Source organism: Ruegeria sp. CDSA021 (assembly GCF_059612325.1).
Genome location: NZ_JBXWQJ010000006.1, coordinates 167,371 through 223,305, shown reverse-complemented (window position 1 = coordinate 223,305; position 55,935 = coordinate 167,371). Strand labels below are relative to the sequence as shown.

55 protein-coding genes (2 of these 55 cut by a window edge) are annotated in these 55,935 nt (G+C 57.6%); 37 read left to right on the top strand and 18 right to left on the bottom strand.

All coding sequences use genetic code 11. From position 1 onward, the window contains the following. The 6 genes from AC2FLD_RS10570 to AC2FLD_RS10545 form a co-directional block, all read left to right on the top strand. Positions 1 to 75, top strand: the final stretch of a protein-coding gene (locus tag AC2FLD_RS10570; protein ID WP_496669222.1) for a TetR/AcrR family transcriptional regulator. Its footprint begins 549 nt before the window's first position; the window shows 75 of its 624 coding nt (coding positions 550–624); its start codon lies off the left edge, out of view; the stop codon is at positions 73 to 75. Between the two features lie 117 nt (positions 76 to 192). Further along, complete coding sequence (dusA, locus tag AC2FLD_RS10565; protein WP_496669220.1) at positions 193 to 1,188, top strand: tRNA dihydrouridine(20/20a) synthase DusA; 996 nt, start codon at positions 193 to 195, stop codon at positions 1,186 to 1,188. Positions 1,189 to 1,203: 15 nt separating this feature from the next. Then, complete coding sequence (locus AC2FLD_RS10560) at positions 1,204 to 2,028, top strand: sulfite exporter TauE/SafE family protein (RefSeq protein WP_496669218.1); 825 nt, start codon at positions 1,204 to 1,206, stop codon at positions 2,026 to 2,028. Continuing rightward, positions 2,025 to 2,807 (top strand): hypothetical protein, encoded by a 783-nt coding sequence (locus AC2FLD_RS10555; RefSeq protein ID WP_496669216.1) that lies wholly within the window; start codon positions 2,025 to 2,027, stop codon positions 2,805 to 2,807. Before AC2FLD_RS10560 ends, AC2FLD_RS10555 begins: the two co-directional genes overlap by 4 nt. Before the next feature lie 36 nt (positions 2,808 to 2,843). Continuing rightward, positions 2,844 to 3,572 (top strand): SpoIIAA family protein, encoded by a 729-nt coding sequence (locus AC2FLD_RS10550; RefSeq protein WP_496669214.1) that lies wholly within the window; start codon positions 2,844 to 2,846, stop codon positions 3,570 to 3,572. A gap of 368 nt (positions 3,573 to 3,940) precedes the next feature. Next, entirely contained in the window at positions 3,941 to 4,123 is a 183-nt protein-coding gene (locus tag AC2FLD_RS10545) for a hypothetical protein (protein ID WP_496669212.1), read from the top strand. A gap of 4 nt (positions 4,124 to 4,127) precedes the next feature. Here the strand turns inward: AC2FLD_RS10545 and AC2FLD_RS10540 are convergent, their stop codons facing one another. From AC2FLD_RS10540 to ccmI, 3 genes are read right to left on the bottom strand one after another with little or no spacing between them, the layout of a single operon-like run. Then, the gene (locus AC2FLD_RS10540) at positions 4,128 to 4,361 is read right to left on the bottom strand and encodes a DUF1289 domain-containing protein (protein ID WP_050602055.1); all 234 of its coding nucleotides are present in this window, start codon (positions 4,359 to 4,361) and stop codon (positions 4,128 to 4,130) included. An 18-nt stretch (positions 4,362 to 4,379) separates the two neighbouring features. Then, on the bottom strand, positions 4,380 to 4,844 hold the full coding sequence (gene ruvX / locus AC2FLD_RS10535) for a Holliday junction resolvase RuvX (protein WP_050602056.1): 465 nt from the start codon (positions 4,842 to 4,844) through the stop codon (positions 4,380 to 4,382). Then, positions 4,841 to 6,061 (bottom strand): c-type cytochrome biogenesis protein CcmI, encoded by a 1,221-nt coding sequence (gene ccmI, locus AC2FLD_RS10530; RefSeq protein WP_496669210.1) that lies wholly within the window; start codon positions 6,059 to 6,061, stop codon positions 4,841 to 4,843. Before ccmI ends, ruvX begins: the two co-directional genes overlap by 4 nt. A gap of 176 nt (positions 6,062 to 6,237) precedes the next feature. Here ccmI and AC2FLD_RS10525 point away from each other — a divergent pair, with 176 nt between their 5' ends. The 5 genes from AC2FLD_RS10525 (at position 6,238) to AC2FLD_RS10505 (ending at position 12,365) form a co-directional block, all read left to right on the top strand. Next, positions 6,238 to 7,482, top strand: a complete 1,245-nt coding sequence (locus AC2FLD_RS10525; protein ID WP_496669208.1) for a sarcosine oxidase subunit beta family protein — start codon at positions 6,238 to 6,240, stop codon at positions 7,480 to 7,482. Between the two features lie 77 nt (positions 7,483 to 7,559). Then, on the top strand, positions 7,560 to 7,889 hold the full coding sequence (locus AC2FLD_RS10520) for a sarcosine oxidase subunit delta (protein ID WP_496669206.1): 330 nt from the start codon (positions 7,560 to 7,562) through the stop codon (positions 7,887 to 7,889). 67 nt (positions 7,890 to 7,956) lie between these two features. Continuing rightward, positions 7,957 to 10,971 (top strand): sarcosine oxidase subunit alpha family protein, encoded by a 3,015-nt coding sequence (locus AC2FLD_RS10515; protein ID WP_496669204.1) that lies wholly within the window; start codon positions 7,957 to 7,959, stop codon positions 10,969 to 10,971. Further along, positions 10,964 to 11,530, top strand: coding sequence for a sarcosine oxidase subunit gamma (locus tag AC2FLD_RS10510; protein WP_496669202.1), 567 nt, complete (start codon positions 10,964 to 10,966; stop codon positions 11,528 to 11,530). Before AC2FLD_RS10515 ends, AC2FLD_RS10510 begins: the two co-directional genes overlap by 8 nt. A 391-nt stretch (positions 11,531 to 11,921) precedes the next feature. Beyond that, positions 11,922 to 12,365 carry a hypothetical protein gene (locus tag AC2FLD_RS10505; protein ID WP_496669200.1) on the top strand — a complete coding sequence of 148 codons (444 nt, stop codon included), beginning with the start codon at positions 11,922 to 11,924 and terminating at the stop codon, positions 12,363 to 12,365. 33 nt (positions 12,366 to 12,398) lie between these two features. Here AC2FLD_RS10505 and AC2FLD_RS10500 read toward each other — a convergent pair whose 3' ends face one another. Then, complete coding sequence (locus AC2FLD_RS10500; protein WP_496669198.1) at positions 12,399 to 13,160, bottom strand: FkbM family methyltransferase; 762 nt, start codon at positions 13,158 to 13,160, stop codon at positions 12,399 to 12,401. Positions 13,161 to 13,260: 100 nt separating this feature from the next. On the opposite strand from AC2FLD_RS10500, the gene AC2FLD_RS10495 reads away from it, so the two are divergent. The 3 genes from AC2FLD_RS10495 to AC2FLD_RS10485 all read left to right on the top strand — a co-directional run bounded on the left by AC2FLD_RS10495 (position 13,261) and on the right by AC2FLD_RS10485 (position 15,422). Further along, entirely contained in the window at positions 13,261 to 13,860 is a 600-nt protein-coding gene (locus tag AC2FLD_RS10495) for a superoxide dismutase (protein ID WP_496669196.1), read from the top strand. Between the two features lie 4 nt (positions 13,861 to 13,864). Then, positions 13,865 to 14,743 (top strand): metallophosphoesterase, encoded by an 879-nt coding sequence (locus AC2FLD_RS10490; protein WP_496669194.1) that lies wholly within the window; start codon positions 13,865 to 13,867, stop codon positions 14,741 to 14,743. Positions 14,744 to 14,960: 217 nt separating this feature from the next. Further along, on the top strand, positions 14,961 to 15,422 hold the full coding sequence (locus AC2FLD_RS10485; protein WP_496669192.1) for a baeRF12 domain-containing protein: 462 nt from the start codon (positions 14,961 to 14,963) through the stop codon (positions 15,420 to 15,422). Between the two features lie 43 nt (positions 15,423 to 15,465). Here AC2FLD_RS10485 and AC2FLD_RS10480 read toward each other — a convergent pair whose 3' ends face one another. Then, entirely contained in the window at positions 15,466 to 16,017 is a 552-nt protein-coding gene (locus AC2FLD_RS10480; protein ID WP_496669190.1) for an LOG family protein, read from the bottom strand. A 127-nt stretch (positions 16,018 to 16,144) separates the two neighbouring features. Between AC2FLD_RS10480 and AC2FLD_RS10475 the strand changes: the two genes are divergently transcribed. From AC2FLD_RS10475 to AC2FLD_RS10465, 3 genes are all read left to right on the top strand, one after another. Then, a complete protein-coding gene (locus tag AC2FLD_RS10475; protein ID WP_496669188.1) occupies positions 16,145 to 17,506 on the top strand; it encodes a LysM peptidoglycan-binding domain-containing protein in 1,362 nt (453 codons plus the stop codon). A gap of 77 nt (positions 17,507 to 17,583) precedes the next feature. Continuing rightward, positions 17,584 to 19,389 carry an ABCB family ABC transporter ATP-binding protein/permease gene (locus tag AC2FLD_RS10470; RefSeq protein WP_496669186.1) on the top strand — a complete coding sequence of 602 codons (1,806 nt, stop codon included), beginning with the start codon at positions 17,584 to 17,586 and terminating at the stop codon, positions 19,387 to 19,389. A gap of 56 nt (positions 19,390 to 19,445) precedes the next feature. Continuing rightward, positions 19,446 to 19,844, top strand: a complete 399-nt coding sequence (locus AC2FLD_RS10465) for a DUF2147 domain-containing protein (protein ID WP_050602069.1) — start codon at positions 19,446 to 19,448, stop codon at positions 19,842 to 19,844. Between the two features lie 43 nt (positions 19,845 to 19,887). Here AC2FLD_RS10465 and AC2FLD_RS10460 read toward each other — a convergent pair whose 3' ends face one another. Beyond that, positions 19,888 to 23,676: an efflux RND transporter permease subunit gene (locus AC2FLD_RS10460; protein WP_496669185.1), complete on the bottom strand. Its 3,789-nt coding sequence runs from the start codon at positions 23,674 to 23,676 to the stop codon at positions 19,888 to 19,890. Beyond that, entirely contained in the window at positions 23,673 to 24,899 is a 1,227-nt protein-coding gene (locus tag AC2FLD_RS10455) for an efflux RND transporter periplasmic adaptor subunit (protein ID WP_496669183.1), read from the bottom strand. The genes AC2FLD_RS10460 and AC2FLD_RS10455 overlap by 4 nt, the downstream gene beginning before the upstream one ends. A 226-nt stretch (positions 24,900 to 25,125) precedes the next feature. Here AC2FLD_RS10455 and AC2FLD_RS10450 point away from each other — a divergent pair, with 226 nt between their 5' ends. The 5 genes from AC2FLD_RS10450 to AC2FLD_RS10430 all read left to right on the top strand — a co-directional run bounded on the left by AC2FLD_RS10450 (position 25,126) and on the right by AC2FLD_RS10430 (position 30,734). Then, entirely contained in the window at positions 25,126 to 25,797 is a 672-nt protein-coding gene (locus AC2FLD_RS10450; protein ID WP_496669181.1) for a hypothetical protein, read from the top strand. Between the two features lie 44 nt (positions 25,798 to 25,841). Then, positions 25,842 to 27,164 carry a PQQ-like beta-propeller repeat protein gene (locus AC2FLD_RS10445; RefSeq protein WP_496669180.1) on the top strand — a complete coding sequence of 441 codons (1,323 nt, stop codon included), beginning with the start codon at positions 25,842 to 25,844 and terminating at the stop codon, positions 27,162 to 27,164. A gap of 49 nt (positions 27,165 to 27,213) precedes the next feature. After that, the gene (gene der, locus AC2FLD_RS10440) at positions 27,214 to 28,677 is read left to right on the top strand and encodes a ribosome biogenesis GTPase Der (RefSeq protein ID WP_496669178.1); all 1,464 of its coding nucleotides are present in this window, start codon (positions 27,214 to 27,216) and stop codon (positions 28,675 to 28,677) included. 403 nt (positions 28,678 to 29,080) lie between these two features. Then, positions 29,081 to 30,064, top strand: a complete 984-nt coding sequence (locus AC2FLD_RS10435; protein ID WP_496669176.1) for a fatty acid desaturase — start codon at positions 29,081 to 29,083, stop codon at positions 30,062 to 30,064. 91 nt (positions 30,065 to 30,155) lie between these two features. Next, positions 30,156 to 30,734, top strand: coding sequence for a helix-hairpin-helix domain-containing protein (locus tag AC2FLD_RS10430; protein WP_496669174.1), 579 nt, complete (start codon positions 30,156 to 30,158; stop codon positions 30,732 to 30,734). A gap of 55 nt (positions 30,735 to 30,789) precedes the next feature. Here the strand turns inward: AC2FLD_RS10430 and serS are convergent, their stop codons facing one another. Then, a complete protein-coding gene (gene serS / locus AC2FLD_RS10425) occupies positions 30,790 to 32,082 on the bottom strand; it encodes a serine--tRNA ligase (protein ID WP_496669172.1) in 1,293 nt (430 codons plus the stop codon). 72 nt (positions 32,083 to 32,154) lie between these two features. Continuing rightward, positions 32,155 to 33,819, bottom strand: coding sequence for a mechanosensitive ion channel family protein (locus AC2FLD_RS10420; RefSeq protein ID WP_496669170.1), 1,665 nt, complete (start codon positions 33,817 to 33,819; stop codon positions 32,155 to 32,157). A gap of 201 nt (positions 33,820 to 34,020) precedes the next feature. Between AC2FLD_RS10420 and yajC the strand changes: the two genes are divergently transcribed. The 10 genes from yajC to AC2FLD_RS10370 all read left to right on the top strand — a co-directional run bounded on the left by yajC (position 34,021) and on the right by AC2FLD_RS10370 (position 40,973). Then, the gene (gene yajC, locus AC2FLD_RS10415) at positions 34,021 to 34,308 is read left to right on the top strand and encodes a preprotein translocase subunit YajC (protein ID WP_050602079.1); all 288 of its coding nucleotides are present in this window, start codon (positions 34,021 to 34,023) and stop codon (positions 34,306 to 34,308) included. Positions 34,309 to 34,341: 33 nt separating this feature from the next. Then, complete coding sequence (secD, locus tag AC2FLD_RS10410; RefSeq protein ID WP_496669169.1) at positions 34,342 to 36,003, top strand: protein translocase subunit SecD; 1,662 nt, start codon at positions 34,342 to 34,344, stop codon at positions 36,001 to 36,003. Position 36,004: 1 nt separating this feature from the next. Continuing rightward, entirely contained in the window at positions 36,005 to 36,973 is a 969-nt protein-coding gene (gene secF / locus AC2FLD_RS10405; RefSeq protein ID WP_050602081.1) for a protein translocase subunit SecF, read from the top strand. After that, positions 36,966 to 37,718: a sulfite exporter TauE/SafE family protein gene (locus tag AC2FLD_RS10400; RefSeq protein ID WP_496669167.1), complete on the top strand. Its 753-nt coding sequence runs from the start codon at positions 36,966 to 36,968 to the stop codon at positions 37,716 to 37,718. The genes secF and AC2FLD_RS10400 overlap by 8 nt, the downstream gene beginning before the upstream one ends. Positions 37,719 to 37,730: 12 nt before the next feature. Then, positions 37,731 to 38,084, top strand: coding sequence for an Mth938-like domain-containing protein (locus tag AC2FLD_RS10395; protein ID WP_496669165.1), 354 nt, complete (start codon positions 37,731 to 37,733; stop codon positions 38,082 to 38,084). A gap of 99 nt (positions 38,085 to 38,183) precedes the next feature. Further along, complete coding sequence (gene ccmA, locus AC2FLD_RS10390; RefSeq protein WP_496669163.1) at positions 38,184 to 38,798, top strand: heme ABC exporter ATP-binding protein CcmA; 615 nt, start codon at positions 38,184 to 38,186, stop codon at positions 38,796 to 38,798. Beyond that, complete coding sequence (ccmB, locus tag AC2FLD_RS10385; protein ID WP_496669162.1) at positions 38,795 to 39,451, top strand: heme exporter protein CcmB; 657 nt, start codon at positions 38,795 to 38,797, stop codon at positions 39,449 to 39,451. Before ccmA ends, ccmB begins: the two co-directional genes overlap by 4 nt. 61 nt (positions 39,452 to 39,512) lie before the next feature. Next, the gene (locus tag AC2FLD_RS10380; RefSeq protein WP_050602086.1) at positions 39,513 to 40,286 is read left to right on the top strand and encodes a heme ABC transporter permease; all 774 of its coding nucleotides are present in this window, start codon (positions 39,513 to 39,515) and stop codon (positions 40,284 to 40,286) included. Then, positions 40,283 to 40,441 (top strand): heme exporter protein CcmD, encoded by a 159-nt coding sequence (gene ccmD / locus AC2FLD_RS10375; RefSeq protein ID WP_496669161.1) that lies wholly within the window; start codon positions 40,283 to 40,285, stop codon positions 40,439 to 40,441. Before AC2FLD_RS10380 ends, ccmD begins: the two co-directional genes overlap by 4 nt. Continuing rightward, positions 40,434 to 40,973 (top strand): DsbE family thiol:disulfide interchange protein, encoded by a 540-nt coding sequence (locus AC2FLD_RS10370; protein WP_050602087.1) that lies wholly within the window; start codon positions 40,434 to 40,436, stop codon positions 40,971 to 40,973. Before ccmD ends, AC2FLD_RS10370 begins: the two co-directional genes overlap by 8 nt. Positions 40,974 to 40,999: 26 nt before the next feature. Here the strand turns inward: AC2FLD_RS10370 and AC2FLD_RS10365 are convergent, their stop codons facing one another. The 3 genes from AC2FLD_RS10365 to acnA form a co-directional block, all read right to left on the bottom strand. Then, a complete protein-coding gene (locus tag AC2FLD_RS10365) occupies positions 41,000 to 41,701 on the bottom strand; it encodes an SDR family NAD(P)-dependent oxidoreductase (protein ID WP_496669159.1) in 702 nt (233 codons plus the stop codon). A 139-nt stretch (positions 41,702 to 41,840) separates the two neighbouring features. After that, the gene (locus AC2FLD_RS10360; protein ID WP_496669157.1) at positions 41,841 to 43,343 is read right to left on the bottom strand and encodes a BCCT family transporter; all 1,503 of its coding nucleotides are present in this window, start codon (positions 43,341 to 43,343) and stop codon (positions 41,841 to 41,843) included. Between the two features lie 119 nt (positions 43,344 to 43,462). Then, positions 43,463 to 46,153, bottom strand: a complete 2,691-nt coding sequence (gene acnA / locus AC2FLD_RS10355; RefSeq protein ID WP_496669155.1) for an aconitate hydratase AcnA — start codon at positions 46,151 to 46,153, stop codon at positions 43,463 to 43,465. A gap of 224 nt (positions 46,154 to 46,377) precedes the next feature. Between acnA and AC2FLD_RS10350 the strand changes: the two genes are divergently transcribed. After that, a complete protein-coding gene (locus AC2FLD_RS10350) occupies positions 46,378 to 47,079 on the top strand; it encodes a DUF1223 domain-containing protein (RefSeq protein WP_496669153.1) in 702 nt (233 codons plus the stop codon). Here the strand turns inward: AC2FLD_RS10350 and AC2FLD_RS10345 are convergent, their stop codons facing one another. The 4 genes from AC2FLD_RS10345 to purB form a co-directional block, all read right to left on the bottom strand. Further along, positions 47,080 to 48,003 carry a lysophospholipid acyltransferase family protein gene (locus tag AC2FLD_RS10345; RefSeq protein ID WP_496669151.1) on the bottom strand — a complete coding sequence of 308 codons (924 nt, stop codon included), beginning with the start codon at positions 48,001 to 48,003 and terminating at the stop codon, positions 47,080 to 47,082. 136 nt (positions 48,004 to 48,139) lie between these two features. Beyond that, positions 48,140 to 49,240: a flagellar motor switch protein FliG gene (locus AC2FLD_RS10340; RefSeq protein ID WP_496669150.1), complete on the bottom strand. Its 1,101-nt coding sequence runs from the start codon at positions 49,238 to 49,240 to the stop codon at positions 48,140 to 48,142. Positions 49,241 to 49,309: 69 nt separating this feature from the next. Next, positions 49,310 to 49,852: a tetratricopeptide repeat protein gene (locus AC2FLD_RS10335; protein ID WP_496669148.1), complete on the bottom strand. Its 543-nt coding sequence runs from the start codon at positions 49,850 to 49,852 to the stop codon at positions 49,310 to 49,312. 377 nt (positions 49,853 to 50,229) lie between these two features. After that, entirely contained in the window at positions 50,230 to 51,534 is a 1,305-nt protein-coding gene (gene purB / locus AC2FLD_RS10330; RefSeq protein WP_496669147.1) for an adenylosuccinate lyase, read from the bottom strand. 88 nt (positions 51,535 to 51,622) lie between these two features. On the opposite strand from purB, the gene AC2FLD_RS10325 reads away from it, so the two are divergent. From AC2FLD_RS10325 to AC2FLD_RS10315, 3 genes are all read left to right on the top strand, one after another. Further along, positions 51,623 to 51,955, top strand: coding sequence for a hypothetical protein (locus tag AC2FLD_RS10325; protein ID WP_496669145.1), 333 nt, complete (start codon positions 51,623 to 51,625; stop codon positions 51,953 to 51,955). A 174-nt stretch (positions 51,956 to 52,129) separates the two neighbouring features. Beyond that, entirely contained in the window at positions 52,130 to 52,690 is a 561-nt protein-coding gene (locus AC2FLD_RS10320) for a hypothetical protein (protein WP_496669143.1), read from the top strand. A 117-nt stretch (positions 52,691 to 52,807) separates the two neighbouring features. Further along, a complete protein-coding gene (locus AC2FLD_RS10315) occupies positions 52,808 to 53,065 on the top strand; it encodes a hypothetical protein (protein WP_496669141.1) in 258 nt (85 codons plus the stop codon). On the opposite strand, the gene AC2FLD_RS10310 is transcribed toward AC2FLD_RS10315, so the two are convergent. After that, positions 53,057 to 54,271: a bifunctional alpha/beta hydrolase/OsmC family protein gene (locus AC2FLD_RS10310; RefSeq protein WP_496669139.1), complete on the bottom strand. Its 1,215-nt coding sequence runs from the start codon at positions 54,269 to 54,271 to the stop codon at positions 53,057 to 53,059. The two genes, AC2FLD_RS10315 and AC2FLD_RS10310, sit on opposite strands and share 9 nt — an antisense overlap. 289 nt (positions 54,272 to 54,560) lie before the next feature. On the opposite strand from AC2FLD_RS10310, the gene AC2FLD_RS10305 reads away from it, so the two are divergent. After that, positions 54,561 to 54,755, top strand: a complete 195-nt coding sequence (locus AC2FLD_RS10305; protein WP_496669137.1) for a hypothetical protein — start codon at positions 54,561 to 54,563, stop codon at positions 54,753 to 54,755. 10 nt (positions 54,756 to 54,765) lie between these two features. On the opposite strand, the gene dddP is transcribed toward AC2FLD_RS10305, so the two are convergent. Further along, positions 54,766 to 55,935 carry the 3' portion of a dimethylsulfonioproprionate lyase DddP gene (gene dddP, locus AC2FLD_RS10300; RefSeq protein ID WP_496669135.1) on the bottom strand. 174 nt of this gene lie beyond the right edge of the window, so the window shows 1,170 of its 1,344 coding nt (coding positions 175–1,344); its start codon lies beyond the right edge, outside the window — the gene reads right to left on this strand; the stop codon is at positions 54,766 to 54,768.

Here is a 55,935-nt window from a genome sequence, read left to right as displayed (position 1 = left end):
GCCGAAACGATCGAAAACAGCGTTCAGATGATAATGAGCCGATATGGCATCGACCCGGATACCGGTGCCGCCTGAGGTCATCGGGACGGTGGTCGAGGAATGTGTTAGGGCTTTCCCGTCTGATTCGGGCGGCGGCAGTGCCATCCGAGCAGGCACCAGGATTTCAGGATTTGTCAGGACGGAGACGTTGCTGTGACAGGCAAGGCGACACAGGCGGCACGATTGAGCGTCGCACCCATGATGGACTGGACAGATCGGCACTGTCGTTATTTCCACCGACTGCTCAGCTCACAGACCCTGTTGTATACCGAGATGGTGACTGCCCCTGCGCTTGTGCGCGGCGGGGCATTGCACCTGCTGGACTTTTCACCGGATGAACATCCAGTAGCTTTGCAACTTGGCGGTTCGGACCCGAAAGAGTTGGCGCAAGCCGCGCGGTTAGGGGCCGAGGCTGGATATGATGAGATCAACCTAAACTGTGGCTGCCCGTCGGATCGGGTGCAATCAGGCACCTTTGGGGCGGTTCTGATGAAGGATCCGGGTCGCGTAGCAGACTGCGTGTCCTCCATGCGTGCTGTGGTGGACATAGATGTGACGGTCAAGTGCCGCATCGGTGTGGACGATCAGAATCCCGAAGAGGTGCTGCCCACGTTTCTGGAGCAGATCCGCGCAGCAGGCTGTCAGAGGGTCACGATCCACGCGCGCAAGGCGTGGCTGCAGGGGCTGAGCCCCAAGGAAAACCGGGATATTCCGCCTCTGGACTATGATCTGGTGCACCGGATGAAAGCGGCGTTTTCGGATCTTCACATCTCGATCAATGGTGGTATCGCCTCATTGGACGAGGCAAGGGCCCACCTGGAGGCTGGTCTGGATGGCGTGATGATCGGACGCGCAGCCTATCACCAACCGGGCGATATCCTGTCAGCAGCCGATCAGCGCATCTTTGCAACCGGAACACCGCGTGATCCCTTTAAGGTCGTTCAACAAATGGTGCCTTATGTCGAGCAACACCTTGCCAATGGAGGACGGTTGCACCAGATCACGCGTCATATGCTGGGTCTCTTTGCAGGCCGCCCCGGGGCGCGTGCATGGCGACGCGCCTTGTCCGAGGGGGCGGTGCACGAGGGGGCCGGGCCCGAGGTGATGCTGAAGGCGCTGGACCGCGTTGCGCCCATGGCAGAAGTTTAAGCGGCAGGGGGAACGATGCCCGAGACGATGTTGCTGGCCCAGATGCTGGGCCTTTTGCTTGTGATTGGGGCGCTGGCCGGCGTGCTGGCCGGATTGCTGGGCGTCGGCGGCGGCATTGTTCTTGTGCCGGCTTTCTTTTACGCGTTCCAATCCCTTGGGTACGGCGGTCCGCAGCTGATGCAACTGTGCCTTGCGACATCGCTTGCCACGATCATCGTGACATCGGTGCGCTCGGTTATGGCGCATAACAAAAAAGGTGCCGTAGATTGGGATATTCTGCGTAGTTGGGGCCCGGGTATCGTCATTGGCGCGATAATCGGCGTTCTGGTCGCGTCCGCCCTGCGGACCGAAGCCTTGCAGGCGCTTTTCGGAGTTCTGGGGATGGTAATCGGTGCTTATCTTGGGCTGGGCCGCGCTGAATGGCGGCTGGGCGATGTCATGCCCGGCGGGATCAAACGGGCAATTCTGTCGCCCATGGTCGGGTTCCTCTCGGTTCTGATGGGGATTGGCGGGGGCAGCTTTGGGGTGCCACTGATGAGTCTCTACAACACGTCGATCCACCGCGCGGTCGCAACTGCGGCCGGGTTCGGAGTGATCATCGCCGTGCCGTCGGTCATCGGCTTTCTGTTTCTTGAGATCGCGCCCGAACATCGGCCTCCATTAACCATCGGGGCCGTCAATATTGTGGCCTTTGGAATTGTTGTCGCGATGACGATGATCACCGCACCCTGGGGGGTGAAACTGGCCCATGCGATGGATCCAAAACCTTTGAAGCGGGTTTTTGCGGTATTTCTGACGCTGGTGGCCCTGAACATGCTGCGCAAAGCGGTTGGGCTATGAGTGATTTCTGGGCCAAAGGCTGGGTGACGTTCCCCTATGATCCAACATTGGCTGAGTGGGTGAGCCATGCGTTACCTGCTGCGCTTGCATCAACAACAGATCCTGCTCATGCGGAATGGTTGGACTGCGAAGGCACGTGGTTCATAGGCGTGGATGCCTTGCCTAATGACGCGCGGGGCAGGGTCGGCACGTCCGGACCGCTGACCGGGCAAGCCATGGCATTCATTGACGAACATTATGGTGATTTGCCCCTGCACAAAGGGCAGGTTTCGGTGATCCATCCGGGCTACCCGCGCCCGCGCCGCGGGGAAAATGAGGCTGCCACTCGGTACCGTCGAAACCGGGATGCAGCCCATGTGGACGGTTTGCGCCCAATGGGCCCGGATCGTCGTCGGCGCGTGGATGAACCTCATGCATGGATTTTGGGCATACCGCTGACCGAGGCCAGCGCCGATGCGTCTCCCATGGTGCTGTGGGAAGGCAGCCATCACATTCTGGGGGCTGCGTTCAGGGACGCGCTGAAAGATGAGCCACCAGAGGCACTGCACGAAGTTGACATTACAGACATCTATCAGGCCGCCCGCCGAGAGGTTTTTGACACCTGCCCGAGGGTTGAGTTGCCCGCCAAGCCGGGAGAAGCCTATCTGTTGCATCGCCATTGTTTACACGGCGTTGCGCCCTGGGCCGACGCGGCCGCTGCTGGGCCAGATGGACGGATGATCGCCTATTTCCGCCCTGAATGCTCTGGGGGAGTAGCCGAATGGGTCGAATCTGCCTAACCTCCTGTCATTATTTGGCTTTGGAGGATTTGACCGATGATTGTGGTCCAGACGAGTTCTGATGGTGCGCTGATAGAAGTTGAGTTGTCAGGGCAGGTTACAAGCGCCGATTACACAAACACCCTGGTTCCCGCGATCGAGGCCGCCCTGGCCGAGCATGACGCGGTGCGGCTGCTGGCCATCGTGCAGCCTGAATTCAAAGGGTATGATCTGGGTGCTGCATGGTCGGATACGAAGCTGGGGCTTAGCCATTGGCGCGGCTTTGACCGGATTGCCGTTGTTGCCGATCAGGGCTGGGTGCAGACCAGCATCCGACTGGCAGCCCCGATCCTACCCTGTCCGGTTCAACTGTTTGATCTGGCCGATCTGGAAGCCGCCCGCCGCTGGATGCGCGAGTCGCTGGGCTCGATCCACGTGACAGATTTGGGCGGGCCTTGTGTGCAGATCAGCCTGTTAGGCAAACTGGACCCCGAGGAATACAAGCAGGCAGAGCGTGATCTGGATGCTTTGCTGGAGGACCGCAATGGGTTCCGCTTGCTGATCGACCTGCGGGAATTCGACGGGTGGCAGGGGTTGTCTGCGCTGGCCGCACATTTTCGATTGGCCAGTCGTCATATCGGCCAGTTGGACCGTGCAGCGATCGTTGGGGACAAAACCTGGCAGCATATGGCGCAAAGGGTTGCCAGCCATATTCTGGGCACCCGGACCCAATTCTTCCCGTCCGAAGAGTTCGATAACGCAAAAACCTGGCTGGCTGCCGGATAAAAATCAGATACCAGCGGTCAGGTTCTCGAGCGTTGACCGTTGCCTGCGCCCCGTAGTTCCACACGTGATCTGGCGGTTTTCCCGCTGCACACTTTCTGTCGGCATTAAGAAAACATCATTAAATGTTAACGCAAGGGAAGCTTGAAGCCGTGCTTGTTGTTGTTGACTGGCGCGTCAAAAACAATCATTAGTCCGCGCGTTTTCCCCCTTATTTTGACGGAAAACATCTTTTACCACGCCTTGTCGCTGCGGGTTGCCACTCACGTTGAACTTACCGTTCAAGAGCTTGATCCCCTCGGAGCTCTTACTCGATCCGCAGCGACACAATAATTTAAAGTAGATTTTCTGAGATGAAGCTAAAGGGTTTAATGGAAAGAGTTCTGGAGCGCGCCGCTTGGGTCAAACAGCGATCAGAGCATGAGCGCACCACCGTCCAGCATGACAAAGCCACACGATCCGAAATGACGGCCTTGTTTGGAAATGAGCTGCGCGTATCAAGCGTTGAACGTGCCAATCAGGGTAAAACCGCAGCGCGGGAAACGGCAGGCTGAAGGCTTAAGACTCTTTCAGGCGAGCTGCCCGTCCACCGCGCCGTTTCGCCAGCCGCGGCTTGCGAGATGGCAGATCATCCATGATTTCAGCTCGCTCGCTGCTGTCCATTTTGGACCAGCGCGAGATTTCGTCAATCGTGCGATAGCACCCGGTGCAGATGCGTTCGGTCGGGTGAACAACGCAGATTTGGATGCAAGGGCTTTCGACCTCATTCCGTTTCCAAACCATGTTCGTCATTGACGGTCTCCGACCTCGTTACAAAAAGCGCAGTCTGTCCAGCGCCCCTTGCAAGATATATCCTGCGGCAACGTGATCAATAACCTGTCCGCGACGTTTTCGTGTCGTATCCGCCTCGAGCAGTGCTTTTTCTGCCGCAACCGTGCTCAATCGTTCATCCCAGAACCCGATGGGCAGATCGGTCAAACGCGACAGATTTCGTGCAAAAGCCCGTGTTGACTGGCAGCGTGGTCCCTCGGACCCATCCATGTTTTTAGGCAATCCCAACAGGATGCCACCGATCTCACGATCGGTCACGATCTCGATCAGACGTGCAGAATCCAACGTGAATTTCTTGCGTCGTACAGTCTCCAGCGGACTGGCCACCCCGCGCATTCGGTCGGACACGGCAACGCCGATTGTCTTTTCACCAAGATCCAGACCCATGAGCGCCGCCATCGGTGGCAACGCTGCTGCGAAATCCTCGAATGCGTCGTGGATCATTGGGCAATCCCGGCCTGCAAAGCGGCTGCGTCCAGGATTTCAAGCGCTTCGGAATTCCCGGCAAAGACTTGCATCGCCTCCTTGTGAATTTCGATGGCCCGCTGTCCCTGACCCAGAACACCCAAAGCTGCAATCAGGCGAGCCCATTCCTCGGGCGCTCCACCTTCAGTGGCCAGACGGTCGGACAGCTGGTTTACCATCCCCTGAATCATCTCTTGCCGTTCCTCGGGTGTCAATTCTGCCGCAGCGGCCATGTCTTCCTGACTGGGTCCGGGCGCTTCGCTCAGGTCTGGTGCGTTGAAGACACCGGCGCGAAAAGCCAGCTCATCGATCTGCGCCCGAATGGCCCTGGCCCAGGGCGCGCTGTTCGGGGAATCCTGAAGGGTTTGCACCCACAGGCGATAGGCCAGATCAGGGCGTCCGACCTGAGCCAGCATCTGCCCCCAGTAGTAACGCGCCGGACCATGGCGCGGGTCTCGGTTCAGCGCTTCGGTCAAGGCCTGTTCGGCTTCGGGCGACACATATCCGCCTGCCGCAAGGATCATCATCTCGGCAAGATCGGCATAGGCGTCGGTGGTGGCTGTGTCACCGGACAGTTCGATCACCTTTTGCTGCGCGGTATATCCCGCCTTGAAGTTACCTGCGTTGGTTTCGTGCTGTGCCAACAGCATCTGCCCCTGCAAATCATCCGGACGGGCGGCAACGGTGTCCCGCAGCTGGGTCAGGAGTGCTGCATAGCTTTCGTCCAGCTGTGCGGGCTGCGGAGGGGTAGCGAGCTGCTCGGCCGCGTCCTGAGGCGGGCGATTGGCGCGGACTTCTTCAGCCAGCTCCATACGCGCCGTCAGCGGCATGTCGGGCAAACCCACCGCGCCGGTTCGATCATACATAGCCATTGCGCCGCCGATCAGAAGCAGGGCGACAATAGTTACCGACACGATGGAAACGACCCGCGATGGCCCGGCATCTGCGTTGCCGTTTTTCATGTGCTCGTCAGCGGCCAGAATACGACGAGAGATTTCGGTCCGGACCCGTTCGGCATCCGCCTCACCGATCACGCCGCGTGCAAGGTCTTTGTCGACCCCTGCCAGTTGCTCGCGATAAACCTCGAGGTCATACGCAGCCGCAGGTTTTTTCCCCCGGCGTTTGCGCAGAAGTGTAAAGCTCAGGAAAGCCGCGATCAGCAGCGCGACAAGAAAAATCAGAACCCAGAACGTCATTGTCTCTCCGAAGATGTTGTCCTGACTTAGACCTGCTGGCCGCCCGACAAAAGGGACAAATGGCCGCGAATGAGCGACATGTCGCAATAGTGCGATATTGCGGCGTTGCGCGGCAGGGGTAATATGCAGTCACACGGCATATCTGCGCCCAATCACCGAACCGGATGGATTCGCACATGAAACACTATTCAGCCTTTGCTGTTGCGCGGGAAGCTCTGCGCTATCACACCGGATGGGAGCGCGCCTGGCGCTCGCCCGAACCCAAGAAACGTTATGACGTCATCATCGTCGGTGCTGGCGGGCACGGTCTGGCGACCGCGTATTATCTGGGTAAGAATTACGGCATTCAGAATGTCGCGGTTATCGAAAAAGGCTGGCTGGGCGGTGGCAACACCGGTCGCAACACGACCATCATCCGCTCGAACTACCTGCAGGACCCGTCCGCGGCGATCTACGAAAAAGCACGCAGCCTTTATGAAGACCTGAGCCAGGACCTGAATTACAACATCATGTTCAGCCCGCGTGGCGTGATGATGCTGGCGCAGACTCAGCACGAAATTCGCGGGTATCAGCGCACGGCGCACGCCAACGCACTGCAGGGTGTAAAGACCGAATGGATCACCCCTGAGCGTGTCAAAGAACTGGTTCCGATCATTAACCTCGACGGCCCACGTTACCCGGTTCTGGGTGCGCTGTGGCAGGAACGCGGCGGCACCGCACGTCACGACGCCGTGGCGTGGGGCTATGCGCGCGCGTGTTCGGCCATGGGCATGGACATCATCCAGCAATGCGAAGCCACCGGCGTGCGCTCGGATAACGGCCGAGTGGTTGGCGTCGACACCACCAAAGGTGCTATCGATTGTGACAAGCTGGGTATCGTGGTTGCGGGTCATTCCGGTCAACTGGCCGAGATGGCGGGTTTCCGTCTGCCGCTGGAAGCGATTGCGCTGCAGGCGCTGGTATCCGAGCCGATCAAGCCCTGCATGGATGTGGTCGTGATGGCGAACACCGTGCATGGGTACATGTCGCAATCAGACAAAGGCGAGATGGTGATCGGTGGCGGTACCGACGGGTTCAACAACTATACCCAGCGCGGGTCTTTCCACCACATCGAGGAAACCGTCCGCGCGCTGGTCGAAACTTTCCCGATGATCTCGCGCCTGAAAATGCTGCGGCAGTGGGGTGGGATCGTGGATATGACCGGCGACCGCTCTCCCATCTTGTCGAAGACACCGCTGCAAGGCTGCTTCATCAATGGTGGCTGGGGTACCGGTGGCTTCAAAGCCATTCCGGGCTCGGGTTGGGGCATGGCACAGCTGATGGCCACGGGCCACTCACCGCTGACCGAAGCCTTTTCACTGGATCGCTTCAAAGAAGGCCGCTTCATCGACGAAAGCGTCGCCGCCGGGGTGGCGCACTAAGGGGTCTGCCCGAGGTTGCCAAATAATAGAATTCTGGTCGGCCACCGAGCCGACCGACCGCCAAAAAGGATGACGATATGCTGATCCTGAACTGCCCATATTGTGGCGTTGATGCCGAAGAAACCGAACTGGCCGCTGGTGGCGAAGCGCATCTGAAGCGTTTCGGTCCCGGTTCATCGGATGGCGAATTCCACGACTACCTGTTCATGCGCGAAAACCCAAGGGGCGTTCATTTCGAACGCTGGCGCCATGCTAATGGCTGCGGCAAGTGGTTCCATGCCGCGCGCTGCACACAAACGCTCGAGGTCTTTGGAACCTATCCTGCCCAGACCACTGAGCCACCGCAAGAAATCAAGGACACCATCACGGCGAAACGTCCGGGATGGAGCTGGAGAGACTTCTCCTGATGCTTCATCTTTTCCAAAATACTCCCGTCGGAGGCACTGACGCCTCCACCTGCGAAAGGTCCGCACCATGAGCACCCGTCTCGCAAAACAAGGCCGGCTGATTGACCGGTCGAAAAAGGTCACGTTTACGTTCAACGGCACCTCAATGCAGGGGTACGAAGGCGATACGCTCGCTTCTGCTCTGCTGGCCAACGATCAGATGATGATGGGCCGGTCGTTCAAGTATCACCGGCCCCGCGGCGTTGTCGCCAGCGGTGCGGAAGAGCCGAACGCACTGGTCGGTCTGGGGCAGGGCAACCGGTTCGAACCGAACCAGCGTGCCACCACGACCGAGGTCTTCAACGGTCTGACCGCGATTTCGCAGAACCACTGGCCGAACCTCGAGTTTGACATTGGTGCGGTGAACACGGCGTTCGCGCGGTTCCTGCCGGCTGGCTTCTACTACAAGACGTTCATCCATCCCAAACCGTTTTGGAAACACGTTTACGAACCGATCATCCGCCAGTCTGCCGGTCTGGGCAAAGCACCCGACAAGGACGGCAGTGATGCGGATACCTATGAACATTTTTATGCCTTCACCGATGTTCTGGTGATCGGCGGCGGTGTGGCCGGTCTGCTGGCCGCCAAGGCTGCGGCGCAATCGGGTGCCAAGGTCCTGCTGATCGAGCAGACTGCGCATTGGGGTGGTCGCGCTCCGGTTGACGGTGGCACCGTTGATGGTGAGCCTGTGGATAAGTTCGTGGAGCAATTGGTTTCCGAACTCGAAACAATGGACAACGTTACTATGCGCGCACGCTGCATGGGCGCGGGTGTTTATGACCATGGTTATGTGCTGGGTTACGAGCGTCTGACCGACCACACGCCGGGCGTGCAAGGCCCGCGCCATCGCTTGTGGCGCATTCGTGCCAAACAAGTTGTAACTGCAACAGGCGCAATCGAAAGGCCTTTGTCCTTTGCTGGAAACGATGTTCCTGGCGTGATGCTGGCTTCGGCCATGCGCGACTATGTTGTGAACTGGGGGGTGACTCCGGGGGATCGGGTCATCGTCGCCACCAACAATGATGACGCTTACCGCACCGCGATCACCTTGAAACAGGCGGGTGTGGATGTTTTGCGTATTGTTGACGCTCGGGCAACGGCTGGGCCTTTGGCAGAAGAAGCGCGTCAGTTGGGTATCCGCGTCGATCCGGGCAAAGCCATTGCCAAAGTCAAAGGCGGCAAGCGCGTCAAAAAGGTTGCAATCTGTAATCAAGAAGGCGTCGGCGGTGCGCGTGAAGAGGTTGAGGCAGATGCGGTCGCCATGTCGGGCGGCTGGTCACCGGTGGTGCACATGTGGTCCCATTGCGGCGGCAAGCTGATTTGGGACGACGCGAATGCTCATTTCCGTCCCGACCCGTCTCGTCCGCCTTTGGGTGCGAACGGAGAGGGGTTTGTCGTTGCCGCAGGCGCGTCTAACGGCCCTCTGGCGTTGGAAGACGTCCTGACTGACGCCCACGCCGCAGGTAAGGCTGCCGCCAAGGCGGCTGGCTTCAAGCCCAAGAACACCAAGGCACCAGCTGGTGAAACAACCGTCGAAGCACCGATGGAAGCAGTTTGGCTGATGCCCGCCAATGCCGAGGTGCAACTGCGTATGAAGTCCTGGCTGGACTTCCAGAACGACGTCAAAGTTTCGGACGTCCAACTGGCTGCACGTGAGGGTTACGAGAGCGTAGAGCACACCAAACGCTATACCACGCTTGGTATGGCGACGGATCAAGGTAAGTTGAGCAACATCAACGGCTTGGCGATCCTTGCTGACGCACTTGAATCTGAAATCCCGAAGGTCGGTACAACCACGTTCCGCCCGCCGTACACTCCCATCTCTATGGGTGCGATCGGTGGCGAAGCGCGCGGCGATGTATTCCAGCCAATCCGTCAGACTCCGATGCACAACTGGCACTACAAGAATGGCGCTGATTGGGAACCGGTCGGTCACTGGCGCCGGACTTATGCCTATGTCCGTCCCGGTGAATCCGTGCATGACGCGGTCAATCGCGAGGTGAAGAACACGCGTGAGAACCTGGGCCTGCTTGATGCCTCGACGCTGGGAAAGCTGATCGTCAAAGGGCCTGATGCTGGCAAGTTTCTGGACATGATGTACACCAACATGATGTCCACGCTGAAGGTCGGCAAATGCCGCTATGGCCTGATGTGTTCCGAGAATGGATTCCTGATCGACGACGGCGTTGTCGCCCGGATCGACGAAGACACGTGGCTGTGCCACACCACCACCGGCGGGGCCGAGCGCATCCATGGTCACATGGAAGAATGGTTGCAGACCGAATGGTGGGACTGGAAAGTCTACGTCGCCAACGTGACCGAGCAATATGCGCAAGTCGCTGTGGTCGGCCCCAACGCCCGCAAGGTGCTGGAGAAACTGGGCGGCATGGATGTCAGCCGTGAGGCGCTGCCCTTCATGGAATGGCGCGATGGCAAGATCGGCGCGTTCGATTGCCGTGCTTATCGCATCTCGTTCTCGGGCGAGTTGTCCTATGAGATCGCCGTCCCTGCGTCTCAGGGTCAGGCGTTCTGGGATGCTTTGATCGAGGCAGGCAAAGAGTTCGGCGTGATGCCATATGGCACCGAATGTCTGCACATCCTGCGGGCCGAGAAGGGCTTTATCATGATCGGCGATGAGACCGACGGCACGGTCATTCCGCAGGATCTGGGGCTGCACTGGGCGCTGTCGAAAAAGAAAGAGGACTACCTCGGCAAACGCGCCCATTCGCGCAGCCACATGGCCGATCCCGAGCGCTGGAAACTGGTCGGGCTCGAGACTGTGGATGGATCTGTTATTCCCGATGGTGCTTATGCGGTGGGTGAAGGCGTCAACGCCAACGGTCAGCGCAACATGATCGGGCGTGTGACCTCGACTTATTACTCGGCCAATCTGGGCAAAGGCATCGCTATGGGCCTGATCAAGCATGGACCAGATCGCATGGGCGAGATTGTCGAGTTCCCGGGCACCGATGGTAAAACCTACAAAGCCAAGATCGTGGACCCGATCTTCTTCGACAAGGACGGGGAGAAGCAGAATGTCTGAACCCATCAGCGCACTGAACCACGCCAGCTATGACGGCATCGCCAAGGTCACGGAATGCGGCCTGCAAGGCATGATCACTCTGCGCGGTGATCTGTCCGACAAGGTTCTGGCCAAGGCCATCAAGGACGCCACCGGGCAGAAAGTGCCCGGTCAGCGAGAGGCACTGGTCAAGGGCGACACCGGAGTCTGCTGGATGTCTACCGACGAATTGCTGGTGCTGGTGCCATACGCCGAGGTTGAGGCCAAATTGGCCGCAATGACCAACGCGCTCAGCGGTACTCATGCTCTGGCGGTCAACGTCTCGGATGCGCGCGCGGTTTTCAGTATCTCGGGTGCCAGCGCGCGTGAGGTCCTGGGCAAAGTCGCTCCGGTTGAACTATCGGCAGAGGCATTCCAACCCGGCCAAATCCGCCGCTCGCGTCTGGCGCAGGTGGCGGGGGCGTTTTGGATGGACGACGCCGAAACCTTCCGTGTTGTCTGCTTCCGGTCGGCGGCCGATTACGTTTTTAAACTGCTCAAGGTTGCAGCGCAGCCAGGCAGTGAGGTTGGCGTTTACTAACCATTGAATCAGCACAGTAGATTAGAGCCGCCCGCGTCTCGTGGGCGGTTTTTTTGTGGAAAGGCAATCAAGTCGGTTTTCTTGCGGTTAGTTGCACCTGTGGTCCTGGGCATAATCGATTTGCATTCATTTGGGGAAAGTGGTTCTGTAAATTCGCTTTAGGAGCAAAAAAAGTCTTAGGTTCAAAAGGTTGAGTACGAATAAAGAATTAAAGTTCTTAGGTATTTGGATCGATTTTCCCTGGCAAAGCTCTGTTATTCGCAGCTGCGGTTTTACGAAAAACACCATCACCCCTTCAAACAATTCAACTCGTACACGTTCTTCTTACGCGAGAGAGCAGGGCGAGGGTTTCAAGGTGACGATGGAAAGACATTGGAACGAGGTAGTTTAAATGAAATTAGCGTCTCTTTTCTTGGCTTTTGGCCTGTCCGCAACTGCGTTGCAGGCGGAAGTAAAAAGCTATGATTGCGACCTACACAGCACACAGGACCGGGGTTGGGTGCCGTCCACGGTGATCTTGAGTGTTGACGCGGATAATGGTCTCGCAAGGGCCTATGACGGGGCAATTCGGTATTCGAACGAACTGAATAATATTGATGTTGAAACTCCAATGGATGCGCAGTTCAAAAAGACACGAAAAGGAGAGTACCGCCTGTCGTGGCGCGTAACGTTACCTGCGCAGGCGACGGGTAACTATAGGGTCGCCTGCACCGCAACGCTCGATCCCAAAAGTAACGCCTTAAAAATGCGGGTCAGTTTCCCACAATCAAATGTATCGACACGTCCTTTTGGAAAAGGCGCGTGTAAACCAATCGCATCTGGCAGCCTGTATTAAATCGTCGTTGTGTTGTCGGGCTAAGTGTAACTCTCAGCCCGTCAGCAAAAACGTTTCGAACCCGGACAGGGCCGTTTCGTTGGTCAAACCTTCGAACCCGGCAGCGGGTTGGCCGCTTGGCTGACACTCTGAGTAGAATGAAAGAAGATTTGCGATCTGATCCATACGGTCTTTTCGAACTTTCGGGTCCAGCAAACCGGCATGTGTCGAAAGGTAGAGCGCAGGGCGATGTTCTTTTAACCAGGGCACCAGTGTCGGTAGAACCGTGTATTCCGCCCCTTCGATATCCATCTTAACCAATGACACGCGGGAAAGATCGTTTGCAGCCGAGAACTGATCCCACGCAATAGTCAACGCATCAGACCCGTGCGCGCCGTCGTGAAGCAGGGAACTGGTGGAGTCCCCCGGCTCGCCCCGAACAGAGGCCATGCGGGCTACGCCAAAATTGTCGGACAGGGCGACGCCAAAGGCCGAGACATTCTGAATATCATTCAGATCCAGATTCCAGGCCAGATGCCTGTACGCGGTGGGGTCAGGTTCAAAACACCACACGTGACGCGCCTTGCGAGCGCCGTAAAGGACCGTGGGGCCGATCCATGCCCCGATGTCAAGATAATCGCTTTCCAGAGACAGGAACTGATCCAACACCGCAAAGGTTTCGGGTTCCCAAGCGCCAGCAGAGGCTTTGCGCCAGAATTTCGAATGGTAGGGGTCCAGGCGAAATGGCTCTCCGTTCAGGGTGCCTTCATAGTAGCCGCGGGCACGGTAGAACATCTTGCGCACCTGTGTCAGCATCGCGGACCTCCGGGTTTTATTGTCTCGCCCCTTGACCTGCGGCGGCTGCCACAGCATTTAACCGTTGGGAACCGCAACTTTCATTTAACAGGGGGCCGACATGGCTTTTGAACTTCCTGATCTTCCTTATGCACATGATGCGCTGGCAGCCAAGGGTATGTCCGCGGAAACGTTGGAATATCACCACGACCTGCACCACAAAGCCTATGTCGACAATGGCAACAAGCTGATCGCTGGCACCGAGTGGGACGGCAAGTCGTTGGAAGAGATCATCGTTGGCACCTACGACGCAAATGCAGTGGCGCAGAACGGTATCTTCAACAACATCAGCCAGCTGTGGAACCACAACCAGTTCTGGGAAATGATGGGCCCCGGCGACAATGCCATGCCTGGTGAACTGGAAAAGGCGCTGACCGAGAGCTTTGGTTCGGTTGACGAGTTCAAATCGCAGTTCAGCGCCGCTGGTGCCGGTCAGTTCGGCTCGGGCTGGGCGTGGCTGGTCAAGAACGCAGACGGCGCGTTGTCTGTCACCAAGACAGAGAACGGTGTGAACCCGCTGTGCTTTGGTCAGACCGCCCTGCTGGGGTGTGATGTGTGGGAGCACTCGTACTACATCGACTTCCGCAACAAACGCCCCGCCTACCTGTCGAACTTCCTCGACAACCTGGTGAACTGGGAAAACGTCGCGTCGCGGATGTAATGAATTGAACCGACGTCGGTTTATAAAGGGCCTGCTGGCGGTGACGCTGGCAGGTCTAGTCACGTCAGCCTACGGGTTTTTCATCGAACCCGCAGTGCGGCTGCGCGTGCGTAAATGGCGCGTGCGGCGGGACGATTGGACCGCACCACCGCTCAGGATTGCTGTGCTGTCCGATTTGCATGTGGGCGAGCCCTATGTTGGATTGGAGCGCGTGAGGCAGGTTGTGCGTCGTACCAACGCGCTGGCACCTGATGTGATCCTGCTGCTGGGCGATTTCTTTGCAAGCCACAAGGGTGTCTCTGATACCGTTGAGATGCAGGATCTAGCACCTGTGCTGGCAGGGCTTGAGGCGAAGAATGGTGTCTTTGCCGTGCTGGGCAATCATGATTGGTGGGATGACAAGCCGGCACAGCGCCGTGGAGCAGGGCCCAATCGCTATGCCGACATTCTTGAACAGAACGGTATTGCGGTTTTGTCTAATGCCGCCGTGAAACTCGAGACCCCTGGTATCTGGCTGGCAGGGCTTGAGGATCAACTGGCGATCTGGCGCAATGGCAAAACGCAGGGGTTGGATGATCTGGAAGGAACCATGGCCCAGATCACCGATGATGCACCGGTTGTGATGATGGCGCATGAGCCCGATATTTTCCCTCAAATGCCCGACCGGGTGGCTTTGACACTGTCAGGGCATACTCACGGCGGACAGGTGCGTCTGTTTGGATGGTCGCCCGTAGTACCGTCGAAATTCGGCAACCGGTACGCTTATGGCCATGTGCGCGAAGGCGCGCGCGATCTGGTGGTGTCGGGCGGTATCGGATGTTCGATCCTGCCGGTGCGCTTTGGCGTGACGCCCGAAATCACCGTCATCGAGATGTCAGCCTAAAGGGTTGATGACCCGCAGGTGAAAACCCGCCGATGTGTTCCCTTTCGGTTCAGCCGCATCTTGTTTGCCACTCTGCAATACACATCTTTGTAGGGCGGAGGGAGAGAACCGCACACCAAATCAAAATGACCGGGCTGCGCACAGTTGGTGCGTCAACGAACCCGTGTGCCCGGCAGGTCGAGGGATACCCGGAGAACAACCTTAACAGGAGATCGCAATGGTCGCACTTACACAGGGAACTTGGGTTATTGTTGCAGATGGTGAAAAAGCGCTGGTGATGGAGAACATCACCGATGCAGACGATCCCAATCTTGTCGTTGTCGCTGTTGAAGAACAGGACGGTCCGACCACAAAGCCGTCAGACCGTGCAGGTCGCCGGAATGACGGTGGGCCAAAACAAAAATCCGCTTTAGAAGATCCGACATGGAAGGCCCATGCAAAATCCTTGTTTGTGCAGGACCTGGCGAATTTGCTGAATCGCAAGGGGCTGAAAGGGGCGTATAACCGGTTGGTTCTGGTAGCCAGCCCTCATGTTCTGGGTCTGTTGCGGCGCCGGTTGCACACTGAGGTGCTGGGCAAGGTCGTGGCCGAGGTCAACAAGACCCTGACCAATCATCCTTTGCACAAGGTCGAGCAGGTTTTGCACCAAAGCCTGAAACCCAAGACCCGACTGGCTTGATCAATACGGCGGGCGGATTTTCCGCCCGCACTGTTTTCCAGCGTCAGTACAGTTTGTCACGCAAGGCGACCATGGCCGCATCGGCGTCTTCAACCCATGTGATAAAGTCTGACAGGGACGCGTCGGCAAAACCTTGACCGATCACCTGATCCAACAGCGAATGCAACGTATCCCAATATCCATTCACGTTCACCACGACGATGGGCTTGTCGTGCAATCCCAACTGGCGCCATGTGAGAGCCTCGAACAATTCGTCTAATGAGCCGGGACCACCGGGCAACACGACCACCGCATCGGCGTTCATGATCATGACCTTCTTGCGCTCGTGCATTGTTTCGGTGATCACGAAATGGGTCAGATCCGTTTTTCCGACCTCACGCTGAACCAGATGCACCGGAATGACGCCAAAGGTCTCACCACCGGCATTTTGCGCGGCGCGGGCCACTTCGCCCATCAAACCCACATCCCCGGCACCATAAACCAGCCGCCAGCTTTCCTGCGCAAGTAGCATGCCGAACTGCCTTGCGGTTTCAGAATAAGACTTCTCGGCTCCATTGCGTGACCCGCAATACACACAGATTGATTTCTGAAACATCAAAGGGGGGCTCCGGGGTTGTGTCAGAGGTTTTGACCCGTGATAGCGGGATTGATAGGTTGGCTCAACTGTCCGCCGGAAGGCTTTTGAACGTAAAGCTTTTGCTCGGTGGAGTGAAAGGAAAATAATGGACGCCAAATCGGGAAACGGAAGCTCGGGCAATTTCATCTGGGGAGTGATTGCGGGTCTTGTTGCAATATTGGCTGCGGGGGGCCTGTATCTGTCCGGATTCTTCACCAACGCGCCAGAGCCTGATGCAAGCGCACCGCAGGAAACCGCTTCTGCCCCGGTTGTTTCCGAACCGGCAGAAGAAGTGCCGGAAGAAGCAGAGGTAGCGGAAGAGATTGCAGGAGCAGAGCCGTCTGAGCCCGGCACCGCAAAGACAGATGAAGCACCTGCAACAGCAGAAGACCCGGCTGAGACGGAAACAGCCGACGCCGCAGAGGCAGAGGGTGCGCCCGCGCCAGCCGCGCCTCCGGTCTTGGACCAGATTTTTGTCGAGACTGACGGCACCGCGCTTCTATCGGGTGACGCAGAGCCCGGCAGCCAGATTGAGGTTCTTCTGAACGGCGAAGTCGCGCATTCCTTTACCGTAGACGGCAGCGGTCAGTTCGCTGAATTTGTGACAATCCCCTTCAGCGAGTCCGCACAGGGGCTTGTTTTGCAAAGTACGGACGGGGCGCAAACGACGCAATCCGACGACTATTTGATCGCCGCCTTGCCCAGGCCGGTCAAAGAAGAACCTGTTGCCGAGACAACGCCCGAAGCCGAACAGAGCACGTCGGAGGACGTGCAGGAGCAGGTGGCCACAGTCGACGACACGCAGCCGGATGCCGGTTCCGCAGCAGAAGTTTCGGAACCTGAAACTTCCGAGCCCGAGGCTGAGACAGTTGAAACCGCCGATCTGCCTGACGAAACCCCAGAGCAGGACCAGCAGGTCGCCGTGCTGCGATCTGGCGAAGAGGGTGTTGAACTGGTGCAACCTCCGATCGTGCGGGATACCCCGCCTGAGCAGGTCGCGCTGGATACGATCGGGTATTCTGATACCGGTGACGTGCAACTGACAGGACGCGTTCAGGATGGGGCCGCTATTCGGTTGTACCTGAATAATCGTCTGGTTGCAGATCTTGCCCCGGAACAGGATGGATCCTGGCGCAGCGATCTGGAGGACATTGACCCTGGTGTCTACACACTGCGGGTTGACGCCGTGAACACGGATGGCACAGTCCTCAGCCGGGTCGAAACCCCGTTCAAACGTGAACCGCTTGACGTGTTGCAGGCCGCAACGGAGGTGGATCAGACGGGAACGCCGCAAGCAACCCCCTCGATCCGGTCTGTCACGGTGCAGCAGGGCGACACTTTGTGGGCCATCTCGCGTGATAGATTTGGCGATGGTGTCCTGTATGTGCGGCTGTTCGAAGCCAATCGTGGCTTGATCCGCGACCCAGACCTGATCTATCCCGGGCAAATCTTTACAATCCCGGAATAATCAGCCCTTCTGGCCTTTTATGGGCAGAGGTCTAACTCTGACCGCAGACAAGGCACGTGATGAGACGCACAGCTCCTATGACTTCGCAAGACATGGTGTCAGATGACGAACGCAGCTCGGGCTGGCGGACAATCCGCAAGGTTACCCCTTATCTATGGCCCGAAGATGAGCCATGGGTAAAACACCGCGTGGTCCTTGCCATGGGAATGCTGGTTCTGGCCAAGCTGATCGCGGTCTATACTCCTATCCTTTATAAAGGTGCGGTTGACGCACTGGCGGGTGAGGGCGTGCCGCCGCTGGCGCTGGGCGCGGTTGGGTTGACCGTGGCCTATGGCGTGGCGCGGATGATGACAGTGGGCTTTCAGCAATTGCGGGACGCGGCCTTTGCCCCTGTCGGTCAGCGGGCCTTGCGGGCGCTTGCGCTCGAGACGTTTCAGCACATCCACAACCTGTCGATGCGTTACCACGTCACCCGACGCACCGGCGGGCTGAGCCGTATCATCGAACGGGGCGTCAAAGGGGTCGAGTTTCTGCTGCGCTTTATGCTGTTCTCGATCGGGCCGCTTATTCTGGAACTGTTGCTGGTCGCCATCATCCTGATGTGGCTTTTCGACGTCTGGTATCTGGTTGTCGTGGCCGCAACCATTGGCCTTTATATCTGGTTCACCTTTGCGGTGACAGAATGGCGGGTGAAGCTGCGGCGTGAGATGAACGATCAGGACACCGAGGCCAACCAGCGCGCCATCGACAGCTTGCTGAACTTCGAAACTGTCAAGTATTTCAATGCCGAAACCCGCGAAGCTGAACGGTATGACGTGTCGATGAAGGCGTATGCGGGGGCTGCGCTGAAGACGGCCTATTCGCTGGCATTTCTGAACTTCGGACAGTCGCTCCTGATCACCTGCGGATTGATCGGTGTGATGGTTCTGGCCGCAATGGGTGTGCAGAGCGGCAGCCTGACGGTGGGCGATTTCGTCATGGTCAACGCCTACATGATCCAGATTACCGTGCCATTGAACTTTCTTGGGACAGTTTATCGGGAAATCCGGCAATCCCTGGTCGATATGGGGCAAATGTTCGATCTGCTTGAACAACCCGCCGAGGTTACAGACAAGCCCTGTGCACCGAACCTGAAGGTGAACGGGGGCGAAGTCACGCTTGAGGATGTGCATTTCGGCTATGACCCGGAACGCGAAATCCTCAAGGGCGTGTCCCTGACTGTCCCGGCCGGGAAAACCGTGGCCATCGTGGGGGCAACGGGTTCGGGTAAATCGACCATCGGGCGGCTCTTGTTCCGGTTTTATGATGTGACCAAAGGGGCGTTGAAGATCGACGGTCAGGACGTTCGCGACGTAATGCAGGCCAGCCTGCATTCCGCCATCGGTGTCGTGCCGCAGGACACGGTGCTGTTCAACGATACTATACGCTACAACATCGCCTATGGCCGTGACGGTGCGTCCATGGAAGAAGTCGAAGCCGCAGCCAAAGCGGCGCAGATTCACGACTTCATTTCCTTACTACCGGATGGGTACGATACCAAGGTGGGCGAGCGGGGTCTGAAACTCTCGGGTGGTGAAAAACAGCGCGTCGGGATTGCACGTACCTTGCTGAAAAACCCACCGATCCTGTTGCTGGACGAAGCAACCTCGGCGCTGGATACGGATACCGAGCAGGACATCAAGGATGCTCTGGCCCGCGCAGGCAAAGGGCGGACAGTGATCACCATCGCCCATCGCCTCAGCACCATAGCCGAGGCGGATCAGATCGTGGTTCTAGAGGCCGGAGAGATCATCGAACAGGGTACGCATGATCAACTGCTGGCAAGGTCCGGGCGGTATGCTCAACTTTGGAGTCGTCAGCAATCAGACGGAGAGGCGGCCTAGGCTCCTTGCACAGTGCGATATGTGGTAGGATACGATGAGCGAAGGAGGTTGCTGCCATGGTTACCAGAGTGAAAAAACGATTGCTGCCGTTTGCTATTGCGGTTTTTCTTCCTGTCGCCGCTGCGGCGGACCCCATCGTCGGGGATTGGAAAACCGAACCGGATCGAAAGAACCTGATCTCACACATCAAAATCTCAGCCTGTGGAGATAAGTTTTGCGGCCAGATCCTTTCGGCCTATGACGCGTCAGGCAAGCAAGTCCAAACGCCAAACGTCGGGAAAAAGCTGTTCTGGGATGTCGCCAGCGAAGGCAGTGGAAAGTATGGCGGCGGTGAGTTCTGGGTTCCACTGATCAACGTAGACGCCGTGCCGCAAATGACGTTGCAGGGGGATAAACTGCTGGTGAAGGGCTGCGAGCATGAGATTTGCGCACACCAGACATGGTCTCGTCTGTGATTTCAGCCGAATAGAAAAGGACCGGAAGTTCCGGTCCTTTATGTTATTCAGCGGCTTTCAAAGGCGGCTCTGACGGATGATCGGGTTGTTTCGAACCGCCGTCTTTTGTCGGCCTTCCGGATAGGAATTCATCCTCCCAAATGATCTCGGTTGCCTGCATTTGACGGGCAGAGAGACCAATGGCCATATCCTGCGCAATCTGGCTGGATCGGCCTGCGGTAACGCGCGCCAGCAAGCGGCTGAGCCACACTACATAGGTCGTCACCCAAACCCGCAACGCCAGAAGGGACGGGGTCACGATCAATGTCAGAACAGTCGCGATCCCCAGACCAAAGACCACCGCTGTTGCCAGCTGTTTCCACCACAGGGCAGTGGGACTGTCGATGGAATAGCCGCCATTGATAAAGTCCAGCGACAGGCCGAACATCATCGGTGTCAGACCAGCCATCGTGGTCAAGGTGGTCAGCAACACCGGGCGAATCCGAGCTTCCGCGGTGCGGATGATCGCCTCGATCCGGGGCATGTAGGCACTGTATTCCTGATAGGTATCGATCAGAACGATATTGTTGTTCACCACAATTCCCGCCAGCGCCACGATGCCGGTCCCGGTCATGATGATCGAAAACGGTTGTTCCATCACGATCATACCGATCAGAACCCCGGTGGTCGAAAGAATGACTGCCAGCAAAACCAAAACCGAGTTGTAGAACGAGTTGAACTGCGCCAGCAGGATGACGAACATCAAGCCCAGAGCGCCCATGAACGCGTTCACTAGGAAGGCACCGGATTCTGCCTGTTCTTCCTGATCGCCGGTCCATTCCCAACTGATCGAATTGGCAAACGGGCTGGTTTCAAGCCATTCGGTCAGAACCGCGATCCGTTCATTCGGGTTGATCAGCGCGAACTGTGCATCGCCGTTTTCAATTGCACCGCGCAGTTGATCGATACTCTCTGCCCCGGTCAGTTGAACCAGCTCGAACGACTTGCCGCCTGCGCTGTTCAACACCGTACCAGTTGGCGTGGCACCCTCTGCCACTTCCCTCATGACGGCCAGCCGCACGAGTTCACCATCGGGGCCTTCGGTCGTGACCTTGCTTAGCCCCGGTTCGACATCGGCTTTGACGTCGTAATAACGCTGTTGGTCAACTCGGTTGATCTCGGCCAGTTTGGCCACGGGCTTACGTGTCACGAAGTTGGACAAAGGCACCAACCCGTCCGGGGTGCGGACCTTGAGCGCATCCAGTGTCGAAAGGACGCGATCCTGTTCAGGCAAGCGCACACGGATTTCAATCTCTTCATCATTGCTGTCCGGGCGCATCTCGCCCAGCAGAATGCCGCGCGTCACCAACTGCACCATGGCGCCAACCGTGGCCACATCGGCTCCGAACCGACCGGCCTTGGCGACGTCCACGTCGATCTGCCAGTCGATGCCGGGCAGGGGCAGGGTGTCTTCGGTTTTGATCAGACCCGGCGTGGAATCAAACATCTCGCGTGCGGCGAGCGTCGCCGTGGTCAGATCTTCCCACCCGTCACCCTTGATGCGCAAATGTACAGGCTTGGCCGAGGCCGGGCCTTGCTCGAGCGGCAGGATTTCGACGACGATGCCGGGGATTTCCGCAAGTTGCGCGTTGATCTCGTCAATCACGAAGTCGCCGTCAAATTCAGGCGCAACAAAGTTACGATCGAACAGGCCCCACAGGACCGATTCCGAGACGTTGGGGCGGTCTTCCCAGGGGATGATCTCGAACTGAACGCGGCCCACTGTATCGGCAGGTTCCTGAGCGCCCCCGTTGTTCTGGTTCAGACCGCCTTCGCCCGCGAAAGAAAACACGTTGATAACGGCAGGGTGGGCCGCGATCACATCTTCTGCCGCCAAGACCATGCCATCTTTTTCCACAAGCGAGATGTTGCCCCGCGCGCGGACATACGCGGTGGCCTGTTCCGGTTCGCTTTCTACGAAGAATTCGACGCCACGGGACTCTTGTGGGAACCAGATGAAAGCCACCGAATAGACCGCAATGAATACCGCCGCCAAAGACACAATAGGCATGATCGGGTTGCCGACAAGGAACCTAACCACATGACCAAAGGGCGTGTGTTCGTCGGCCGAATGAACACGCTCTTCTACTTTGCGTTCGATCCTGGCCGCGCTTAGGGTGACAGAGCCGGCAAACGCCCCGAACAGGAACAGAAGCGCCCCTGCTATTGAACCTCCGGGCAGTAAATAATCGGGGTTCAGGGTCTGCATCGCGCCCAGAAAGATCATGTATAGCGATGGCGGCACCATCACCGCCCGCAGCCACCAAGGCGTGCGTGCGCGCAACCAGGTCGAGGATCGGTCGAAGATGCGGCTTAACCGGCCGGATACACCGCCCATGACCGGCAGGTAAATTAGAGCCACGATCAGAGACGCCGAAAGAACAAAGATCAGCGTGACAGGCAACATCCCCATGAACTCACCCGGCACACCGGGCCAGAACAGCATGGGCAGGAAGGCGCAGAGTGTTGTCGCAGTCGACGACACGATGGGCCAGAACATGCGTTGCGCCGCCTCGACATAGGCGTGCATGGGGCCGACGCCGTCCTTGATGCGTTTGTCGGCGTACTCGACAACGACGATGGCGCCATCCACCAGCATCCCGACCGCCAGAATAAGACCGAACATCACGATATTGGAAACGCTGACACCCATGACCGCTAGGAAGGCAAAGCATAGCAGGAACGAGGTGGGGATCGCAAAACCCACCAGCAAGGCAGCCCGTGTGCCCAGCGAAGCCAGCACCACGATCATCACCAATGCAATTGCGGTCAGAACCGAGCCTTCCAGCTGACTGACCATCGAGCCAACGATGCGGCTTTGGTCGTTGGACGTGCCCAGATCGACGGCGGCCTGAAGCTCGGGCGGCCATTTCGTTTTGGCCTGTGCAATCGTCTCTTTCACCTGAGCAACTGTGTCGATCAGGTTGAAGCCCTTGCGCTTTACCACTTGCAAGGCGACGGTCGGTTCCCCGTTGAACCGGGCCGTTCCGGCGCGGTCTTCGAAGGTATAGTTAATTTGCGCCAGCTCACCCAGAGTTACGACCCGGTCGCCGTTGACCTTGATCGGCAGGCCATAAACGTCTTGCGCGGTTTTGAACGACGACGGAATCTTGACCGAGAATGTGCCCTGCGCAGTTTCGACCTCACCCGCTGCAATTAGCTGGTTGTTGTTCTGAACAACGTTGATCAGCTCATCTGCGGTGACGTTGTATGCCTCAAGCCGCAGAGGATCGATGACAACCTCTAGCATCTCATCACGATTGCCTGCGATACCGGCCTCAAGCACCGAATCCAGCGCCTCAAGCTCGTCCTGCAAGTCTTTGGCAACGCGCGCCATTGTGCGCTCGGGAACCGCACCGGTCAGGTTCACGATGACAATGGGAAACTCGGAAAAGTTGATCTCGGTCAGCGAATATTGCTCGGCGCCTTCCGGGAAATCCGCCTGTGCCGTGTTCATCGCGTCGCGGACATCGGCCATGATCGCGGTTTTGTCCCAGCCAAAATCAAATTCCAGCGCGACACCGGCATAGCCTTCGGCAGCGGTCGAGGTCATTTCCTTCAGGCCGTCGAGATCCGCCAACTCGGTCTCCATCGGCTTGACCAGAAGGTTTTCTGAGTCTTCCGCCGAAATGCCTGGGAACTGTACGGAAACGAAAAGGGCAGGGATTTCAATGTCCGGCTCGCCCTCTTTCGGCAATGAGACATAGGCAAACCCGCCGATAACCAGCGAGATGGCGATAAACGCCAGAACCATTCGGGCCCGATCAGCGGCCCAGGCGACAATACCTGTCATTGTGATGCTTCCCGATAGGTGGGTTTCACAGTGACGCCGCGGGTCACAAACTCTTGCCCAACGACGATGATGTCGGTCGTCTCCGGCAGCCCGCCGATCCAGACGCCTTCTGCGGTGTCGCGCAGAATTTGGACCGGCTTGAAGTCGACAATGTTGCCAGCGCCGACCGTGCGTACACCCAATTGACCTTCATTGCTGAGCGTCAGTGCGGATTGTGGCAGCAGGTGCGCCTTAGCCCCTTCGGCGGCGATCTGGATGGTTGCGGTCTGGCCGTCGCGGATGGTCAGATCGGAGTTGGGCACAGTGATTTCCACCTCGAATGTGCGCGTCGTCTCATCGGCCGAGCGGCTGAGGAACGTCACCCGGCCATTCAGTTGCCGTCCAGTGACCAGCGTTGCAGATGCCTCGGAACCGACAATGACGCGGTTGACCTCGGTTTCGGGCACAAAGCCCACCAGCTTGATCGGATCCAGCTGAATAACCGTGGCGCAGAGCGATCCGGGCTGCATCAGGCTGCCCAGTTCCGCAGTGTCGCTTTCCAGCAGACCTTTGAATGGCGAGGTGATGATCACACGCCCGGCCTCGCGCTGTGCGGCCTCAACAGCTGCGGCTGCGGCTTCGATCCCGGCGCGGGTGGCTTCCAATCCGGCCTCTGCCGATTTCACCCCGGCTTTGGCGGTGCTCATCGCGGCTTCGCTGGAAATCCGGCGGGTTTCCGAGGCAAAGCCGGTTTCAGCAAGCTTGCGTGATGCGGTCAGATTGATTTCGGCCTCGGCGACCAAAGCATGCGCTTCTTGCAGGCGGGCTTCGGCCTCGGGGATACGACTTTCGGCCTCAAGCTTGCCAGCCATGACTTCGGCCAGTTGCGCCGGGCGCGAGCCGGGGTCAAGCTCACACAGAATATCTCCGGCTTCGACAAATGAACCTTTGCGTTTGGGCTCTGAGATTACGGTCGAAGTGGTTTCCGCCAGAACTTCTACCTGCCGGTTTGCCTTGGTCTGACCGCGCAACAAGACCGCGCTGTCAATCTCGCGCGCTTGCGAACGCAGGACGACAACACCCACCGCCGCGAATTCAGAATTTTCGACTACAGCAGCTTCATTTTCCGCAGTTTCCGCTGCTTCGCCACGTCCAGCGAATGCAAACAGCGCATCACGCTCGAATACAAGAAAATACAAAGCTACAATGACCAGAATGGCGTTGATGAATGAAATCAAACGCATACGGGGATTCTCCTAGAATTCTCTGCCCAAAAACACAAGGCGCATACGCCTAGAAATGGGGCTTAGGCTATGTCTTTTCTACACTGAACTGAATAGTTCGGTTTACTTTTTTTCGCAAGAGTAACGCCCGGGGGTGAAAATGTGCAAATTCCGACCCTTGGCTTGGCGTTGGTGCCGGGGTATGACATGGCGCACTTAGACAAGACACACAGCCCAGGGGGCAGGGATGAGCGACACAGACAGTTTCATTGATGAGGTCACGGAAGAGGTGCGCCGCGACCGCATGTACCTGCTGTTGCGCCGCTGGGGCTGGGTCGGTGTAGTTGCCGTGGTGCTTATCGTGGGGGGCGCGGCCTTTAACGAATACCGCAAATCCCGTGACGCGGCGCAGGCACAAGAACTGGGAGACTCGATTCTTGCCGCTTTGACTCAGAACGGTTCTGAGGCACGAGCTGCCGGATTGCAGAGCATTGAGACCGTGTCGCCCGGCGGGGACGCCGTGTTGAACATGTTGCTGGCGACCTCTCAGGTCGAGGCTGGATCGCGCGAAGACGCGGTCAACAGCCTGAATGCTGTTGCCGTTCAGGGCGATCTGCCTGAAATTTACCGCGCCATTGCAAGCTTCAAGGCCCTGCTTTTGCAGAGCGACACCTTGCCGGCAGACGACCGTCGCCAACAGTTTGAGGCGCTTGCCGCGCCGGGCGCGCCGCTGCGTCTGCTGGCTGAAGAGCAACTGGCGTTGATTGATGTTTCTGAAGGCAATGTCGAGGCTGCTCTGGATCGTTTGCAGGCGCTGCGGCAGGATGCTGAAGTTGGTATTGATCTGCAGCAGCGCGCAGCGCAATTGATTGTCGCTTTGGGCGGCGAACCGGAACCTGTGGTGACGCAACAGGGCTGACCATAGGTAAGAAAAGACGTAATGACAGGCGAGTTCGGAATATCATGGTAACAAGACTATTTTCCCGCGTGGGATTGCCGGTCGCAGCGCTGGCCTTGACCGCACTGGCCGCCTGTGAAGAACCCGAGCCCATTCTGCCCGGTGAACGCGAAGACATCCGCCCCTTGTCGGATTTGGAAACGGTGGAAAAGCGGGGCTCTCAACCCATCAGTCTGCCGTCGCAGCAGGCGAATGCAAACTGGTCGCAAAGCCCGGGAACACCGGCCTATCGGACTACAAACGCAGCACTGCGTGCAACGCCACAGCGCGTTTGGTCTGCCTCGATCGGTCAGGGTGACTCGCGCAAGCAACGTATCACCGCCGAGCCGGTCGTTGCGGGTGGGCTGATTTACACGCTGGACTCCTCAGCTACGGTTTCCGCTGTGACACCCCAGGGGCAGGTTGCCTGGGAAACCGATCTGATCCCGGCGAGCGACGGGGATTCAGACGCCACGGGCGGTGGCATGGCCTATGCCGATGGTGTTCTTTATGTGTCTTCAGGTTATGGTCGCCTGACCGCGCTGGACGCCAAGACCGGTGCGATGCGCTGGCAAAAACGCCTGCAAGCCACCGGCAGCGGCGCACCGCTGGTCAATGATGGCCTGCTATATCTGGTGGCCGGAGATGAAACCGGATGGACCATCGCCACGAAGGATGGTCGTATTGCCTGGCAAGTCGAAGGCACGCCCAGCGTCGGCAACGTCTTGGGTGCACCCGCACCTGTGATTGCCTCGGATCTGGCCGTGTTTGCCTTTGGCTCGGGCGACGTTGCCGCCGCTTTTCGTCGAGGTGGCATCCGTCGCTGGAATGCTTCGGTCGCCGGTGGGCGCCGGGGGCGGGCTGCAGCACAGATCGTTGATGTGACAGGCGGCCCGATGGTGTCTGGAAGCACCATCTTTATCGGCAATCATTCTGGCCGGACCGTTGCGTTTGATGCTGGGACGGGTGAGCGTCGTTGGACAGCGGACGAAGGCGCCGTGGATGCCGTATGGCCCGCGGGTAACAGCATTTTCCTGATCAGTGACCGCAGCCAGTTGGTGCGTCTGAACGCGGCGGATGGCTCTGTCATCTGGGCGCAGGATCTGCCAGGCTTTGTCAAAGACAAGCGCGGTCGCCGCGGTCCGATCTTTGCGCATTACGGTCCGATCCTTGCGGGCGGCCGCATTGTTATTGCGTCCAATGACGGTTATCTGCGGTTCTTCAATCCGGTCGACGGAACGCTGGTTCATCAGGTCGAAGTGCCCGGCGGCGCGACAACAGCGCCGGTTGTTGCCGGGCAAACGCTGTATGTCGTTTCGGCAAAGGGTGATCTACACGCTTTCCGTTGACGGCAAGATGCGCTAAAGGGCGCATCTTGAGTCTTGAAAGTTGAGTATCATGTCGCTGACCCTCGCCATCGTGGGGCGCCCGAATGTGGGCAAATCCACACTGTTCAATCGCCTTGTGGGCAAACGTCTGGCCTTGGTCGACGACCAGCCCGGCGTGACCCGTGACCTGCGCGAAGGCGAAGCGCGGCTGGGCGATCTGCGCTTTACCGTGATCGATACAGCAGGGCTTGAAGATGCGACAGATGACAGCCTTCAGGGCAGGATGCGCCGTCTGACCGAACGCGCAGTGGACATGGCCGATGTCTGCCTGTTCATGATCGACGCGCGCGTGGGCCTGACCCCCACAGATGAGATGTTCGCGGAAATCCTGCGTAAACGCTCCAAGCATGTGATCCTTGCGGCCAACAAGGCTGAAGGCAATGCAGCGGATGCAGGTGTTCTGGAGGCATACAATCTGGGTTTGGGTGAACCGGTCCGCCTGTCAGGCGAACATGGCGAAGGGATGACCGACCTTTATGCGCAGCTGATGCCTCTGGCCGATGCAGCAGAGGAAAAACAGGTCGAGGAGGCCCCTGAAACGGACATCGAGCTGGATGAGGATGGCGAGGGCGAGATGCCCCTGATCACCCCTGCCAAACCACTGCAGGTGGCCGTGGTGGGCCGTCCGAATGCGGGCAAGTCCACGCTGATCAACAAGATCGTCGGCGAAGATCGCCTGCTGACAGGACCCGAGGCGGGGATCACCCGCGATGCCATCAGCCTGCGGATCGATTGGGCCGATCCGGACGGTGACAGCACCCCGATGCGGATCTTTGACACTGCAGGGATGCGCAAAAAGGCCAAGGTTCAGGAAAAGCTCGAAAAGCTTTCGGTTTCCGATGGTCTGCGGGCCGTGAAGTTTGCAGAAGTTGTCGTGGTCTTGCTGGACGCAGAGATCCCGTTCGAACAGCAAGACTTGCGCATCGCCGACCTTGCCGAACGTGAAGGCCGGGCCGTAGTTGTTGCAGTCAACAAGTGGGATGTTGAAGAAAACAAGCAGGAAAAGCTGCGCGAGCTCAAGGAGTCCTTTGACCGTCTGCTGCCGCAGCTACGCGGCGCGCCCTTGATTACGGTGTCCGCGAAAACGGGCCGGGGGCTGGAGCGCCTGCGTGCCGCGATTTTGCGCGCCCATGACATTTGGAATCGCCGGGTGCCGACTGCTGCGTTGAACCGCTGGCTGACCGCGATGCTTGAACAACACCCGCCACCAGCGCCGCAAGGGCGCCGGATCAAACTGCGGTATATGACGCAAGCCAAAACGCGTCCACCGGGCTTTGTTGTGATGTGCTCGCACCCTGACAAAATGCCGGCCAGTTATTCGCGCTATCTGGTCAACGGATTGCGCGAAGATTTCGACATGCCCGGTACGCCAATTCGTCTGACTTTGCGCGGGCAGGGGGACAAGAACCCCTACAAAGGCCGCCGCAAGAAAAACGCGGGCGCGCTGGCCAAGCATCTTAAGGGCCGAGGCTGAACAGACGATCCGACCATGCTGCCTGCGTCTCGTTGGTTGTGGTTCCCGGTTTTCAGCTGCTGTGTGACCCGAGGACGCGGTGTTGTCGCTTCAGCAGATGTCGGGTGTTGCGCGGGGATCGTCTAGTGACGACACTCGGACAGTTTCAGAATCGCCGTCACTTCCACGCGGCTCTCCTGTCTCGGCTGAATGAAAGAGAGTGCGTCACTTCTGACAATTCTTACTGCTCAAGCGCGTAACTGCGCCAATTTTCAGCGTTTTCACTCTGGGGGCGTGACAGCCCCGGTTCAGCGCGTTAGCATTCACGAGCGTGCATTTGTCTGCGCGCGACATGCTTGTTTGTGGTCAAACCGTGCATAGATTTTGAACAGAACTTAACAGGACCATCGTGGGAGCGGGCTGGATGGATCTGAGGGAATATACAAGACAATACGCGGTTCAGGACAACAGATTGGCTGCGTTAAGCTATTTTGGAACGTTCGCGGCGTATTTTGCGTCACTGGCATTGGCGATCCATTTTGTGGACCTGTGGTACATCATGATACCTACCGGGATCGTCTTTGCCTTTTCCGCTGTGCGACTTTACGTGCTGCAACATGATTGCGGGCACCATTCGCTTTTTGAAACGCGATTGCAGAACGAGTGGGCGGGGCACGGCCTGTCGCCGTTTACCTTTGCGCCGTTCGAAGTGATGAAGCAGAACCACAACCTTCACCATGCAGGCATCGGTAATCTGGAACATCGCGAAACCGGCGAAATTCACACCATGACTGTACGGGAATGGAACGCGGCAGATCGGAAAACGCGTTTGTTCTACAGGCTGTATCGCAATCCGTTCATCCTGGTGCCGATGGGGGCTTTGTTCACATACTTCATTCGCTACCGCTGGCCAAAGAACACTGTGCGCTTTGGCGTGAAAGGCGTGTTGATGCACAACGTGTCTATCGTGGTATTCCTAAGCCTGCTGTATCTGATCGCGGGAATGACCGGGATCTGGGTTTGGTTGGCGTTTTCGTTTCTGGGCGGGATGTTGGGTGTGTTTCTCGTCTATCTGCAACATAATTTCGAGGACACCTATTGGGATCGCAGACCCGAGTTAAACCCTCAGGTCGCTGCGCTTCAGGGGTCTTCAGCACTGGATTTCGGATGGTGGTTCGATACCGCTGTGGCCTGTATCACGTTGCATGACATCCACCACTATAACGCGCGTATCCCTTCCTACCGCCTGCGCGCTTGCCACTATAATCTGCCGCCGGAATTCACACCGCGTCGGATCAAATTCCCCGAAGCCGTTGCAGCGTTGCAGCTGAAACTATGGGATGAGGATGCAAAACGTCTTGTGCCTTTTCCTAAACAAACCCGAACGGCCGATCTTGCCCATGGCTAAAGCACTGGGTTTTGACTGGCTGACATAGAACTTGCTGATTGTACATCCGGTGTATATACAAATCTGCAGGGAGATTGAGAAAGGACAGATAATGACCGCAGTGACCAATATGAAAGGTGTAGGAGAGGCACTTGGCCAGGCTCTTGTCGCCAATGGCTTCAAGACCGCAGAAGCAATAGCCAAGGCAAGCCCTGCTGACCTGGTCAAGGTCCCTCGGGTCGGTGAAGCACGTGCTGCTGTGTTGATTGCAGCCGCAAAAGAGGCCATCTCCGCGAAACCGGCCGCTGCGAAACCTGTTACACGCCGTGCTTCTGTGCGCAAGCCTGCGACCAGGAAGACAACCGCACGCAAAACCACTACGCGCAAGACTGTTGCTGCTGCTGCGGCCGAAAAGCGGGCCGAGGAAGCTGCACGCAAGGCGGCAGAGGAAAAGGCAGCGGCTGAAAAAGCCGAAGCCGCGGCCAAGAAAAAGGCCAAAGCCAAGGCCAAGGCAGAAAAAGCTGCCAAGAAGCGCAAGGAAATGGAAGCCGCGTTCTCCAAGGCCAAGGACAAGGTGAAGGCCAAATCCAAGAAGGACAAAAAGTCCAAGAAGGCTGACAAAAAGAAAGACGCCAAGAAGGCTGACAAAAAGAGCGACAAAAAGAAAGAAAAGAAAAAGGCGAAGAAGTAAGACTTCCTCGCCCTTCCATTTTGTCAGACCGGCGCCCTGCAGGGGGCCGGTTTTCTTATGCCAGCGTACCGTCCAGTTGCAGCGTCAGCTTGCCACCCAGATAGGGGCTCAGGACTTCGGGCAGGGTCACGGTACCATCCGCGTTCTGACCGTTTTCCAGGACAGCGATCAAGCAGCGCCCAACAGCAAGGCCCGAGCCGTTCAGTGTGTGAACATATTCCGGCTTGCCGCCACCATCCGGGCGGAACCGAGCGTTCATCCGACGAGCCTGAAATGCGCCAGTGGTCGAGACCGAGCTGATCTCGCGATAGGTATCCTGACCGGGTAGCCATGCTTCGATGTCATAAGTGCGCCGCGCGCCAAAGCCCATGTCGCCGGTGCACAGAACGACGGTGCGATAGGGGATGCCCAACTGCTCCAACAAGTCTTCGGCACAGCGTAGCATACGCTTCTGTTCCTCATCCGATTTGTCGGGATGGGTGATCGAGACCATTTCGACCTTTTCGAACTGGTGCTGTCGCAAAATACCCGCAGTGTCCTTGCCGGCGCTGCCAGCCTCGGACCGGAAGCAGACGGTATGCGCGGTCATGCGGATGGGCAGAACGGCTTCGTCAAGAATATCCCCGGCAACAGAATAGGTCAGCGTGACTTCAGAGGTCGGGATCAGCCACCAGCCGTTGGTCGTTTGATAGCTGTCGTCACCGAATTTCGGAAGCTTGTCAGTGCCGTACATCGCCTCATCCCGGACCAGAACCGGGGTCTGCATTTCGGTTAACCCATTCTTGTCGATATGCGTGTCCAGCATGAATTGCGCCAGCGCACGGTGGATGCGGGCCACGCCTTGGGACAGGTTCACAAAGCGACTGCCGCTGGTCTTGGATGCAGTCTCGAAATCCATCGCGGCAGCGACGGCGGGAACCTCGAAATGCTCTTTCGGAGCAAAGTCGAACGCGCGTGGGGTACCCCAACGGTTGACCTCGACATTGTCATTCTCGTCCGCGCCTTTCGGCACATCATCGGCGGGCAAGTTGGCAATGCGGGCGAGCTGATCCGTTAGAAGAGCGTCCAGATCTTTCGCCTCGGTCTGCATCCGGGCGATCTCGGCCTTTTTCTCGGCCACCAGTGCGCGCAGGCGTTCGAACTCGGCTTCATCACCGCGGCCCTTGGCGGCACCGACCTCTTTGCTGGCCTTGTTCTGCTCAGCCTGTGCGGTTTCGGCGGCCAGAATCTTGGCGCGGCGGCTTTCATCCAACCTCAACAAATCTGACGACACCGGCGCGTCCCCACGGCGCGCAAGTGCGGCGTCGAAGGCGGCTGGGTTTTCGCGAATGGCGCGGATGTCGTGCATGTCTCAGATCCTTAGATGCGTGAATCACTGAAACCGCTTATGCACCATCTGTCGGGCGGGGTGTAGCACCGGTTACGACTTATCGTCATCGGCGTGGGTTTCATGCGCCAGATGGCCATTCCATTCCTCGGACGGGATTTTTGGTTCTGGTGGATCAGCCATGTACGAGGGTGTCATAATCTGTACGCTATTCTCATTGAACACGGCGACAATGTTGCGGTGCAGGTCCGAGCGGATCTTCGGAATGATGCTGCCGCGCGTAGTGTAGCCGTTGATTTGATAGTTGATTGCGTAATCAGCCAGCGCCGTCCACAGCACGAAGGGTTCGGGCTTGGCCTTGATGCCTTTTGTGCGATTAGCAGCCTCGATCAGCATTGCCTCGATCTTTTCCGGGGGTTCTTCATATCCGATTCCAACCGTAGTGTGCAGTAAAAGCCCGCTGCCATCGGTTTTCTTCGAAAAATTTACCACGTCTGAATTCATCAACTGAGCATTCGGGATTGAGATCAATTCATTCTTGATGGATTTCAGATGCGTTTCCATCAACTTGATCTGCACGACGTCTCCAATGTGATCTCCGATCTGGATACGGTCTCCTATGGATGTGGACCGGCGGTAGATCACGAACAACCCGGCCAACATGTTGGACACGACCGAGTTTGCGCCCAACGACAGCATCGCGCCAACCAGAATGGTCAGGCCCTGAAACGCGGCGGAATCCGAACCCGGAATGTAGGGCACTGCAAACACAAGTGCGATCAGAATGACGATGACACGGGCGATGTTGAACGTCGGGTTGACCCAATGCTTTTCGAAATCGGTCATTTCGAACGAACCCGCTTCGACCGCATCGAAGAACACGCGCATCCCTTTGATTATATACAACGCGACCCATGTGATCAGGCCCAGCATAATAAGGTTGGGTATGTAGCTCAGGATACCCTTGAATATCAGCAGTACGGGTTCAGTCAGGTAAGTGAGCAGCAGTTGCGCGAAATACCGTGTTTCGGCAAATGCAAGAAGGACGAAGGACAGGTAGTAGTAGAAACCGAGAAAGAAGATAACCAGCAGGACAAAATTCAGCCCGTACCTGATCAGGGCTGCGATTGCTTCGGCCTGGACGCTTTTGGCGGTCGCCGTTTCGACATCCCTCAAATAACGCTTTACCATTTTCAGGGTACGCCGCCTGATCCGCCGATGCAGCCATAAGATCAGCACCACGAAGGCGACAAAGCCAAGGGTCCATCCCGCAGCCTCAATTGCCCCTGACACCCGCGCCTGCTCCGAGCGGTTGGCACGATAGGCAAGAATGGCGTCTTCGATGGCCTGACCATGCAGAAACCCGAGAACGTCCAGCTCCATTTGATCCAACTCGGCATCTGCAACTGTCACGATTGACACGATCACACCGTCAGCGCGGATGCGAATGCCCAGATCGGTTTCTTCGAAGGCGATGTCGACCGTGGGATTTTCCGAGGCTTCGGCGATCTCAATGATCTTGTCCTGAACGCTTGCTGCCCGTTCCGGTGCGGGCAGGGCGCTGGAGCCGCGCAGGAAGAACAACATGTCGCCGTCGACGATGACAGGCGCTTTGAAACTGTCCGCGTCTTCTGCCTCGGGTTCGGTGATTTCAGCGGTTGTTTCCTGCGCCTTCAGCGGTGCTGCCAGAAACAGGAGTATTGCCACTAGCGACAGCAAAAGCGTCAACGATTGGAACGGTTTGTAGGATTCTTTCATTGCCCCTCCTGATGCTTGACTATAGCTGAACTGCGATGTCTGCATAGGACATATCTGCAACGCTTGATTGGTTCTTATGTCACCAATGTCAGGTTCCAATGAGACACATCATCGCCTTTGCTTGCAAACACGCATTTCAAAGCATAGGTTCCGCCCAAATTTGCGGAACGGTGCCGCAAGATCTGAACAAAGGAATATCCCATGGAAGGTGGCGCAATCGCCCAGTTTCTCCCGCTGATCCTGATTTTCGCGATCATGTATTTCCTGCTGATCCGTCCACAGCAGAAGAAAATGAAAGAACATACGGCCATGGTCGAAGCCGTGCGTCGGGGTGATCAGGTGGTCACACAGGGTGGCGTGATCGGCAAGGTGTCAAAGGTCAAGGAAGGCGAGAACGAGATTGAGGTCGAGATCGCCGAGGGCGTCAAGATCCGCGTGGTCAAGTCGACCATCGCTCAGGTTCTGAATAAGACCGAACCTGCGAAGTAAGTTCGCGCGATAATCCCTTGAAAAGGCAGGGTAATGCTGCAAATTGATACCTGGAAGCGGGTTCTGATCTGGCTGGTTTGTGTGACTGGTTTGCTCATGGCCCTGCCAAACGCGTTCTACACGCGGGTCGAGCAATCGAATGACGCCAAAACCGCGATTGAGCTGGGCGTAGACACGCCTGAGATGCAGGCCGAAGCTGGGCAATGGCCCACCTGGCTGCCCTCATCGCTGGTCAATCTTGGACTGGACCTGCGCGGCGGTGCGCATCTGCTGGCCGAGGTTCGGGTGCAGGACGTCTATGAAGCGCGGATGGAAGCCATGTGGCCGGAAATCCGCGACGCGCTGCGTGATGAGCGTGCGACAGTTGGCACTATCCGTCGTCAGGACTCGGCCCCGGATGAGATTCGTGTGCGCATCAGCCAGCCCGAGGGGATGTCTCGGGCACTGGAAGTGGTGCGTGGGCTGGCCCGTCAGGTGCAAACCCTGACCGGGGTTGGTGCCACGGATATCGAGGCCCGGGCCGACGGTGATACCATCGTTGTTCAGCTTTCCGAGGCTGAAAAGCTGGCCTCAGACGACCGCACAGTGCGTCAGGCGCTTGAAATCATCCGCCGCCGGATCGACGAAGTCGGTACCCGCGAGCCCACCATTCAGCGTCAGGGCGCGGATCGGATTCTGATTCAGGTGCCAGGTATCGGCAGCGCCGGAGAGTTGAAGGAAATCATCGGAACCACGGCGCAGTTGACGTTTAACCCGGTTGTTAATCGCGGCACCGACCAGGATGCAATTGCCGGCATCGGTGAAGAGGTTGTGCCTTCGATCGATGAAAGTGGCGTTTACTACATCATCGAGTCCGCTCCGGTTGTGACCGGAGAGGAATTGGTCGACGCCCAGCCTTCATTCGATCAGAACGGTCGCCCGGCTGTCAGTTTCCGGTTCAATACATCGGGTGCGCGCAAGTTCGGCGATTATACACGTGACAATATCGGTGCACCTTTTGCCATTGTTCTGGATGATGAGGTGATCTCGGCTCCTGTGATCCAAAGTCACATTCCGGGCGGATCCGGCATCATCACCGGCAACTTCACCGTTGAGGAAAGCACCAATCTGGCGGTCCTACTGCGGGCGGGTGCGCTACCTGCCGGGCTGGAATTCCTTGAAGAACGTACCATCGGCCCCGAACTTGGGCAGGACAGTATCGACGCGGGTAAAGTTGCCACCATCGTGGCCTTTGTTGCGGTGCTGGTCTTCATGGCGCTCAGTTATGGTCTGTTTGGACTCTTTGCCAACATCGCGCTGATCATCAACGTGGGCCTGCTGTTTGGCCTGCTGTCCCTGATCGGAGCAACCCTGACCTTGCCAGGCATCGCGGGGATCGTACTGACGGTCGGGATGGCGGTGGACGCCAACGTGTTGATCTTTGAACGTATCCGCGAGGAACTGAAATCTGCCAAAGGTCCGGCGCGCGCCATCGAGCTTGGTTATGAAAAGGCGTTGTCGGCCATTTTGGATGCCAACGTAACCACCTTCATAACGGCGACCATCCTGTTTGCCATGGGCAGTGGCCCGGTGCGCGGGTTCGCCATCACTCTGGGGCTGGGTATTCTGACCTCGGTCTTCACTGCGATTTTCGTGACGCGCCTGATGGTCGTCATATGGTTCGAACGCCGCCGTCCGAAAATGATCGAGGTTTGACATGAGACTGAAACTCGTACCCCAGAACACCTCGTTCGATTTCTTCAGCCGCTGGAAGATCTGGCTTGGGATTTCGGGCCTGATGATGGTTGTGGCTTTTGCTTCGTTCATGTTGCAGGGCCTGAATTTCGGCATCGACTTTCGGGGTGGTACAACCATCCGAACCGAAAGCACGCAGCCGATTGACGTGGGCACATACCGCGATGCAATCTCTCCGCTGGAACTTGGAGATGTGACGATCACCGAGATTTTCGATCCGACCTTCGGAGAAGACGAAAATGTCGCGATGATCCGCATTCAGGCGCAGGCCGATGCCGAAGCGGTCGAGGCCGCAACGATCACCGCTGTAGAAGAAGCGCTGCAAACTGTGATCCCGGATATTCAATTCGTTTCAGTGGAATCAGTGGGTCCGAAAGTTTCCGGAGAGCTGATCCAGACAGCGGTTATCGCCGTCGCCTTGGCTATCGGTGCGGTGCTTGTCTACATCTGGCTGCGGTTTGAATGGCAATTCGCGCTGGGGGCCGTGGCTGCGCTTGTGCATGACGTGATCCTGACCATCGGCATCTTCTCGGAACTGCAGATTCGTTTCGATCTGGCAATCATCGCGGCGCTTCTGACCATCGTGGGCTATTCGCTGAACGACACGGTGGTGGTTTTCGACCGCGTGCGCGAGAACCTTCGGAAGTACAAGAAGAAAGACCTCAAAGAGGTTCTGAACATCTCGATCAATGAAACCCTAAGCCGGACGGTGATGACCTCTGTCACCACTCTGCTGGCGTTGATTTCGCTTTATGTTCTGGGCGGAGATGTGATCCGTGGGTTTGTCTTTGCCATGATCTGGGGTGTCATCATCGGGACTTATTCGTCGGTCTTTGTGGCCTCGACCATATTGTTGTGGCTGGGGGTAAAGCGCGACTGGTCCAAGCCGTCGAACACGGCGGGCAACCAGTTTGCCAACATAGATGCCTGAGGCATTGCAGCAGGCCCTTGCCCTGCCGGGCCTGGGCTGGCTGATCCTGACCATCGGAGCCGCGGGATTGGTCCGCGGTTTCACTGGTTTTGGAACAGCAATGATCTTTGTGCCGGTCGCCGTCCAGTTCCTGCCCATCGCGGATGTGGTATTTCTGATGGCAGCCACCGGGATCGTCTCGACCTTTGCTCTTGCGCCTCAAGCTTGGCGCGAATGCGACAAGTCCGAGATCAGCACATTGGGCATCGCTGCGGCTGTTACCGTGCCACTTGGGCTTTGGATCATGGCGCAAGTGGACACGCTTGTTCTACGCTGGATCGCCTGCGGCATCATCGGTCTGACACTGACGGCTGTCATTACCGGCTGGCGCTGGGAGGGGCGATTGGGCTTGAGCGGGCGATTGGCCATTGGGGGCGGCGCTGGGGTCATTGGCGGGATGACCGGCCTGACCGGCCCTGTTATCATTGTCTTCTATCTGGCCAGTTCGACAAATGTGCGCAAAATCCGGGCCAACACGATCATCTTTCTGGCCTTGCTGGATGTCGCGATTGTCTTCAGTATCCTGATCGGTGGCGCGGCGGATTTATCGATCCTGTGGATTGTTCTGCTGCTGGGTGTGCCTTATCTGACCACTACGCTGATCGGCAAAGCGCTGTTTGAACCGAAGCTGGAGCGCTTCTATCGCGTTGCGGCCTATTCGGTCATTCTGATCGCGGTGGTGTCTGGACTGCCGATCCTGGATTGACGGAGGGATAACATGCGTCTGAACCAAGTGACCTTTAGCGACGTAAAACCGGTGGACGGTTACGGCCCCGGGTTCTTCCGCATTGGCGGCGAGGTGTTCGAAGGTGCTGTTCTGACCGGCCCTGCGGGTCCGGTAAAATGGGGCGGTTATGAGGATACCCAATCCCTGCTTGATCTGGCCGATGAGATCGACGTCCTGTTCATAGGAACCGGCACGGACGTGGCGCATATTCCCCAAACCCTGCGCGCCGCCTTGGAAAACGCTGGGGTTGGCGTTGAAATCATGAATTCTCCTGCCGCTTGCCGCACCTATAATGTGTTGCTATCGGAAGGTCGCCGGATCGCCCTTGCCCTGATCCCCGTTTGACAGGGTTCCCCAATTCGCTCCTGATTATTCCCAAGCCAGCAACGCCCCTGCGGCAAATCTTGCCTTTTGCCTCTGAAGACAATCCGCTAAGCGGGTTTCATGACTCTGACTGTATCCGACTTGTCGATCACCCGTGGTGGCATTCCCGTGCTGGAAGGTCTCAGCTTTGAACTGCCGCCCGGCAAGGCGCTGATTCTGCGTGGGCCGAACGGAATCGGCAAAACGACGCTCTTGCGCACTTTGGCGGGTTTGCAGCCTCCGCTTGAAGGCACCATCGAAGGCGCCGAGGACCAGATTGCCTATGCGGCCCACTCGGACGGGTTGAAGCCGACACTGACCGTGACCGAGAACCTGATGTTCTGGGCCTCGGTCTTTGGGACCAGCGGCATACAAAGCGCATTGGATACGTTTGATCTGAATGAGCTGGCCGATCGCCATGCCGGTAACCTGTCGGCCGGTCAGAAGCGGCGGCTGGGGCTTGCGCGGATGCTGGTGACAGGACGACCGATTTGGATGTTGGACGAACCCACTGTTTCGTTGGACAAAAACGCAGTGCAGATGTTTGCCGACGCGGTGCGGGCTCATCTGGGGCAGGGCGGGTCGGCCCTGATCGCAACCCATATCGACCTTGGTCTGGATGGAGAGGTTCTGGACGTTGGGCCCAACAAGGCCAAACCCAAACCCATTGACGATTTCGACGGAGGCTTCCTGTGATCGCCCTATTGCTGCGCGACCTGAAACTGGCCTTCCGCGCGGGCGGCGGGTTTGGACTGGGACTTGCGTTTTTCCTGATCGTGACTGTGATGGTGCCGTTTGCGGTGGGTCCGCAATCTTCGCTGCTGTCCACAATCGCACCCGGTGTTCTTTGGCTGGGGGCGTTGCTGGCCTGTCTGCTGTCGCTAGACCGATTGCTGGCTTTGGATTGGGAAGACGGGTCGCTGGATCTGTTGGCCACCGCGCCGCTGCCATTGGAATCGGTTGTGACCATCAAGGCGCTGGCCCATTGGCTGACCACCGGATTGCCTCTGGTTCTTGCGGCTCCGTTCCTGGGTGTCTTGCTGAATCTGCCTGTGCCGGGATTCTTCTGGCTGGTGATGTCACTGTTGATCGGAACCCCGGCGATGAGCGTGATCGGAACCTTTGGTGCAGCTCTGACCGTCGGTTTGAAGCGTGGCGGTTTGCTGCTGTCGCTGCTGGTGCTGCCGCTATACGTGCCCACTCTGATTTTCGGAGCCGAGGTCGCCCGGCGCGGAGCCACGGGGATGGAGGTCCAGACGCCGCTTCTCATGCTGGCAGGTATCACGGCAGCAACTATCGCGCTGTTACCCTTTGCCAGCGCGGCGGTGTTGCGTATCAATCTGCGGTGAACCGTCTCAACTTTGACCAAGGTCAATTGAGAACCACCCCAATTCGGACTAGATAGGGCCCATGTCTATCGCAGCCAAAGCCAACGCCCTCTGGGAATACGCCAACCCGCGTAAGTTTCTTGCAACCAGCGAGCGTGTCCTGCCGTTTTTCTGGATCACCTCACTTGCCTGCATCTGTGTGGGCCTGATCTGGGGCTTTTTCTTTACGCCGGACGATTACAAACAAGGGTCGACGGTCAAGATCATCTATCTGCATGTGCCTGCGGCGCTGATGGCGATCAACTGCTGGCTGATGATGCTGGTGACATCGCTGGTTTGGCTGGTACGGCGTCACCATGTCAGTGCGCTTGCCGCACGGGCGGCGGCACCGATCGGGATCGTGATGACAATGATTGCGTTGTTGACAGGTGCGATCTGGGGCCAGCCTATGTGGGGCACTTGGTGGGCCTGGGATCCGAGACTGACCTCGTTTCTGATCCTGTTCCTGTTCTACCTTGGATACGTCGCCCTGTGGGAGGCGATTGAAGACCCGGATACAGCGGCCGACCTGACCTCGGTCCTGTGCCTTGTGGGGTCGGTTTTCGCGATCCTCAGCCGCTATGCGGTGAACTTCTGGAATCAGGGGCTGCATCAGGGGGCGTCTGTCATGAGGGCAGCGGCTGTGACCGGGGCAGATACCGAAGAAAAGGTCAGCAACGTATTCTTCTATCCGTTGTTGATCTGCATTATCGGTTTTGTTTTGCTGTTCATCGCATTGGTGCTGTATCGCACCGGAACCGAAATTCGCGCACGTCGAATCAAGGCGCTGATGGCGCGGGAAAGGGTGGGCGGATGATCCCCGATCTCGGAAAATACGCGGACTCGGTTCTGTCGTCTTATGCTGTGTCAGTCGTTCTTCTGGTAGTATTGGTTGCGTACAGTGTGATACGTGGGCGCAAAGTGCGCCGGGACATGGAAAAGATCGAACAAAGGATGTCGCGCAATGGCTAAGATATCGCCCTTGATGATCGCTCCACCACTGATTTTTGGCGCCTTTGCCGTATTGGCCGGAATCGGCATGTTCCGCGATGATCCAAATGCCCTGCCATCCGCGCGCGAGGGCCAGCCCGCCCCGCCTGTGGTCCTAAGCGAGTTTCCCGGCAAAACCCCGTTCGATGACGCGACCCTGCGCGACGGAGAGGTCAAGCTGGTTAACTATTGGGCCAGCTGGTGTGCGCCTTGTCGCGCTGAACACCCCAATCTGGAAGCTTTGGCGAAAGAAGGCATCCCGGTCTATGGCATCAACTACAAAGATCAGTTGGCCAACGCAGATGCGTTCCTGACCGAGCTTGGCGATCCTTACACCGCGATGGGACGCGATGAACAAGGCCGCATGGCGTTGGATTGGGGCCTCTACGGTGTTCCTGAAACCTATGTGATTGACGGCGATGGTAAAATTATCCTGCGCTTTGCAGGGCCTATCACGCAACGGGTGATCGAAAGCACAATCCGCCCTGCCTTGGAAAAGGCGGCAGGCGGTTAGACACCTGCAAGCGGCTTTAGCAGGTTTTACAATCGATAGCCTCCGGTCACGCCGAGGACTTCACCGGTTATGAAGCCCGCCGCATCAGAGGCCAGAAACCGAACGACCCGAGCGATATCCTCTGGCACGCCGACACGCCCAAGGGCGGTGTCTTTGACGAACAGTTCTGTCAGGTCATCCGGGCGCGGGGCCTCGGGGATGTTGATCGCACCAGGGGCAACCGCGTTGACGCGAATACCCTGCGGGCCCAGTTCTTTGGCCATGGCACGGGTCCACAGGTTGAGCGCGGCCTTGCTGGCCCCGTAAGTCGCGGCATCACGCGGCGGAAGGGTCGCGTTCATGGATGAGATATTCACGACGCTGGATCCGCTTTGCAGATAGGGCAAAGCCGCTGTCAGCAAGGCTATCGGCGCGATCAAGTTCAGGTCCAGAATATCCCTGTGGTCCTGTGCATCAAACACCTCTTTCGGAGTCGAACGCACAAGCCCCGCATTGTTCACGATGATGTCCAGCCGCCCATACCTTTCGATGACCTGTTCGACAACGCGAACGGGCTGATCTTCCTGTGTCAGGTCTGAGCGGATGGCCAGAAAGCTGCGATCCAACACATCCAAATCGGGCGCGCTGTTCAACCATGTGAACGCAACTTGATGATCACGGCCGAGGTCTTCGACGATTGCCCGGCCAATCCCCCGGGCACCGCCGGTTATCAATGCAACTTTGTCCATAGGCACACCAAATCTGCAAAGTGGATGCGTTACAACGCTAAATCTGATCGTTCTTTTTAAGCGTCACCTGCGCAGCAGAATCCAGATCATCGCCGCGATGAACGCGAAGGTCACAAGGTTCATCAGAGTATCTGTGAGATCACCGATCAGCATTGCGCTGGCCCTCCTCTCTCAGGCCGCGGAACAAACAGACCATCAGCAGGACAGAAATAAAGACAAACGGCAAAGCGCCAAGCGAGATAAGGATCTTGACCGAGTCCACTGACCCAGAAAGGATCATCGCAACGCTCAGAAGCCCCAGTAAGCCCCCCCAGATCAGGCGCACGCGCGGAGGGGGGTTCTCGTCGCCACCTGTCGAGAAGGTGCCCAGGACAAATGCTGCGCTTACGACGCTGGTTACAATGAACAGAAACGCGGCCAGTACCGTTGCGAGCGTTGTCACCAGGGACAGCGGTAGACGGTTAAGCAAGGCGAAGGTCACGCGTTCAATGTTTGTCTGCGTATAGGCCAGCAGCTCACCCGCCCCGTTGAGAGCCTCGAACAGGCCAATGCCGCCAAAAGCGCCGAACCAAAGGATCGAAAACAGCGTAGGGGCGAAGAGTACTCCGATCACGAATTCTCGTATAGTTCGACCGCGAGAGATGCGGGCGACGAAGACACCCACAAATGGGCCCCAGGCGATCCACCAGACCATATAAGTCAGAGTCCAGTCGCTGAACCATTTGGTGACGTCATCGCCGAAAAACGTGAAGGTCTGAAAACCCCTTGGAATGACATTGGTGACGTAATCACCGAAACCCTGAACGACTGTATTCAAAAGATATTCTGTCGGGCCCAGGACCACCGTGTAGGCAACAAGGCTGATCGCAATCAGCATAGCCGCGTTGGACAGTCGCGCCATGCCTTGACCCAGATCGATCAAGAGTGCCGGGATATACGCAGCGACCATCGCCAGAAAGACAACGCCAATCAGTAGGGCTCCGACCGTTTCCCGGCCACCCAGAACAGCTATGCCATCTGCCACCTGAAACACGCCCATAGCCATGGAGCCACCAACGCCGATGGCTATCGCGACGATTGCCATGAAGTCAGAAAACCATCCGACACGTTCCGCCCAGCGTTCGCCGGGAAACAGGCTTTTGATCGGCGCGCTGACCATCATCCCGGTGCCGCGGCGAAAACTGAAATAAGCGATGGTAAGCGCTGTTGAGCCGTAGATGGCCCAAGCGTGCAGACCCCAGTGAAAATTTGTCGCCAACATGGCTTGCTGCGCCGCGATGAAATCCGGCGCCATGCCTGAGATAAAGTTGAAATGGGTGAGTGGTTCTGCCACGGCCCAAAATAGCAGACCGACGCCCATCCCGGCAGAGAACAACATCGAAATCCATGTGGCGGTCGAGAATTCTGGTTCTTCGTCATCGCGACCAAGGCGAATTTTGCCATAAGGAGAAAATGCCAAAAACAGGCATCCGATCAACATGCCCGACGCGGCGAGCATCACGAACCAGCCGCGGCTGTGGAAGGTCTGTTGAACGATACCACTTGCCCAGGTCACCAAACTCTGGATGTCGACAACACCCCATATCCCGATCACAGCGATAACGCTAAGGGAGCAAACCATCAGGGCGTTGGGTTTCTGCATGACACATGATTTCCGTTGATGACCTCGCCCAACAGTTTCAGGTTTTCGAATGAATGACCAGAAAACAAAAAACCCCCGGCGCTTAGCCGGGGGTTAGAAACGCTTGCTTTGCTACCGGGTTACGATGCCTTCGCAAGATTGCGTAGCACGTAGTGCAACACACCACCGTTTTCGATGTACTCAATCTCTGGTGCGGTATCGATGCGGCACTTCAGGGTGATGGTCTTCTCAGACCCATCGCCATAGACGATCGTGCAGGGTACCTCTTGCAGTGGCGCGATGCTGTCCAGACCGTGAATCGAGACGGTTTCGTCTCCCTTCAGACCCAGCGTTTTGCGCGTGTCACCGCCGGTGAACTCGAACGGAATGACGCCCATACCGACCAAGTTCGAGCGATGGATGCGCTCAAAGCTTTCGGCGATCACAGCCTTGACGCCCAGCAGCGCGGTCCCTTTGGCCGCCCAGTCCCGAGACGAACCCGCACCATATTGCTCGCCACCAAAGACGACCAGTGGGGTGCCCTGTTCCTGATAGGCCATCGACGCTTCATAGACTGAGGTCTGTTCGCCATCCGGGCCTTTGGTGTAACCACCTTCGACACCGTCCAACATTTCGTTCTTGACGCGGATATTGGCAAAGGTTCCGCGCATCATGACCTCGTGGTTGCCACGACGCGAGCCATACGAATTGAATTCGCGCGGTTGCACTTGGCGTTCAGTCAGATACCTGCCAGCGGGTGTGGTCGTGGCAAAAGACCCGGCGGGCGAGATGTGGTCGGTGGTGATCATGTCGCCCAGGATCAGCAGAACCTTGGCCCCGTCGATATTCGAGATCGTGCCTGGTTCAGCCCCCATACCCTGGAAATAAGGAGGGTTTTGAATATAGGTCGAGGTCGGCGGCCAGTCATAAGTTTCCTGTTGCGGAACCTCGACCTCTTGCCATTTTTCGTCACCTTTGAAGACATCGGCGTATTTCGACTGGAACGCCTCGCGGGTCACGGTGGCCTCCACCAGCTCCGCGATTTCGGCTTGGGTCGGCCAGATGTCTTTCATATAGACGTCGTTGCCGTCCTTGTCTTGACCGATGGGCTCGGACGTCAGGTCGATATCCATTGTGCCCGCCAACGCGTAGACGACAACCAGAGGCGGCGAGGCCAGATAGTTCGCGCGCACGTCTGGGGAAATACGGCCCTCGAAGTTGCGGTTGCCGGACAAGACCGAGGTGGCCACCAGATCGCCTTCGGCGATAGCTTCTGAAATCTCTCTCTGGATCGGGCCTGAGTTGCCGATACAGGTGGTGCAGCCATAACCCACAAGGTTGAACCCGATCTTGTCCAGATCCTCTTGCAGACCAGCCGCCTCAAGATAAGCAGATACGACCTGCGAACCCGGCGCCAGCGAGGTTTTGACCCATGGTTTGCGATCCAGACCCAATGCTGCGGCCTTGCGGGCCACCAGACCCGCGCCGATCATGACGTACGGGTTTGACGTGTTGGTGCAGGAGGTGATCGAAGCGATCACGACCTTGCCCGATTCCATGCCCCATTCTTCACCTTTGACTTCGATCTGTTTGCCCATCGGACGCTTGAAAGTCTCTGCCATTTCCTTGGTAAAGGCCGCTTTGGCACCAGTTAGTGCAACATAGTCTTGCGGGCGTTTGGGGCCCGAGATCGCAGGAACGATGGTGCCCATGTCCAGCGACAGCGTGTCGGTGTAGATCGGGGCGTAGTTCTCATCGCGCCAGAGGCCGTTTTCCTTGGCATAGGCTTCGACCAGTGCCAGACGATCCTCGTCGCGGCCGGTATTGCGCATGTAGCGAAGGGTCTCGCCGTCGATGGGGAAGAAGCCGCAGGTCGCGCCGTATTCGGGTGCCATGTTGGCAATGGTGGCACGGTCGGCCAGCGGCAGACTGTCCAGACCTTTACCGTAGAACTCGACGAACTTACCGACCACGCCCTTTTCGCGCAGCATTTCCACGACCTTTAGGACAAGGTCGGTGCCGGTGGTGCCCTCGACCATTGCGCCAGTCAGTTCAAAACCAACAACCTCGGGGATCAGCATCGAGATCGGCTGACCCAGCATCGCGGCCTCGGCCTCGATCCCGCCGACGCCCCAACCCAGAACGGCCATGCCGTTCACCATCGTGGTATGGCTGTCGGTGCCAACCAGCGTATCAGGATAGGCAACCTCATCCCCGTTCTGATCCGTGTCAGTCCAGACGGTCTGGGCCAGGTATTCCAGGTTCACCTGATGGCAGATGCCGGTGCCCGGGGGCACAACGCGGAAATTGTTAAAGGCGTTCTGTCCCCATTTCAGGAATTGGTAGCGTTCCATGTTGCGTTCATATTCGCGGTCCACGTTCATCTGGAACGCGCGGGGATTGCCGAACTCGTCAATCATGACCGAATGGTCGATGACCAGATCAACCGGGTTCAGCGGGTTGATCTTTTGTGCGTCGCCACCCAGCGCCTTGATACCGTCGCGCATCGCTGCAAGGTCGACAACAGCCGGAACACCGGTGAAGTCCTGCATCAGCACACGGGCAGGGCGGTAGGCAATCTCTCGCGGGTTCTTTCCGCCATTTGCGCCCCATTCGCTGAAGGCCTTGATGTCGTCGACCGAGACGGAAAAGCCGTCATCTTCGAACCGCAAAATATTTTCCAATACCACTTTCAGCGCGGCAGGCAGTTTCGAGAAATCACCCAAACCGGCCGCTTGGGCGGCGGGGATCGAGTAATAAGAAATGGACTTACCGTTCACGCTCAGGCTGCGGCGTGTCTTGGCGGTGTCCTGTCCGACTTTGATGGGCATCAGTGGCCTCCCTCTCAAATGACTTGGAAAATGGGATTCGCTGTCTGTTATCTGTATCACCAAAGCCCTTGGTTCAAGGTTGAATAATAGCAAAGGTGTCGTTTTAGTATACTATTGTACACAAGTTTGGAAAATCATGTATTCCTGCCTCAAGAAACCTTGATTGGTCGTTGAATACCAAAGCGGCTATTGCTGATACCCGACCGCCCAAACCGAGAGTTCTTATGTTCAGATCCGCCGCATTGACCGCCCTGATGTCCTGTCTTCTGGCTGCCTCTGTTGCGGCTGAGGATGATCCTGTGGTGGTTGAATTGTTTACGTCACAAGGATGCTCATCCTGCCCTCCGGCAGATCGCTTGATGCATGACCTGGCCAAACGCGACGACGTCATCGGCTTGGCGCTGCACGTGGACTATTGGGATTACATCGGTTGGAAAGATGAATACGCCGATCCGGACCACACCCTGCGGCAGCGTGCCTATGCTCGGGAAGGGGGGCGTTCGATGATCTATACGCCGCAGATGGTGATCAACGGGCAGCATGACATTGTGGGCGCACAATCTCGCGAACTGGATCGTCTGATCAATGCTCATCTCAAGGCGACCCCTGAGGCATCGGTTACAGCAACCCGAGCAGCAGATGAAGTGACAGTGGATGTGACTCCCTTGGAACTGCCAGAGGGCGAGACCTATGACGTGCGTATCGTACAGTATTCGCCCATGCGCCATGCCTCGATCCGTCGCGGAGAACTGGCCGGGCACGAACTGGATTATGCCAATGTCGTTGAGACATGGCAGATTGCGGGGCAGTGGGATGGAAATGCCCAGCAATCGTTTTCAGCTCAGCTCAGCTCTGATCTGCCTGCCGTTGTGCTGGTGCAAAGGGCAGGTCACGGGCCGATTGTTGCGGCCACCCAGGTGAAGTGATTAGGGCGTTTCTTTGGGGTTTATCCCCAGCACGTTCAAGTTTTTCCAACGGCGATGAATCCAGAACCATTGCCCCATGTGCTGCCGCACCACCTTTTCCAAGTCATCATTGGTAAACTGGGTCATGGTTTTGGGGTCCGAATGCGGTACCGGATCATGCAGGATGATTTCAAAATCGATGCCATTGGGCTGCCGCACCGCATAACAGGGAATGAGCTCGGCCTTGTACTTTATGGCCAGTTCTGCGTTCAAAACGGACGTGGAAGCAGGCTTGCCGAAGAACATAAGTTCCTCGCCGCCTAACGCATGAAGATCGGATACAATGGCTATGATCCCACCCTTTTTGAGCGAACGCACCATTTCGACCATCCCGCGCCGCCCTTGCTCGAACATCGGCGCGCCGGTTTTGTAGAAGGCTTCGACATAAGCGTCGTTGAAATACGGGTTGGCCATGCGGCGATAGAGGCAGCCAATCGGTTGGCCGCTATGTTCCTGCAGGGCGATGCGCGCGGCCAGATAGTGCCCGAAATGCGCCGTGATCATCATGACCGGACGCCCTTCGGCGATCGCCTTGTCAAAGGCGGCAATGCCCGGACCGGAGATTTTTGCCGATTTTTGCCGCTCAGTGAATCCCTCGGGTGAAAAATGCTCCATGATAGCCCGGCCGGCATTATCCGGCACATCGCGGCAGATCTTTTTCACTTCGGCATCGGATAGGTCAGGGCAGGTGAGCTTCAAGTTCCGCCGGATACGTGTACGAAACCCGACAACCGGCGCCAAAGTACGCATGATCGCGCCCATGGTGGCGACGCGCCGCTCATACGGGGCAAGGCGCATTGCGCCGATGACCCCTTGAAGGAGCATATTGGCGACATAGTATTTTCCAAGCTCAAACCGGCTGAGCTCCGACTTTTCGACGGGCATGGAGGTGTCTCACCGCGTGTTGCGAAGTTGCTTTGCCAGACATACAGCCCGACGTAGGCAAGCTCAAGCGCTCAGAGAAGGGGAAAATTCCGGGTCTTCAAGTATTGTCCAATTACCAGCCTCTGGGGTTGAGGATTTACTGTGTTTCTTCGTCCTCGTCATTTTCAATCAGGGCGATTGTTCCGGCGTCGACCAGCATCCGAATGGCACCAACGACCTGAGTCATCGCGTCTTCGGCTTCGGATTGCCTAACGCGCCCGCGTTCACCCATTTCTTCGCGCAGGTTATCCGCCATTCGGGACGAGATATTGGACAACAGGAACTCGACCGACGCCTTGTCATCATCTGCTGCGGCACCAGCCAGCGCTGTGACCAGAACGGGTTGCTCCACTTCGCGCAGGATAACCGGAACGTCCCGAGGCTTTATACGCGTTGATACATGAGCGAAGGTAAAGATCGATCGACGCACAAGGTCGGCGAAATCGGCGTCATCTTCGTCCAGCGCGCTCAACAAGTCGTCGCGTGTGGCCGCTGCAGATTGGTTCAAGATTGCGCCGACCCTTGCGCCGGGGCCATCATCGAATGCCTGCGCCGGGCGCTGATCCAGCTGCGCGGCCAGAGACCAGCCGATCCGCTCGACCGCTTCGGGGGTGACATTCGCGGTCTTCGAGACAGCAAAGGTGATCCGCCGTGCCACCGGCCCCGGCATGTGGCCCAGCATCTGAGCAGCCTGTGCGGTGTCCATCTTTGACAACATCACCGCAGCCACTTCGGTGCTTTCCGCCTGCGCCATGGCTGCAAGATCTTCGACGGGGATGTCGCGCAGTCTTTGCCACGGGTCACCGATCTGTCGTACCCCGGCCACTTTGCGGAGGCGGGCTGCTGTTTTAGGCGCGATCTTTCCGTTCACCGCATCCAACGCGCCGGCCAGACCGTGAGGAAATGCAAGGCCGATGTTGTCCAGAGCATCGCTGAACTCCTGCGCCACCGAATCGAGCGTCACGCGGTCCACCAGACCCATCTCACCCAGCTGATGGGTCAGTTTTTCTTGTAGATCGTCGGGAAGTTCCTCCAATGGAAGGTCAGCGCCTTCGTTCAGCAGAAACCGCACAACAACCGCTGCCTTTTGACGGTTGGTCAACGCCCGAGGGACAAGGCGCGGTGTGGTGTCATCCCCTTTGGCAAGCGGAGTGGGGGCCCCGGGTGCCGCGTTTATCAATGCGTTTGTTTCCTGCATCTGCCTGTGGTGCCAAAATTACTGAGCCACAGGCAGATTACGGAGAATCGGGTTAAATAACCTTGAAGTTTAGTAGTTATAGGTCAGCCCGGTGCGGATCGCTTCGCGCAGCGATGCCTCGGCCCAGGTTCCTTCCCCGCCACGCGTTTTGATTTCGCGCCATTGTTCGATGGCCAGATCGGTTCTGCCCTCGGTTACAAACCCTTGTGCCATATAGCTGCGGGCCAGAAGGTTGTCGGGGTTGGCGTTGATGGCATTCTGATAGAAAACGTTCGCCAGTTCCAATTCGCCCATCTTGCGGTAGGTGAAGCCCCAATAGGTCAGCACACGATCGTCGTTTTGGTCCATGATCCGCAGGATATCCTGAGCGTGCCCGTACTGCCCGTCATAGGCCAATTCGCGGACGGCATCATACAGTTGATCATCGGAAAGATTGGTCTTGTTGGGTTTGACGCATCGGCCTCTGGCCTCGTCGAAAACACGACCGAACAGACATTTCTTGGTCGTGTTCGTCGGTTTGGGTGGGCTGCTGCTGTCACCGCCTGCGGCATGGACCGCTGGGGCAAAGGCAAAGGCTTGCAAGGCAAGGGCCGAAGCTAACAAAAGGCGCATAATCCTACTCCGTTCTCTGGGCTGCTCATAAGATCATAGTGCGATCTACAAAAAAGCTAACAGTTGAACGATTGCATTTATTCATAAGTAGGACATAAAATTGTCAGCTATTGACGGATTTCGCGCAGCTTTGAGTTTCTGAGTCCCAGGATGTGCCAGGTGCGCAGGATTGCGTCTGCTTGGTGTGTGCATTGCACGCAAGGCTTGCGGTTGCAAAAAGCGCAAGTGCTGCTGCGCTGGCAAGGGTTTTGACCATGGCGTTTTCCCTCCAAGGAATGCGCCGCAAGCATACCTTATTTTAAACGCGCTGGCAAAAGAACAAGACCCGCTCTGCTTGCGGCAGAACGGGTCCCGAAATTCAATTTCAAAAGATGGTGTTATTCACCAAATACACGGGCAAAGATCGTGTCGACGTGTTTGGTGTGATAACCGAGGTCGAATTTCTCTTCGATCTCTTCGGGGCTGAGCGCGGCTGTGACATCGGCGTCTGCCAACAGCTCTTCTTTGAAGTCGGTACGGTGTTCCCAGACCTTCAGCGCATTGCGCTGTACCATGGCATAAGCGTCCTCGCGGCTGACACCGGCTTGGGTCAACGCAAGCAGAACGCGCTGGCTCATGACAAGTCCGGGGAACTTGTTCATGTTCTCAAGCATGTTTTCGGGGAAGATCAGCATTTTGTCGATCACGCCTGTCAGTCGCGCCAGCGCGAAATCCAGTGTGATTGTGGCGTCGGGTCCGATCATGCGTTCTACCGAAGAATGCGAGATGTCGCGCTCGTGCCAGAGTGCCACGTTTTCCATCGCCGGGATCACGGCCGCGCGCACCATGCGGGCCAGCCCGGTCAGGTTCTCGGTTAGCACCGGGTTTTTCTTGTGCGGCATCGCCGAGGAGCCTTTCTGGCCCATCGAGAAAAACTCGGCCCCCTCAAGCACCTCGGTCCGCTGCATGTGGCGGATTTCGATGGCGATGTTTTCGATGCTGCTGGCGATCACGCCCAGCGTGGCAAAGAAGGCCGCGTGGCGGTCGCGCGGAATGACCTGAGTGCTGATCGGTTCAGGCACCAGTCCCATTTGGTCACAGACATGTTCCTCGACGCGCGGGTCGATATTGGCAAAAGTACCAACAGCACCGCTGATCGCGCCGGTGGCGATTTCCGCGCGGGCGTCGCGCATGCGCGACAGGTTGCGGTCCATCTCGGCATAGAAGCGCGCGAAGGTCAGGCCCATGGTGGTGGGTTCGGCGTGGATGCCGTGGCTGCGACCGATGCGGACAGTGTCTTTGTGTTCAATCGCGCGACGCTTGAGCGCGGCCAGCAGACCTTCGAGATCGGCGATCAGCAGGTCTGCGGCGCGGGTCAGCTGTACGTTCAAACAGGTGTCCAGCACGTCCGAACTGGTCATGCCCTGGTGCACGAAACGCGCCTCTTCGCTGCCGACATGTTCGGCCAGGTGGGTCAGGAAGGCGATGACGTCGTGCTTGGTGATGGCCTCAATCTCGTCAATGCGGGCCACGTCGAATTCCACGTCCTTAGCCTTCCATACGGCCTCGGCGTTTTCACGAGGGATCACGCCCAGATCGGCCATGGCGTCGCAGGCGTGTGCCTCGATCTCGTACCAGATGCGGAACTTGGTCTCGGGCGACCAGATAGCGACCATGTCAGAGCGGGAATAACGGGGAATCATTGGCGGCAGCACCTTTATGTGATTGGGATGAGGCGTTGGCGCGGGGTTTAGCCCTGTGCGCGCGAGGGAACAAGATGTGAGAGCAGGTATGAGACGGTTTGCCCTGATTTTGGTCTTTTGGCCGGGTGTTTTGGCCGCAGACGGCTTCCAGAAACTGTCCGGCGAGGAAATCCTCGCAGCTTTGACCGGCAAGAAACTGGAATATGGAAGAGGGGTCTGGCAAACATTCGAGGCCAGCATGATTACCCAGTACTTCTCGGGCGGGCCAAGCGCGGGGCGCTGGGCCGTGCAAGAGGATCAGTATTGCTCGACTTGGCCGCCGTCGGACCTGTGGGCCTGCTATGATGTCTTTCGGAATGAGGACACGATCCGCTTTGTAGATGATGCAGGTGGCCAGACCGATGGAGTCTATGCGCCATAGACGTCCCATGTTTCTATGGCGGTGTGGAATTTGGTTTTGGTAATCGGCAGTTGCCCCGCCTGGTGGTCAGTGAAGTACGAACGCGGCTTTTTCTGGTCTTTTCGACGCAATGCTGGACAAGGCGCGCCCTCACGGTTCAATCTGTGGGTACAGAAACTATCAGGTTATTGAAATATGCGTTTATTTTCAGGTCCGATACTTGCCGCCTGCGCCGCAGTCTGGCTGGGCGGGGCAGGTTCTGCGATGGCCGACACCCCTGCGACATATACCGAGGATGGCCGTGCGCTGTTTAGCTTTAACGTGCCCGATTTCTGGTTGCTGCGCACCGGTGGCCCACGTGAGATCGAAGACACCGAGTTGGGGGATCCGCGCGCCGTCGCGCGGGTCATGGGGCTGCGGCCTGTGACAGATGACACCGTCTGGATGGGCTTTGTCTCTCCGGCAGGGGTTGCGACCATTCAGGACGGTATCCGGTATCTTCAGGATATCGATAAGTTTCTGGTCAATGATCCGACTGTCACCAGCACCAGCGACACCCGTATCGGGGGATTGCCTGCCCGGGTTTTTCGAGGGACTGGGCGTCGGGACGGCACAGGGGTGAGCTTTACGGCCACAGTTATTGACCTGCCGCGCAACCGGGTTGCCATAGCCGTCGCGATTTTGCGTGACGGTGCAAATCCAGATTATGCAGATGACCTGAATGACGTCTTCGCGTCGTTCCGGTCGCGTCAGTGAGGGAGGGTGCGATGAGCCTGAGACTGTTCAAACGAATATCCCTCGCGCTGGGGCTGGGGGCTGCGACGTTAACTCTGTCGGCGTGTGATGGTGTTTCGGTAGGGGTCGGGTATGGGTATGACCCGTTTTATGACTCAATGCTCTGGAACGATTACTACCGCCGTGATGTCAATGTGGGTATCAATCCACCAGACCGGCCAAATCGCCCAGATCGGCCAACGCGCCCAGATCGCCCGAAACCGCCGGTTGCTAAACCGCCTGCGCGGCCAAAGCCCCCGACGGCACGGCCACCTGCGGCGCGACCGCCGATACATCGGCCATCGCCGCGCCGCTGATAGCTTGAAGGCCGCCCTCGGGCGGCCTTTTTCACGGTAGAAGTTCGGTCGTGATATGGGCTGACCCTTCGAGTGTCCGGTGTACCGGGCACTTGTCCGCAATTTCCAGCAGACGTTGCTTTTGGGCTTGGTCCAGTGGTCCGGTCAATCGGATTTTGCGGCGGAATTGATCCACTTTACCTTCATTCGCGAGCCCGGCGTCCTGAGCGTGAACCTTGTCGTGACAGACATCCACACTCACGCTCGTCAGAGGCCAATTCTTTCGCCGCGCATACATCCGTATTGTCATGGATGTACAAGCACCCAGACCGGATGAGACAAAGCCATAGGGCGACATGCCCTTGTCCGTGCCGCCGTAAGAAGCTGGTTCATCCGCGACTGCGTGGTGATGTGGCCCGGCCTGAATGTCCTGCATGAAGCCGCTTGGGTCCGCTTCGGTGACGCGCACAACGCCTTCCGGGGCACCCGGTGGCGGGGCGGGCGGGCACAGCTTCACATAGCGTGAAACCCATGCCGATATCACATCGGCCGCATATTCGGCATCCGCTGCGCGCGTGATCAGGTGATCGGCATCATCGAGAGTGACAAAGCTTTTTGGGTGCTTGGCCGCCAGAAAGATGGTGCTCGCGTTGTCGATGCTGACCGTTTCATCCCGTGGCGCATGAAGGATCAGCAAAGCGGCTTTGAGGTCGGCGATCGCGGCGGTCAGGGCGGATTGGGCAATGTCATCCACAAAGGCTTTTCCGATGCGGAACGGGCGCCCGCCCAAAGAAACCTCAGCGCTTCCGTCCTGCTCGATCTGAGGCAGCGCGTCTTCAAAGTTATGCGAGACGTGACCGGGATCTGCCGGTGCGCCCAATGTCACAACGGCTTTTACCGTCGGAATACCAGCGCGCGCGCGCAAAACCGCCGCGCCGCCCAGCGAATGGCCGATCAACAGGGCAGGGGCCATATTGCGCCCGGCCAGATATTGCGCGGCTGAGATCAGATCCTCGACATTGGACGTAAACGTCGTATTGGCGAACTCGCCCTCGGAATGACCCAGCCCGGTAAAGTCAAAGCGCAGCACCGCGATTCCCATTGCCGCCAAGCGGGCCGAGATGCGCCGGGCTGCAGGGATGTCCTTGGAACAGGTAAAGCAATGGGCAAACAGGGCGGTTGCCAGAACCGGTCCGTCGGGCAGATCCAATCGCGCTGCCAGTTGGCTGCCGTCATGTCCGGCAAAAGTGATGCGTTCCGTGGGCATGTCGGCTCCTTGAGTGTGTTGGGGGAACACAGACAATACTGTGTTCATGCTGGTCTGGTCTCAACCCCTATGTCAGTCGCGTCACGTGAAGGTGAGGACATTGAGAACATTGTGCGTTTTTTTTCGCCTGAGCATCATCATTACACTGCGCATCAGGCTTTGAGGAACGTATCTGCCGCTCTGATTTAAATGCATCACGAAATGTGAATTGAATTCGATCAAACATTCATTTAACTTATATCACCCTCGCGCACATCTTTGGAATGAGATGTTGACCAAGGAGATACCCATGTCACATGCAGAGTTCACCGCCCGCACCCACGAGATGCGCCCGCTGTTGGTCATCGCGTTGCTACTGGCTGGCCTTAGCGGTTTTGTCATCGGCCAGTCTTGGCCCGCGAACTTGAGCGGGCCGCAGGAACAGGTACGTCCAGCCATCGAAGACTGGCACGGCAATGTCCGCCGTTCCTATTGGTCAGAATGAGGCTTTGGCCTCACTCAAGTCCCATCAACCGAGCATCGAAGGGGTATTTTGTAAGGTTCTCGTACCCGTTTTCGGTAATGAGAACCTGATCTTCCAGCTTGATGCTGAAGTCGCCGCCGACCTCGCCAACACAAGCTTCAACACACAGAACCATTCCGGGTTCTAGCGGGTAATCGTATGATCCTTCGACAGCCTTATCGGGATAGGCCACAAGCGGCCATTCATCGCACAGGCCGACGCCGTGCATCAGGCAGCCGTATTTCTGCGCCTGAAACTTGTCGTCCAGCCTATGGGCATTCGCTGTCAGTTCCGGGATCATCACGCCGGGTTTGAGCATCTCCATGTTGGTCATGATGTGTTCATGCGCGTGCTGCATGGCATAGATCATGCCCTCACGCGGCTTCTGATCGCCAATCCACCAGCTGCGGGAAATGTCGATGCAGATCCCGTAGGAGCCAATCAAGTCGGTGTCGAAAGAGATGATCTCATTATTCTGGGTGATCCGAGGGCCGCATTCCTGAAACCACGGGTTGGTGCGTTGGCCCGAAGCCAGAAGGCGCGTTTCGATCCACTCTCCACCGCGCTTGATATTCTCCGCGTGCAGTACGGCCCAGATGTCGTCTTCTGAGGTTTTTCCATCCCCCACATTGGCACGCGCGAACTTCTCCATTTCAGCAACGGCTGTCTCACACGCGTGGCTGGCGCAACGCATGGCGAGGATTTCGTCCGGTCCCTTGATGGCACGGGTCTTTTCGGTCAGCTCTTCGCCTTCCATGATCTCGAACCCCTGCGCCTCAAGCGCACGCAACCCGTGCAGCATGATCTTGTCGACGGCCAAGCGCGTGTTGCCACCGCTGTGCTCTTCGATCAGCACCCGCACTTCATTCGAGAACACATCTGCGGCCACATCGACCTTGTCGCCCCGGTCGAAGTAAAACAGATCAGCGCCCGAACGCTGTTCCCGCACCAGAGGGTTGAAGGTGCTGAGGAAGGGTGAATTCTTGTAGTCCCAAATCACCATATAACCATCAGCGCACAGTAGAACCGCGCGGAACGGGTTATGTGTGTTCCACAGCTGCATGTTCGTGCTGTCGGTGGCATAGCGAATGTTCAACGGATCAAATACCAGCAAGCCGCCATACCCGCGGTCCACAATAGCCTGCGTCAGCCGCTTCCAGCG

Excerpts from the sequence above, each read along its gene's own strand:
- AC2FLD_RS10560 (WP_496669218.1), top strand. The coding sequence starts at position 1,204 with ATGCCCGAGACGATGTTGCTGGCCCAGATGCTGGGCCTTTTGCTTGTG.
- AC2FLD_RS10555 (WP_496669216.1), top strand. The coding sequence starts at position 2,025 with ATGAGTGATTTCTGGGCCAAAGGCTGGGTGACGTTCCCCTATGATCCA.
- AC2FLD_RS10550 (WP_496669214.1), top strand. The coding sequence starts at position 2,844 with ATGATTGTGGTCCAGACGAGTTCTGATGGTGCGCTGATAGAAGTTGAG.
- AC2FLD_RS10545 (WP_496669212.1), top strand. The coding sequence starts at position 3,941 with ATGGAAAGAGTTCTGGAGCGCGCCGCTTGGGTCAAACAGCGATCAGAG.
- AC2FLD_RS10540 (WP_050602055.1), bottom strand. The coding sequence starts at position 4,361 with ATGACGAACATGGTTTGGAAACGGAATGAGGTCGAAAGCCCTTGCATC.
- ruvX (WP_050602056.1), bottom strand. The coding sequence starts at position 4,844 with ATGATCCACGACGCATTCGAGGATTTCGCAGCAGCGTTGCCACCGATG.
- ccmI (WP_496669210.1), bottom strand. The coding sequence starts at position 6,061 with ATGACGTTCTGGGTTCTGATTTTTCTTGTCGCGCTGCTGATCGCGGCT.
- AC2FLD_RS10525 (WP_496669208.1), top strand. The coding sequence starts at position 6,238 with ATGAAACACTATTCAGCCTTTGCTGTTGCGCGGGAAGCTCTGCGCTAT.
- AC2FLD_RS10520 (WP_496669206.1), top strand. The coding sequence starts at position 7,560 with ATGCTGATCCTGAACTGCCCATATTGTGGCGTTGATGCCGAAGAAACC.
- AC2FLD_RS10515 (WP_496669204.1), top strand. The coding sequence starts at position 7,957 with ATGAGCACCCGTCTCGCAAAACAAGGCCGGCTGATTGACCGGTCGAAA.
- AC2FLD_RS10510 (WP_496669202.1), top strand. The coding sequence starts at position 10,964 with ATGTCTGAACCCATCAGCGCACTGAACCACGCCAGCTATGACGGCATC.
- AC2FLD_RS10505 (WP_496669200.1), top strand. The coding sequence starts at position 11,922 with ATGAAATTAGCGTCTCTTTTCTTGGCTTTTGGCCTGTCCGCAACTGCG.
- AC2FLD_RS10500 (WP_496669198.1), bottom strand. The coding sequence starts at position 13,160 with ATGCTGACACAGGTGCGCAAGATGTTCTACCGTGCCCGCGGCTACTAT.
- AC2FLD_RS10495 (WP_496669196.1), top strand. The coding sequence starts at position 13,261 with ATGGCTTTTGAACTTCCTGATCTTCCTTATGCACATGATGCGCTGGCA.
- AC2FLD_RS10485 (WP_496669192.1), top strand. The coding sequence starts at position 14,961 with ATGGTCGCACTTACACAGGGAACTTGGGTTATTGTTGCAGATGGTGAA.
- AC2FLD_RS10480 (WP_496669190.1), bottom strand. The coding sequence starts at position 16,017 with ATGTTTCAGAAATCAATCTGTGTGTATTGCGGGTCACGCAATGGAGCC.
- AC2FLD_RS10475 (WP_496669188.1), top strand. The coding sequence starts at position 16,145 with ATGGACGCCAAATCGGGAAACGGAAGCTCGGGCAATTTCATCTGGGGA.
- AC2FLD_RS10470 (WP_496669186.1), top strand. The coding sequence starts at position 17,584 with ATGACTTCGCAAGACATGGTGTCAGATGACGAACGCAGCTCGGGCTGG.
- AC2FLD_RS10465 (WP_050602069.1), top strand. The coding sequence starts at position 19,446 with ATGGTTACCAGAGTGAAAAAACGATTGCTGCCGTTTGCTATTGCGGTT.
- AC2FLD_RS10460 (WP_496669185.1), bottom strand. The coding sequence starts at position 23,676 with ATGACAGGTATTGTCGCCTGGGCCGCTGATCGGGCCCGAATGGTTCTG.
- AC2FLD_RS10455 (WP_496669183.1), bottom strand. The coding sequence starts at position 24,899 with ATGCGTTTGATTTCATTCATCAACGCCATTCTGGTCATTGTAGCTTTG.
- AC2FLD_RS10450 (WP_496669181.1), top strand. The coding sequence starts at position 25,126 with ATGAGCGACACAGACAGTTTCATTGATGAGGTCACGGAAGAGGTGCGC.
- AC2FLD_RS10445 (WP_496669180.1), top strand. The coding sequence starts at position 25,842 with ATGGTAACAAGACTATTTTCCCGCGTGGGATTGCCGGTCGCAGCGCTG.
- der (WP_496669178.1), top strand. The coding sequence starts at position 27,214 with ATGTCGCTGACCCTCGCCATCGTGGGGCGCCCGAATGTGGGCAAATCC.
- AC2FLD_RS10435 (WP_496669176.1), top strand. The coding sequence starts at position 29,081 with ATGGATCTGAGGGAATATACAAGACAATACGCGGTTCAGGACAACAGA.
- AC2FLD_RS10430 (WP_496669174.1), top strand. The coding sequence starts at position 30,156 with ATGACCGCAGTGACCAATATGAAAGGTGTAGGAGAGGCACTTGGCCAG.
- serS (WP_496669172.1), bottom strand. The coding sequence starts at position 32,082 with ATGCACGACATCCGCGCCATTCGCGAAAACCCAGCCGCCTTCGACGCC.
- AC2FLD_RS10420 (WP_496669170.1), bottom strand. The coding sequence starts at position 33,819 with ATGAAAGAATCCTACAAACCGTTCCAATCGTTGACGCTTTTGCTGTCG.
- yajC (WP_050602079.1), top strand. The coding sequence starts at position 34,021 with ATGGAAGGTGGCGCAATCGCCCAGTTTCTCCCGCTGATCCTGATTTTC.
- secD (WP_496669169.1), top strand. The coding sequence starts at position 34,342 with ATGCTGCAAATTGATACCTGGAAGCGGGTTCTGATCTGGCTGGTTTGT.
- secF (WP_050602081.1), top strand. The coding sequence starts at position 36,005 with ATGAGACTGAAACTCGTACCCCAGAACACCTCGTTCGATTTCTTCAGC.
- AC2FLD_RS10400 (WP_496669167.1), top strand. The coding sequence starts at position 36,966 with ATGCCTGAGGCATTGCAGCAGGCCCTTGCCCTGCCGGGCCTGGGCTGG.
- AC2FLD_RS10395 (WP_496669165.1), top strand. The coding sequence starts at position 37,731 with ATGCGTCTGAACCAAGTGACCTTTAGCGACGTAAAACCGGTGGACGGT.
- ccmA (WP_496669163.1), top strand. The coding sequence starts at position 38,184 with ATGACTCTGACTGTATCCGACTTGTCGATCACCCGTGGTGGCATTCCC.
- AC2FLD_RS10380 (WP_050602086.1), top strand. The coding sequence starts at position 39,513 with ATGTCTATCGCAGCCAAAGCCAACGCCCTCTGGGAATACGCCAACCCG.
- ccmD (WP_496669161.1), top strand. The coding sequence starts at position 40,283 with ATGATCCCCGATCTCGGAAAATACGCGGACTCGGTTCTGTCGTCTTAT.
- AC2FLD_RS10370 (WP_050602087.1), top strand. The coding sequence starts at position 40,434 with ATGGCTAAGATATCGCCCTTGATGATCGCTCCACCACTGATTTTTGGC.
- AC2FLD_RS10365 (WP_496669159.1), bottom strand. The coding sequence starts at position 41,701 with ATGGACAAAGTTGCATTGATAACCGGCGGTGCCCGGGGGATTGGCCGG.
- AC2FLD_RS10360 (WP_496669157.1), bottom strand. The coding sequence starts at position 43,343 with ATGCAGAAACCCAACGCCCTGATGGTTTGCTCCCTTAGCGTTATCGCT.
- acnA (WP_496669155.1), bottom strand. The coding sequence starts at position 46,153 with ATGCCCATCAAAGTCGGACAGGACACCGCCAAGACACGCCGCAGCCTG.
- AC2FLD_RS10350 (WP_496669153.1), top strand. The coding sequence starts at position 46,378 with ATGTTCAGATCCGCCGCATTGACCGCCCTGATGTCCTGTCTTCTGGCT.
- AC2FLD_RS10345 (WP_496669151.1), bottom strand. The coding sequence starts at position 48,003 with ATGCCCGTCGAAAAGTCGGAGCTCAGCCGGTTTGAGCTTGGAAAATAC.
- AC2FLD_RS10340 (WP_496669150.1), bottom strand. The coding sequence starts at position 49,240 with ATGCAGGAAACAAACGCATTGATAAACGCGGCACCCGGGGCCCCCACT.
- AC2FLD_RS10335 (WP_496669148.1), bottom strand. The coding sequence starts at position 49,852 with ATGCGCCTTTTGTTAGCTTCGGCCCTTGCCTTGCAAGCCTTTGCCTTT.
- purB (WP_496669147.1), bottom strand. The coding sequence starts at position 51,534 with ATGATTCCCCGTTATTCCCGCTCTGACATGGTCGCTATCTGGTCGCCC.
- AC2FLD_RS10325 (WP_496669145.1), top strand. The coding sequence starts at position 51,623 with ATGAGACGGTTTGCCCTGATTTTGGTCTTTTGGCCGGGTGTTTTGGCC.
- AC2FLD_RS10320 (WP_496669143.1), top strand. The coding sequence starts at position 52,130 with ATGCGTTTATTTTCAGGTCCGATACTTGCCGCCTGCGCCGCAGTCTGG.
- AC2FLD_RS10315 (WP_496669141.1), top strand. The coding sequence starts at position 52,808 with ATGACCCGTTTTATGACTCAATGCTCTGGAACGATTACTACCGCCGTG.
- AC2FLD_RS10310 (WP_496669139.1), bottom strand. The coding sequence starts at position 54,271 with ATGCCCACGGAACGCATCACTTTTGCCGGACATGACGGCAGCCAACTG.
- AC2FLD_RS10305 (WP_496669137.1), top strand. The coding sequence starts at position 54,561 with ATGTCACATGCAGAGTTCACCGCCCGCACCCACGAGATGCGCCCGCTG.